Source organism: Falsiroseomonas sp. HC035 (assembly GCF_050563525.1).
In the GTDB taxonomy this organism is placed as follows: domain Bacteria; phylum Pseudomonadota; class Alphaproteobacteria; order Acetobacterales; family Acetobacteraceae; genus Falsiroseomonas.
Genome location: NZ_JBNXUN010000004.1, coordinates 226993 through 282109 on the forward strand (window position 1 = coordinate 226993; position 55117 = coordinate 282109).

Below are 55117 nucleotides of genomic sequence, written 5' to 3' on the forward strand. Positions count from 1 at the left end.
CTCCAAGCTGATCCTGGCCCAGCGCGCTTATACCTCCAACACCCGCATCGTGACTGCCAGCGACGAGATGCTGCAGGACACGATCAATATGAAGCGGTGAGGGTGAAGTCGTGAGGGAGCCGCTGCGATGAGCCTCGACGGCGCACTCTCGGTCGCCACCGGCGGCCTTCGCCTGCTCGATCGCCAGATGGCGCGGGCGGCGGACGATATCGCCAATGCCGGCACCGCCGGCCATACCCGCAAATCCCAGGCCGGCCTGGCGCAGACCGTCGCCGGCGCCGGCAACGGCGTGCGCGCCCAGGCGATCACGCGCGATGTCGACCTCGCCGTGCAGGCGGCGCAGCAGCGGGCCGGCGGCGATGTCGCCGCGGCCACGCTGCGCGAAAGGCTGCTTGGCGGGGTGGAAGCCGCGCATGGCTCGCCGGAGAATGGCGAAAGCCTAGGTGGCCTGCTGGGCGGGTTGCAGGCCGCCTTCATCGACCTGCGCGAACAGCCTGCCGATGCGGTGCGGCGCGGCGCCGTGGTCGAAGCGGCCGGGCAGCTCGCCGCGCGGCTGAACGGCGTGTCCGACGCCATCGGCACGGCGCGGCAGGGCGCGCAGGATGCGCTGCGGGCGGAGGTCGTGGCGGTGAATGCCGGCCTTTCCGAAGTCGCCACGCTGAACCGCGACATCGCCCGCGAACACGCCGCCGGCCGCAGCACCGCGGGGCTGGAGGACCAGCGCGACCTGGCCATCGGTGGCCTGGCGCAATCCTTCGACCTGTCCGTCATCCGCGCCGCGAACGGCGAGGTGACGCTGGTGGCGCGCGGCGGCGTGGTGCTGCCGCTGGTGCCCGGCAGCGCGCCCTTCTCGCTGGAGGATGCGACGGTCGGCAGCGGCGCCTATCATGGCGGGGCCGGCACGCTGCCCGGCGTGATGCTGGGCGGGCGCGACGTAACGCGTCAGTTGGCCGGCGGCCGCATGGGGGCTGCGGTGGCGCTGCGCGACGCGACCCTGCCGCGGATGCAGGCGGAGGCGGATCTGGCGGCATCCCAGTTGGCGCACCGGCTGGACCAGCAGGGTCTGCGCCTTTTCACCGATGCCGCCGGCACCGTGCCGGACCCGACGCAGCCCTATGCCGGCAGCAGCATGATCGGCTTCGCCGGCGCCATCCGGGTTAACCCGGCCGTGGCCGCCGACACGGCGCTGCTGCGGGATGGCACGCAGGCGGTGGCGGGCGCCCCCGCGGGCCCGACGGCCTTCACGCCAAACCCCCCGGGCGGCCCGGCCGGCTTCGCCACGCTGCTGGATCGGGTGCTGGATTTCAGCTTCGGCGGGGAACAGGCGGCCGGGGTGGCGCAGCCGGGCTTTGCCACCGGCGGCCTCGGCCCCGATGGCACGCTCGCCTCGCCGCTGTCCGGGCTGCGCACGCTGGGGGATTACGGCGCCGCGCTGGTCGCCGAGCAGACCGGCGCCCGCGCCGCGGCGACCGAGGCGCTGGCCCGCGCCGGCAGCCTGGAATCGCTGCTGGCCGGCCGCTTCGCCGAACGCTCCGGCGTGGACGTGGATGCGGAGGTCGCGGCGATGGTGCAGTTGCAGACCGCCTACGGCGTCAACGCCCGCGTCATCTCCACCATCCAGGCGATGTGGGACGCGCTGTTCAGCGCCGTCCGTTGACGAAGGGGGCCTGAACCATGTCGATCCTCGGCACCATCGGCGGTTTGGCCTCCGACCAGTCGGCGCTGCGCCTGCGCCTCGATACCACCTCCCGCCAGGTCTCCACCGGCCAGCGCGCGCAGGTGTTCGGGGACCTCAAGCCGGAAGCGCGCCGTGCGATCGACCTGCGCGGGGAGGTAGCGCGGCGCGAGACCTATGCCGGCGCCGCCGACCGCGCCGCTGGCCGTGCCGCGGCGACGCAGACCGTGCTCGGCCGGCTGCAGGAGATCGCCGGCAACCTGAACGCGGAAGCCCTGCGCGCCCGCACCGTCGGCCCCCCGGGCACGGAGGCGCTGGCCCGCACCGCGCGCGCGGCGCTGGAGGAAGTGGCGGCGCTGCTCAACACGCAGCATGGCGGGGACTACCTGTTCTCCGGCTCCGACGTTGGCGCGCCGCCGGTGCCCGATGCGGCCGGCATCGCGGAGGGCCCGCTGGCCACCGCCATCGCCGCCTCCGTCGCCACGCTCGATGCGGGCAATGCCGCTTCGGTGCTGGCCGATACCGTGGCGGCGGCGATCGACCCCGCCACCACCGCCTTTTCCGCCTTCCTGGAGGGCGACGGCAGCACCGAGGCGACCCGCGCCGTGCAGGTCGCGGATGGCGAGCGTGTGGCCATCGGCGTCTTCGCCAACCGCGACGCGGATGGCGAACTCGCCGCAAGCTGGGGCCGGGAGCTGTTGCGCAGCCTGGCGGTGCTGGCCGCCGTCACGCCCGCGCAGGCGGCGGAAGGCGGCGGCCTGTCGCCGTTGTTGCAGGGCGTGGCGGAGTCGCTCGGCGGCGTGACCCGCGGGCTTTCGGCGGAACAGGGCGTGCTCGGCGCGGCGGAACGGCGGCTGGCGAGCGCGCGGGACGGGCATCGGGACACGCTGGTGGCGCTGCGGACGCAACTCGGCACGCTGGAGGAGGTGGATCTGGCCGAGGCCTCCGCCCAGCTCGGCCAGCTTCGCTCGCGGCTGGAGGCCTCCTACGAGGTCACCGGCATGCTGTCCCGTCTGTCGCTGGCCCAGCTGCTGCGGTAGGCGGCTGCAACCATCGCGCGAATGCCGCCGCCGGACCCCGCGCCTTCAAGCCACGTTAATGCCGCTGCGCCATGATGCCGGGGCGTGGTGCGCCTCGGCCGGTGGCCGCTGTGCGGCACGCACCTCGAAGAAACGAGCCCGCGGCGCAGGCCGCGCGGAGGCGAAAGATTCGCGACGGCCGGCATTCGCCGGCACCCGGGTTGGCGGCACGACCAGCCGCCAGGGCCGGCACAGTTGGGAGAGTGGCATGTCCACATTGGTGCTCGAGATGCGGGCCGGCGAGTTGATGGTCGTGAACGGTGCCTCCCTGCGCTTCCGCAGCCGCACACGCGTGGAGCTCGTGGCGAAGGCGCGCTTCCTGTTCGGCAAGCAGGTGATGGCGCCGGAGGGGGCGAACACGCCGTCGCGGCGCATCTACTTCGCGCTGCAATGCGCTTATGTCGGGCCGGAGGAGGACCGGGAAACCGCCATGGCCGACGCGCACCGCCTGGTGGCCGAGTTCCAGGAAGCGACGACGTCCGACATGGCGCGCCAGCTGCTGGAGCGTTCGCTGGCGCTGGCCGAGCAGGACGAATGGTACCAGGCGCTGCGCCTGGTGCGGCATGTGATGCGGCACGAGGCGACGGTGCTCGGCCTCGATGTGCAGACCGGTCTCGCGATGCCGCTGGGCGCGTTGGGTGCCTCGGCCGCAGCGCGGCCGCACGCCAGCTAGAAGTTTTCGGCTGGGCCGGAATCCTTGGCGTGCTTTACGCCGGATTCATCGGGCCGCGGCAGGATGGCAGGGTAGGCCCACAAGCCTGGGTCAGTGGCCGATGCAGAAGGCGCCGTTGCGGCGCCGGACCACCGGTCCCGCGGACGGGAGGCAAAATGCCGCCCCGCACGCGGAACGCTTTTCGAAGGAGATGGGGACAATGTCCTCCGTCAACACCAATGCCGCCGCCATGGCGGCCGTCCGCTCGCTGAACAACATCGGCAAGGACATGGGCCGGACGCAGCAGCGGATCGAGACCGGGCTGCGCATCAGCAAGGCCGATGACGACCCCGCCGTGTTCGCCATCGCGCAGAACATGCGCGCCGACCTGAACGGCATGACGGCGGTGAAGGACAGCCTGAAGTTCGGCAAGGCGGCGCTGACCGTGGCGCGCGACGCCGCGACGCAGATCTCGGACGAACTTGGCCGCCTGAAGTCGACCATGACGCAGGGCCAGCAGCAGGGCCTGGACCCGGAGCAGATCAACAACCAGATCACCAACGCGCTGCAGAACATCGATGCCTTCGCGAGGTCCGCCACCTTCAACGGCGTGAACCTGCTGACCAACGGCCTGACCGTCGACGGCGTGACCAACACCTCGGTCGAGATCGTGCGTGACATCCAGGGCTCCGTCACCGCTGTGACGGGCACGGACAGCACCTCGGCAGGGTTGGACCTGACCGGCCTGTCCGTCACTTCCGCCGCCCGCACCGTCACCTTCGACGACACGCTGGCCCCGGCGAACGGAGAGGTGCTGACCGTCACCGTGCAGCGCGACCTGGACGGCGACCCGACCACGGCGCTGGAGGATGTCGACCTGGTCTTCGAGTTCAGCGATGGCTCCGCTGCCCTCGGCACCACGCCCGATCCGAACACCCGCGTCTACGACGTACAGTTCGAGGCGACGGACAGCCCGACAACCCGGATCAGCGCGCTGGTCACCCGGATGAAGGAAGCCGGCATCGATGCCGGGGTGAACAATGCCGGTGAGCTCTACATCCGCGGCAATTCGGAGGATGTGACCACCGACATTACCGGCGCCACCGTGGAAGCCGCGCCGCCCGCCGGCACCGGCCAGGACGAAGCGATCGCCCTGGTCGAGGGTGCCATCGACCTGATGGGCACGCGGCTGGCGAATCTCGGTGCCAATATCCGCCAGGTCGATGGCCTGACGACCTTCACCACGCAGCTGAACGACTCAATCAAGGAAGGCCTTGGCGCCCTGGTCGATGCCGATCTGGCGGAGGAAAGCGCGCGGCTGACCAGCCTGCAGACCAAGCAGCAGCTGGCGACGCAGTCGCTGTCCATCGCCAACGAGCAGAGCCAGTCGCTGCTCAGCCTGTTCCGCTGATCGCCTGAGACGACCGAAGCGCCGGCGGCGACGCCGGCGCGACCACCGCCACGGAGGCTCCATGAGCATCGCGCGCTACGCTGCCACCCAGAACGCCGCGGCCTCCCCGCGCGAGATCGAGCTGCGCGCCTTCTGCTACGTCAACGGACTTCTCTCCGGCGCCGTCGATCTGCGCGGCCGCGCGGTGGCGCTGGAGAAGACGCATCGGCTGTGGTCGCTGCTGATCAACGACCTCGGCTCGCCCGGCAACCGGCTGCCCGCCGAACTGCGCGGCCAGCTGGTCTCGCTCGGCCTGTGGGCGCAGCGGGAAACCGATGCGCGGCTCGGGGATGATGGGAGCCTGGAGCCGCTGATGGCGTTGCATCGCGACATGATCGAGGGGCTGGAGGCCCAGCAGCGTCCCGCGCCAACCGTGGCACCATCTACACAGGCGGCCGTCTTCAGCGCCCGGGTTGCCTGAATGCTGACCGGCCTCGGTGCGCTGACGGCGCTGACCGTGGCGCAACGGGAGGGCACCGCATTGCAGGCGCGCTTCGCGGAGCGGCGCGACAACAAGCAGGCGATGGAACGCTTCCGCGAAGCCGCATCGCAGCATGGCGACGTCGAATCACTGATGCAGGACCGCCGCACCCTGCAGGTGGTGCTGGAAGCCTTCCAGCTCGAAGGCGAGATCGACAAGCGCGGCATCCTGCGCAAGATCCTGACGGAGGATCCGGCCGCGGAGGGCAGCCTGGCCAACAGGCTGACCGATCGGCGCTGGCGCGACCTGGCCAAGGCCTTCGCTACCCGCGAAGCCTCCGCGCTGACACCCACGGAAGTCGCCGCGCTGTCCACCTCGGAGGTCCGTGGTATCAGCCTAAGCCGCATGGGCGGGCTGACGGCGGATCAGTTGCAGGCGCTGACCGCCGGCCAGGTGCAGGCACTGACCGCGCCGCAGATCCGCGCCATCGACAGCGCCGGGATTACAGGCCTGGACGCCGCGGATCTGCGTGCCATGTCGCGCGACCAGGTGGCGGCGCTGCGGCCTTCGCAGCTGGCGGCGCTGAGCGCCCCCCAGGTGAAGGCGATGGAGAGCGAGGATATCGCGGTGCTCGGCGCCAGCCAGATGCGCGGGCTTGGCGCGACGCAGCTTCGGGCGCTGACCACGACGCAGCTTGGCGCGCTGGGTCCCGAACAGTTGCAGGCGCTGACGCGCGATCAGGTTTCCGCACTCAGCCCCGAGCAGCGGGCCTCCCTCACCGCCGCGCAGTCCACCGCCCTGGGCACCGCCTTCGAGCCGAGCGCGAGCGAAGCTGCCGCCGATGCCCGCGCCGACCGGACCGGTCCTTTCGACGACCCCGCCTTGCTGGACCGCCTGGTGGCGGATGCGATGACCAATCGCTACGAGAAGGCGATGGGCGAGTCCAACGCCGGGCTGCGGGAAGCGCTGTACTTCATCCGCAACGCCAGCAAGGCGACCAGCATCAATGAGTTGATGGCGGACAAGGCCTTGACCGCGGTGGTGCGCGGCGCGCTGGCGCTGCCGGAAAGCTTCGCCGCACTGGACTTCGACCAGCAGAAAACCATCCTGACCAACCGGGTGAAGCTGGAGGAATTGCAGGACCCGCGTGCGACGGCCAAGATCGCCCTGCGCTACCTGGCCCTGTCGGCCCCGGCGCAGACCACGGTGAATCCCGTGCTGTCGCTGTTCGGCGGCGGCGCATCGCTGAACAGCCTGGTCGGCAGCAGCCTGTCGCTGCGCGCCTAGCGGGACAGGTCCAGGTCCGCCGGCGGGGCCGGCAGCGGCGGATTGCGGTAGGCGTCGATCTCCCGAGGGGTCGGGATGGATTGGCGCATCTCACCATCCGGTTCGCGGAACTCCAGCACCACCAGTTGCAGCGACGCCTCGATGCGCAGCTGCGTGCTCGGCGCCGCAGGTGGCGGCAGGGCGGGCCGCGGCGCAGAAGGCATGGTGGCACGAGGCAGAGACGGACCGGCGGCGGCAGGTAGCATGGCGCTGAGCATGGAAGCAGGCCCCTTGAAGATCGTGTGGCGCCTCATCTAGCGGGACTCAGATTGACGCGGTGTGAACGGCGGCCTGCCCCGCCATGCTACCCCGTGATGATGACCGCCGCCTGCTGGTGCGATGGCACCACGGACAGGTACCGGTAGGCACGGCCGGACTCCGCGATGAAATCCTGGAAGGCGCGGAATTCGTGGCTGCGCCAGCCGGGATAGTTGAAATATTCGTCGAAGACGATGACCGTGCCGTTCCGAAGACGCGGCGCGCAGTGGCGCAGCACGGTGCGGGTGGAGGAATACAGGTCGCAGTCGATGTGCAGCAGCGACAGGGCGCCGGGATGCCGTGCCAGGAATTCCGGCAGCGTGTCCTCGAACATGCCGACGACCAGTTTCACGTTCGGCCGCACCTCCGGCACGTCGCGGCTGAAGGTGCCGCGCGGGAAGCCGGGCCGCCAATCCTCCGGCAGACCCTCGAAGCCATCGAAGCCGTATATGGTCTCGTCCGTGCGTTCCGCCAGGAAGTTGATCGTCCGACCCTCGAAGACACCGAATTCGGCGACCAACCCGGTGCAGCCACGCGCGCCGAGCGCCTCCGCCAGCAGCGCATACTTGTCCTCGTGATGCGCGGCCGCGGTCATGCATTCGGAATAGTAGTTCGCGGAGTCGATGGAAGCCGCGAGTTCCGCCAGGCGATCGACGGGGAAGCAGTCCTGTCCCTCCGCACGGCCCAGCAGCGCGTGCTGGAGCATCGGTGGCGCCGTGGCGCGTGCCGTCGCCGGGCCCTGCAAGGGTGTCACGTTGCCTGTCGCCATGCCGCCTCTCCCTGCGCCGCATTCCGCGGCTTTCCCTGTCCTGGTCGGGCAAGTGTCCTGAGGCGGGATAGTTGCTTGCGCCGGCGGGCCGATCCGCGGATTCCGCGGGCGGAGAGGCATGGTCAAGCTGCTTGCCATCCCGCGCCAAGCCTGACTAGGCTGCGCGTAATGATCCGTTTCCTTCTGCGCCGGCTCGCCGTTGCGATCCTGGTCGCCTTGACGGTGCTGACGCTGAGCTTCCTGCTCACGCGGCTGTCGGGCGACCTCGCCATCTCCATCGCCGGGCCGAATGCGACGCAGGAGGATGTCGAGATCATTCGTCGCGTCTACGGCCTCAATCGTCCGTTGGTGGAACAGTATCTCGATTGGCTGCTGCGCGCAGTGCAGGGCGATTTCGGCGAGAGCTTCTTCTTCAAGGACCGCGTCGCCAACCTCATCGCGCACCGCCTGCCCATCACGCTGACGCTCGGCCTGGTGGGCCTGGCACTGGCGCTGGTGGTGGCGCTGCCGCTCGGCATCATCGCCGCTGTGCGCGAAGGCAGCTGGGTCGATCGCGGCGTGATGCTGGTGGCGCTGGTGGGCCAGGCCATGCCGTCCTTCTGGCTGGGACTGATCCTGATGGTGGTGCTGGGCCTCAACCTCGGCTGGCTGCCGATTTCGGGCACCGGGGGGTGGGAGTACTATGTCATGCCCGGCATCGTGCTGGCGTTCTCCGCCATCCCCTCGCTGATGCGCCTGACCCGCAGCGGCATGATCGAGGCGCTGTCCTCGGACTACATCCGCACGGCGCGTGCCAAGGGGCTTTCCCGGATTTCCATCCTGGTTAAGCACGGGTTTCGGAACGCTGCGATCCCGGTGGTATCCATCGCCGCCGTACAGCTCGGCTTCATGTTGGGCGGGTCCATCGTCATCGAGACGGTCTTCGCCATGCACGGCGTCGGCTACCTGGCGTGGGAGAGCATCAGCAAGAACGACTTCCCGGTGGTGCAGGCGGTGATCCTGGTGCTGGCGCTGATCTACATCGCGCTGACCCTGCTGGCGGATCTGCTGAACGCCGTGCTCGACCCACGGCTGCGCACGCAATGAGCGGCGCGGTCCTGCCCGGCCCAGTGCCCGGAACCGGGTCCACCCGCCGCCTGCTGCGCAACGTCACCTTCGTGCTCGGCGTGCTCATCGTCGGCTTCGTCGTGGTGGTGGCGATCCTGGCGCCCTGGATCGCGCCCTATGATCCCTTCGCCATCGACCTGTCGCGCCGCCTGGTGCCGCCATCCTGGATGGAGGACGGCACGCCCGCCAACCTGCTCGGCACGGACCAGTTGGGGCGGGACTACCTGTCGCGGCTGATCTATGGCGCGCGGATCTCCATGATCATCGGCGTCGCCACCGTCATCACCTCCGGCCTTATCGGCACCACGCTCGGCGTGCTCGGCGGCTTCTATGGCGGGCGGATCGACGATGTCGTGATGTTCCTGATCACCGCGCGGCTGTCCATCCCGGTGGTGCTGGTGGCGCTCGCCGTGGCCGGCCTGCTCGGCACCAGCTTCCTGCTGGTCATCCTGGTGCTCGGCCTGTTGCTGTGGGACCGCTTCGCCGTCGTCGCGCGATCCACGACCATGCAGTTGCGCACGCTGGACTACGTCAGCGCCGCCTGGTGCGCGGGCTCCTCCCACGCCAGCGTGCTTCTGCGCGAGATCCTGCCCAACATCGCGACCCACCTGGCCGTGGTCGCGACGCTGGAGATGGCGCTGGCCATCCTGCTGGAAGCGGCGCTGTCCTTCCTCGGCCTCGGCGTGCCCGCGCCGCTGCCCTCCTGGGGCCTGATGATCGCGGAGGCGAAGGAATACATGTTCTTCACCCCCTGGGTGATCCTGGTGCCCGGCGTCGCGCTGTTCGTGCTGGTCTTCGGCGTCAACCTGCTCGGCGACGCGCTGCGCGACATGCTTGGCACGGACCTGAGCCGGTGAGCCTTCTGGAGGTGCAAGGCCTGCGGGTCACCTTCGGCGGTACCGCCGCGGTGCGCGGCGCCTCCCTGGCCGTGGAGAAGGGCGAGACGCATTGCCTGGTTGGCGAAAGCGGCTGCGGCAAGTCGGTGACGTCGCTGGCCATCATGGGCCTGCTGGCGCGCGGCGGCCGGCGGCAGGCGGATGTGCTGCGCTTCGCGGGCCAGGAGATCGGCGCGCTGAACGAGCGGGAAATGTCGCGCCTGCGCGGCGACCGCATGGCGATGATCTTCCAGGAGCCGATGACCAGCCTGAACCCCGCCTACACGGTGGGCTCGCAGATGACGGAGGTGCTGCGCCGCCATCGTGGCGCCTCCCGCGTCCAGGCGGTGGACCGCGCGGCGGAGTTGCTCGGCCGCGTCGGCATCACCGCGCCCGGTCTCCGCCTCGGTCAGTTCCCGCACCAGCTTTCGGGCGGGCTGCGGCAGCGGGTGATGATCGCCATGGCGCTGATGTGCGACCCCGAACTGCTGATCGCGGATGAGCCGACCACCGCGCTCGACGTCACCGTGCAGGCGCAGATCCTGCGGCTGCTGGCGGAACTGCGGCGCGACCTCGGCCTCGGCATCCTGCTCATCACCCACGACCTCGGCGTGGTCGCGCGCATCGCCGACCGCGTATCGGTGATGTATGCCGGGGAGGTGGTGGAATCCGCGCCGACGGCGCAGCTTTTCGCCGACCCGCAGCACCCCTACACGCGTGGACTGCTGGCCTGCGTGCCGGTGCCGGGGAAGGTGAAGCGTGGCGATCCGCTCGGCAGCATTCCCGGCGTGGTGCCGCGCATTCCGCCCGGCTTCGCAGGCTGCGCCTTCAGGGATCGCTGCGACCACGCCCACGCCGCCTGCGCCGCCGCCATCCCGCGCCGGCAGGCCGCCACGGGGCATGAGGTGCTGTGCACCCTGCCATCCGGCTGGGCCGCCGCGGCATGACCGCGGCGATCGAAGTGCGCGACCTGCGGCGTGTGTTCCGCGTGGGCCAGGGCCTGTTTGCGCCGGCCAGGCAGGTGGTCGCGGTGGATGGCGTCTCCTTCGCGGTCGCCCCCGGCAGCGTGCTCGGCGTCGTCGGTGAAAGCGGCTGCGGCAAATCGACCCTCGCGCGGATGATCCTCGGCCTGCTGCCGCCCAGCGGCGGGGAGGTGCTGGTGGATGGCCAGCGGCTTTCCAGCATGGACCGCCGGGCCCGTGCCCGGCTGATCCAGCCGGTGTTCCAGGACCCCTTCTCCTCGCTCAACCCGCGCCGCCGGGTGCAGGACATCGTCGCGATGCCCCTGGTCGCACAGGGCGACATCCCGCGTGACCAGGTCGCGCGCCGGGTGGGGGAGGCGCTGGAACGGGTCGGGCTTTCCGCCGAGCAGGGCAGCCGCTTCCCCTCGCAGCTTTCGGGCGGCCAGCGGCAGCGTGTCGCGATCGCGCGCGCCCTGGTGCTGCGGCCGCGCATCGTCATTTGCGACGAACCGACCAGCGCGCTGGATGTCTCGGTGCAGGCGCAGATCCTGAACCTGCTGGACGAACTGCGCCGCGACCTGGGCCTGACCTACCTGTTCATCAGCCACAATTTGGCGGTGGTGGAACATGTCGCGAGCGAGGTCGCCGTGATGTATCTCGGCCGCATCGTCGAAAGGCGGGAGTCGGAGGCGCTGTTCCGCGACCCGCGCCACCCCTATACACAGGCGCTGCTGGCCAGCGTGCTGACGCCGGAACCAGGGCTCGGCGTGCCGGATGTGGGGCTCGGCGACATCATGCCGGACCCCGCCAACATCCCGTCCGGGTGCCGCTTCCACCCGCGCTGCCCGAAGGTCTTCGCGCCATGCGCCTCCCAGGCGCCGAGGCCCACGGCACTGGCCGCGGGCCTCGTCGAGTGTCACCTGGCAGGGTGAGAGGCTACTTCCACTTCGCCAGGTAGAAGCGCGGCAGCTCGTCCGGGAACGCCTTGAAGTCGAGCTGGCGTTGGAAGGCGTAGGTGTTGACGTAGGTGTGCAGCGGCACCCAGTAGGCCTGTTCGGTGATGCGCTTGATGGCGGCGGAATAGGCCGCGTTGCGCACCGCCTCGTCGGCCGTGGACCCGCCTTCCTCCAGCATCCGCTGCAAATCCGGATCACGCGCGTAGTCGTCGTTGGTGTTGCCGAAGAAGTTGGGCAGGATCGCGGATACGTCGTTGATGGAATAGCTGCCCCAGCTGCCCATGGACATCGCCAGTTCGCCGCGCCAGGCGCGCTGGATCTGCGCCGCGACCTGCAGCAGGTTCAGGCGCGCGCGGATGCCGACCGCCTGCAGGTAGCTCTGCACCGCCTCGGACCACTGGCGCGGCTGCACGTAGCTGGTCAGCTCGATGTCGAAGCCGTTGGGGAAGCCGGCTTCGGCCAGAAGCTGCTTCGCCTTATCCGGGTTGTAGTCGTACTGCACGGCGGCATCCGCGTTGCAGCCGAACTGCGAGGGGTAGCAGGGCGCCACCGGCACGCGGGATCCGCCGGTGACCAGCCGCTCCGCGATCGTCTTGCGGTCCAGCGCATGCCAAACCGCCTGGCGCACCTTCAGGTTCGTCATCGGGTTGGGGCCGCTGCGACCGGCCGCATCCAGGCTGAGATAGCCGATGCGCATGGACTCCTGGCGCAACGTCTGCAGATAGGGAACGCGGTTCACATTCGCCACCTGGTCCGGATTCATGTTCCAGATCCAGTCGACGCGCTGCGCCAGCAACTCCGTCAGCTCCGTTGCCGCATCGGTAACGAAGCGGACATTGATGCGCCGGATCGCCGGCTTTCCCTTCGGGCCACCCTCATAATAATCGTCGAACCGCTCATACTCGACACCGCTGGCAACATCGAACTTCGTGATGCGGTAGGGGCCGGTGCCGACCGGGGCGCGGGAATAGCCCTCCGGCCCAACGCGCTCGCGGTAGGCCTGCGGCCAGATCGGCGTGACCAGCGCCAGGTAGTCCAGCGCCGCCGGCGTCGGCCGCTTCAGGTGCAGGCGCAGCTTGAAGTCGCCCTCCGCCTCGGCGCGCTCGATCCAGGCGTAGTTGCTCGGCGTGGCGACGCGGGTTTCCGGGTTGGCAACGGTGTTGATGGTGTACACTGCATCCTTCGCGGTGAAGGCGCTGCCGTCATGGAACTTCACGCCCTGCCGCAGCGTGAATTCCAGCAGCAGCGGGTTCACCCAGCGCCATTCGGTGGCGAGCGCCGGCACCACGCGAAACGTCTCGGGGTCGCGATGCACCAGCCCGTCCCAGGCCTGGTGGCCGAGGATCAGCCCGGTGCGCTGGCTGTTGAAGTAGGCATCGATGTTCGGCACCGCGTCGCGGAACACCAGGCGCAACGTGTCCTGCGCCCGCTGCGCCTGCGCCCCGCCGCCGTGCAGCAGTCCGGGCACGGCCAGCCCCGCCGCGGCGGCAAGGCCACGGCCGATGGTCCTGCGTTGGATGGTCATGTCATTGCTCTCCCGGTTTGCCCACGGCCACCGTAGGAATGCCGGGCGCCGTCCGCAAGAAAAGACGCGTAACCGCAGGCAGCGCCGGCTGAGTGCAATGTGCGCGCGATTGGTCACGCCTCTTTGACGATTTCCGACAAGTTGCCGCAGGCGCAGCAACCATCCTGCGGTCATGGTGCACTGATGCCTTCGATGTTCCCATGACGATCAAGACCCGCCCGGCCCCTGCGCCATCCGGCGGCACCGGTCCCCTCCCTACCGATACCGACGGATCACGGCGCGGCCCCGTCCTGGGCCTGCTGCTGGCGGCGACCATCTGCCTGCCCCTGCTGCTGCTGGCCGCGAATGCGTGGCTGTCGTGGCACGGCGCGTGGCAGGAGGCGGAGGCGGAGGTCACCCGCACCGCGGACGCCGCCGCCGAATACGCCCGCCGCGTCCTGGATGGCCTGTTGCTGCGGGCGGATCAGGCCAATGCGCTGCTCTCGAGGATGCCGGATGCGGAGATCCGTGCGCGGGAGGAGGAACTGCATGCGGCGCTGCGGGCCATGGCCGATCGCACCCGGGACCAGGGCGCCGTGCATGTCTTCGTCCATGACAGCGAGGCCCGGTCCCTCCTCAGCGGCGTGAACTTCCCTGTCTCGCGGGCCGCCAGCTTCGCCCACCGCGCCTACAACCAGGCGCTGCGCGAGGCCGGTGCGTCGCCGGTACATCTCGGCCAGGTCTCGCAGGCTCCGCGATCCGTCGAACAGTCGCAGGAACGTGGCTTCGTCATCGTTGCGCGGCGGCGGGAGGGCGTCGCCAGCGGTCTTGGGCCTGGCGACTATCATGGTGTCGTCGCGGCCTCCGCGGAGACCGGCATCGTGGGGCAGGGCCTGCGGCGGCTCGTTTCGGCGGGCATGCATGCGGTGGCGGACCAGGTTTCGCTGCATGGCGACGACGGAACGATGCTCGCCCAATCCTCCGATTCGTCGCTCCGCGGCGAGCAGCACCTGGCAGCGCGGCGCCAGGTCGAGGGCTGGCCCGCATTCGTCTCCGTCGCCCGGCCGCACCGGGCCGTCCTGGCGCGGTGGCGTGAGGCGGTGACGCTGCAACTCGCCTTCGGCGTGCCGGCTTCCCTGGCGCTGGTCGCCCTGGCCGCCACCGTGCGGCGCCGGACGGCGCAGTTGGCCCGCGCCAACCTGTCGCTGGCATCGCGGGTGGAGGAACGCAGCGCGGCGCTGCAGCACAGCATCGTGGCGCAGCGCCAGGCCGAGCGCCGGCACACCGAGGTGCTGGCCAGCATGCGGGAGGTGATCTACGCGCTGGATGCCGATACCCGCTTCGCCTTCGTCAGCCAGCGGGCGCGGGAGGTCTGGCGACGCGAGGATGCCGAGCTGGTGGGCCGGCCGTTCCTCGAGATGTTTCCCGTGGCGGCGGAGTCGTTGTCCTGGCAGGTGCAGCAGCGGGCGCTGGCGGCGCGGCAGGAGACGCATGTCTGCGTCGTCTCGCCGGTCATCGGCCGCTGGATCGAGGTGGATGTCTATCCGCGGCAGGGCGGCGGCATCACGGTGGCGTTTCGCGACATCGAGGATCTGCGGGCCCTCCACCGGGAACGCGCCGCCTCGGAACGCCGGCTGCGCCTGGCGACCGCCGCCGGCCGGCTTGGCACCTTCCTGCTGGACATGGCGAAGGGCACCGTCAGCCGCTCCGGCCGCGTGGTGCCGGCGGGCGGCGCGCTGCCGGCGACGGACCTGCCTCTGGAGGATTGGCTGGCCCGCGTGCATCCTGAGGATCTTCCGGCGGTCCGCGCCGCACTCGCTGCCATCGCGGCCGGCCGCACCTCCGGCTACCAGCTGGAGTACCGCTTCCAGAGGGAGGTGGGGGATAGGTGGATCATCATCGAATCGCACGCGGTCGTCGCCGAACGCGATCCCGCCACCGGCCGGCCACAGCTGCTGGCCGGCGTATCCCGCGACGTCACCGCGGAGCGTGCGGCGGAAGAACGCCAGCGCCTGATGGCGCGCGAGGTCGACCACCGCGCCAAGAACGCCCTGGCGGTGGTGCAGGCCGCCTTGCGCCTGACGCCGCGCCAGGATGCCGAAGCCTATGCCGTGTCCGTGGAAGGCCGCGTCGCAGCCCTGGCCCGGGCCCATTCGGTGCTGGCGGAGGGACGCTGGCAGGGCGCTGCGCTGCGCGCGGTCATCGAGGCGGAACTGGCCGCCTTCCAGGCTGGCTCGGTCGAACCGGGCGGCAGTCGCTTCGCGCTGGAAGGTCCCAACCTGGCCCTGGCACCGGATGCGGTGCAGGCGCTGTCCATGGCGCTGCACGAACTGGCCACCAACGCCGCGAAGCATGGCGCCCTCTCCGCCGCGCAGGGACGCATCCTGGTGACCTGGCGCATCGACCCCGGGGCGGCACTGCTGCACCTGACCTGGGCCGAGCAGGGCGGGCCGCCGCTGGATGGCCCACCGACGCGGCGCGGCTTCGGCTCCCGGCTGGTGGAGGCCACCATCGCGAACCAGCTTGGCGGGTCCGTCGAGCGGGGCTGGGAGCCATCGGGCCTGGTCTGCCGGATGGCGCTGCCGCTGCCCCGCATCATGGCCGGAACCTCACCGCCGCGGGATGCGCCGCTCGGGCTGGGGTGACGTCCGGACAGGGAGCGTTGGCTTGCGGCAGCCGCCGCCACGGCGCAGGATTCGCCCTCTCGCAACAGGGTGCCGCCAGCCATGCCTGACCACAACGCTTCGACGCCGGCTGTGCTCGATGCCGTGATCATCGGCGCCGGCTTCTCCGGCCTGTACCAGTTGCACACGCTGCGCGACCGGCTGGGGCTGGCGGTGCAGGTGCTGGAGGCCGGCGAGGGCGTCGGCGGCACCTGGTACTGGAACCGCTATCCCGGCGCGCGGTGTGACTCGGAAAGCCATTCCTACTGCTACACCTTCTCCGACGAACTGCTCGCGGAATGGGAATGGTCGGAACGCTACCCCGCGCAGCCCGAGATCATGCGCTACCTGAACCATGTCGCGGACCGCTTCGACCTGCGGCGCAGCATCCGGCTCGGCACCCGCGTCACCGCGGCGCACCACGATGCGGACGCCAATCTGTGGCGGCTGCGAACCGAGGCGGGGGAGGAGGTCGCGGCGCGCTACCTGATCACCGCCGTCGGTTGCCTGTCGACCGCCAACGTGCCGCGCATCGAGGGTCTCGAGCAGTTCGAGGGCCGTTGGTTCCACACGGGCGAATGGCCGCACGGGGGCGTGGATTTCACTGGCCTGCGCGTCGGCCTGGTCGGCACCGGGTCCACCGGCATCCAGGCCGCGCCCGTCATCGCGCAATCCGCCACACATCTCACGGTGTTCCAGCGCACCGCGAACTACAGCGTCCCGGCGCAGAACGCGCCGCTGACGCCGGATTTCCAGCGGTACCTTCGCGAGAATTTCGACGAGATCAAGCGCACGATGCGCGAGACCACGAATGGTCATTCCTTCCGCATCTCTGAGCGCTCCGCCCTGGCCGCGACGCCGGAGGAACGGCAGGCGCTGTACGAGGCGGCCTGGGCCAAGGGCGGCCTGCAATTCCGCGCCACCTTCAAGGACCTGCTGAGCGACCTGGAGGCGAATGAGACGGCGGCCGCCTTCATCAAGGCGAAGATCCACCAGATCGTCCGCGACCCTGCCACCGCCGCGCTGCTGGCCGATATCGACCATCCCTACGCCGCCAAGCGCCCGCCGATCGACAGCCACTATTTCGAGACCTTCAACCGCGCCAACGTGACGCTGGTGGATGCACGCCGCGCGCCGATCCAGCGCATCACCCGCACCGGCATCCAGACCAGCGAGGCCGAGTATCCGCTCGACATCATCGTCTTCGCCACCGGGTTCGACGCGATGACCGGCCCCTTGCTGCGCATCGATATCCGCGGGCGGGATGGGCTTTCGCTGCGGGACGCCTGGGCGGAAGGCCCGCGCAGCCATTTGGGCCTGGGCGTGCCCGGCTTCCCGAACCTGTTCACCATCACCGGCCCCGGCAGCCCCTCCGTGCTTTGCAACATGCCGGTGGCGATCGAGCAGCATGTCGACTGGATCACCGATTGCATCGCGCGACTGCGCGCCGATGGCATTGCCCGCATCGAGGCGACGCCGGAGGCGGCGGAGGCGTGGGTGGCGCAGGTGAACGCGGCGGCGGACGCAACCCTGCTGCCGCAGGCCGCGTCCTCCTGGTATCTCGGCGCCAACGTGCCGGGCAAGCCGCGCGTTTTCATGCCCTATGCCGGCGGCATGGCGCATTACCGCCGCATCTGCGACGACGTCGCGGCCCGTGGCTATTCCGGATTCGTGCTGGCCTGAAGGTGGCGCGGGGGTTCGTCCCTGGGGAGAGACGTGTCCATGCCTGCACCGCTGCACCCGGATTGCCTGACGCTGCTCGAGATGATCCGGGCCGCCGGGCGCCAGCCGCTGGAGACGATGGAAACCGGCCCGGCCCGCGCGCAATACGCCGCCGGGCGCCTCGTGCTGCAACCGCCGCCGCCCGATGTCGCGGAGGCACGCGACCTGCGCCTGCCCTCCGGCATCGCCCTGCGGCTGTACCGGCCGCTGAGGTCGGCGACCGACCACATCCTGCCTTGCCTCATCTTCGCGCATGGCGGCGGCTGGGTGTTCGGCGATCTCGCGACGCATGACCATCTGGCGCGCAGCCTCGCCAACGCCTCCGGCTGCGCCGTGCTCGCGGTGGATTACCGCCTGGCGCCGGAGCATCCGTTTCCCGCCGCCATCGACGACTATGCCGAGGCCGTCGCCCACGCCGCGGCGAACGCCGCCGCGCTTGGCATCGACGCCACGCGCTTGGCCGTGGGCGGCGACAGTGCCGGCGGCAACCTCGCCGCCGTGGCGGCGCTGATGGCCCGCGACGGCGCGCTGCCGCCGCTGCGCTTCCAGATGCTGCTGTACCCGGTCACCGACATGGCGCAGGGCCATGACAGCTATCTGCGCTTCACCACAGGCCTGCCGCTGACCGCCGCTGGCATGCGCTGGTTCCGCGAGCGCTACGCGCCGCAGCCCGCGTATTGGCCGGATTGGCGCGCATCCCCGTTGCGAGCCGCGACGCTCGCCGGCACCGCGCCCGCCTTCGTGCTGACCGTCGGCCATGACCCGCTCTGCGACGAGGGCCGCGACTATGCACGGCGGCTGGAGCGGGAGGGCGTGCCCGTTGCCCACCTGCATGTCGCGGACCTGCTGCACGGCGCGCTGACCATGGGCGCCATCGTGCGCCCGGCGCTGGACCTGATCGACGCCGCCGGCCTCGCGCTGCGGCGCGCGCTGGTCTGAATCAGGGCCGCACGGCTGGCGTTTCCACGGCGAGGCCGGCGGCCCGCGACATCAGGAAAGCCTCGATGGCGACATACTCCGCCGCGCCATAGGCGAAGGGCTCCGACCGCACGCCGGTCATGCAGCCGCGCAGCCGGCGTTGCAGCGAGCCCAGAGCCTGCCATTCCAGCCGGTACAACGGGTAGCCCGTGGGGTGCGCCTGCGGGATGACGCTGCCGGCCAGGCGCCGCCCGGGATTGTCGTCGTGGCACTGCGCGCAGGACAGGTCGAGCTGCCCGCGCCGTTCCGCCCACAGCGCCGCGCCCCGCGCCCGTGCCGCATCCAGCCGCGCGTCCGCCGGCGGGGCAATCGGCAGGCCGCGCGACTGCTCGCCGACATAGGCCGACAGCGCGAGCAACCCCTGGCTTTCGCGGGCCAGCGGCGCCGCGCCCTGGCGTTCCGCCCGGCACTGCGCGATGCGTCCGGCGAGATCGATCGGCGCGTGGCCTGCGGCATCCCAGGCCGGGTAGCGCGCCGCCACGCCCCGCAGCGTGCCCTCCGCATGGCAGGAGGCGCAGGACTGGCCGGCCGGGCCTGCGGGCTGCCGGAACAGTTCCTCGCCTTCCAGCACCCAGAGCAGGCCTGGATTGCTGGTGTCGTCGCGCTGCATCGCCTGGGTTTCGCGCGCCATGTCCTCGAAGCCGGAGCGCCGTTCCTGCGCTGCGGCCGGCCCGGCCAGCACCGCCAGCAGCAGTGCCGCGCGGATCATGTCACGGTCAGTTCGCGCGTCTCCGTCTGCGCGAAGCCGTTGTCGCCTTCCCAGGTCATCTCCACGGTGCCGCTGCGCGTCGCCACGGTGCTGAACGACAGGAACGGATTGGCGGCAATGGCGGGCGACAGCTCCGCCTGGAACACGACTTCGCCGTCGTAGCGGCAGGTGAAGCGTCGGATGATGTCGCGTGGTGCCACCACGCCGCTGGCATCCGGGCGATAGCCGGTTTCCATCGTGTGCTGGATCAGCGTGCGGATGGTGATGATGTCGCCGCGCGCGGCGGTGCGGGGGACGTTCAGCAGGACGCGTGCCATGTCTCAGCCCTCGATGCAGGCGGCGAGGGTGACGACCACCTGCGCCTGGTCCGACCAGAAGCTGCCATCGGACAGCGACGCCACCGCCAGCAGGGTCTGGGACGTCGCCAGCCGGATATGCGTCGCCAGCATCGCCCGCCCGGCGCGCGGGCCGATCTGCGCGGTGATGACATGCGGCTGCGGGTTGCGTTCGTTGAAGACGGCGATGGCGCGGACATGGTCCTCCTCCGTCATCGGGCTGTCCACGATGACGGCCAAAGGCACGGTGTTGCCGTTCTCGACCAGCGGGGAGATGTCCAGCGCCACCCGCCCGCGCGAGACCGGCGCGCCGCCGGTGAAACCGCGCACCGCTTCCGCCATCGCTTCCGGCGTCGCATGGGCAACGCGCGGCAGCAGCAGCAGGGCAGGGGCGGCCAAGGGCACGGTAAGCAACAGGCGGCGGGGCGTGATCATCGGGGAGCCTCTTCGCGCAGCGTCATCAGGAAGGCCAGCACATCCTCGATCTCCGCCGCCGTCAGGATGGTGCGGCCCTGGAAGGCCGGGCCGACGCGGTGGAGATCCTCCGTCCGGAAGTAGGAGGGCATGATGCTGTCCGGGTTCAAGCGCTTGCCGTCGACCAGGCGCAGGCGAAGCTGGCCCTCGGTCCAGCGGCTGCCGGCACCGGCCAGGCTGGGGGCGAGGTTGCCCTGGAAGGGCTCCTCCGGAAACGGCCCGGAATGGCACAGCAGGCACAGCCCGCGTTGCCGGTCCGCGACGATGGCGCGGCCCCGGGCGGCGTCGCCGGCCTCCCCGGTCAGGGATCGCGGCATCGCATCCTCCTGCGCCGCGACCGGTAGGGACAGCAGCATGGCCAGGAAGAGGCTAGCCGAACGCATCGGCCGTGATGGTCCCGAACCAATCCTCGGCATACAGCGCCTCGGCCTCCCGAACCGCGGCCGGCGCGTCCAATGGGCTGGTGCCGCCGGCGCCGGGCACGTCGGAAAGCAGCCCGTTCGCCGGCTGGTACACGCCCGCGACCGAGATGCCATAGCCCGGCGCCACCAGGCTGTAGCAGGTGTTCACCAGCTTCGGCGGCTGCACCGGTTGATCCCGCAGCAGCGCCGCGATGGCGGCGGCGCAGACCCGTGCCTGTGCGTTCGCGGCGAAAGCGGATTTCGGCATGGCGCCGGCGATGGCGGCATCGCCGATCACGTGCACGCCGGGCACCAGCCGCGATTCGAAGCTCGCCGGGTCGATCGGACACCAGCCGGACCGATCCGCGGCACCTGCCTGTTCCGCGATGGCACCGGCGCGCTGCGGCGGGATGACGTTGACCACGTCGCCGGCATGGTCGCCGAAATCCGTCACCACGCTGCGCTCCTCCGGCTTCACCCCGGTGACGCGACCGCCCATGGACAGTGGCACGTACTCCAGCAACCCGGGATACAGTGCCGCCCAGGCCGCCTCGAACAGCCGCTGCTTGGAGAAGACATCCTTCGCATCCAGCACGATCAGCTTCGAGCGCGGCTTCTGGGTCTTCAGGTAATGCGCGATCAGGCTGGCGCGCTCATACGGCCCCGGCGGGCAGCGGTAGGGGTTGGCGGGGATGGCCATGACGACGGTGCCGCCATCCGGCATCGCCGCAAGCTGGCGCCGCAGCAATTCGGTCTGCGCCCCGGCGTTCCAGGCATGTGGCAACACCTCCGCGGCGGCCTCGTCGTAGCCCGGCAGCGCGTCGAACCGCAGCGACACGCCGGGCGACAGCACCAGCCGGTCATATGGCAGTAAGGTACCGTCGCCGAGCGTGACGCGCCGTGCCGTGGCATCCACCCCCGTCGCCGCCTGCTGCACCACCGCGATACCCTGTGCGCGCAATGCACCGTAGCCGAAGCGCTGCGCCGCCATCGGCCGGAGCCCGGCGATCACGGCGTTGCTGAAGGGGCAGGCGGTGTAGGTCGCGTTCGGCTCCACCAGCGTCACGTCCAGGGCATGGCCATGCAGCGCGCGCGCACAACTTGCGCCGCCGAAGCCACCGCCGATGACCACCACGCGCGGTCGCGCTTGCGCCAGGGCCGGCGCCGGCAGCAGCAGCGCGGCGAGGCTGCGGCGCGAAAACCTCACCGGACGATCCACGCCGCGATGGCCTGGGTCTCCGCCTCGGAAAAGCCCTTGGCCAGCCGGTCCATCAGCGTCGCCGGCCGCGTACCCTCGCGGAAGGCGCGCATCATCGCCGCGACCTCTGCCGCATCCCGCCCGCGCAGGGACGGAATGGCCGCCCCCTCCCGCCCATGGCAACCGAGGCACGAGGAAGCTCCGGGCGGCACTTCCGCCGCGCTCGCGGATATCGCCGCGAGCGCGCAAAAACCCGCCAGGGCGAAGGCCCTCACGTCCGCCGCAGATCGGCCTGCTGCAAGGGCAGAGACCGCACCCGCTTGCCGGTCGCGGCGAACACCGCGTTCAGCACCGCCGGCGCCGCGACCGCGATGGTGGGCTCGCCGACGCCGCCCCAGAAGCCGCCGGAGGGCAGGATGAGGCTCTCAACCTTCGGCATGTCGACCATCCGCATCACCGGGTAGGTGTCGAAGTTGGTCTGCTCGATGCGGCCATCCTTCACCGTGCAGGCGCCGTACAGCGCCGCCGACAGGCCATAGACGAAGGAGCCTTCGACCTGCGCCGCGATCTGCTGCGGGTTCACCGCGTGGCCGGGATCGGTCGCCGCGACGATGCGGTGCACCTTCAGCTCCCCGGCGTCGGAGACGGACACCTCCGCGCAGGCCGCGACATAGCTGCCGAAGCCGTGCGTCACACACAGGCCGCGATGCACCGCCTGTCCGTTGACCGGTGCCGCCGGCGTGCCCCAGCCGGCGCGTTCGGCGACGGCGTTCAGCACCGCCAGGTGCTTCGGGTGGTTCGCCATCAGCGCCCGGCGGAACTCCAGCGGGTCCTTGCCGGCAGCGTGCGCCAGCTCGTCCATGAAGCATTCCAGGTAGATGGCGTTCTGGTTCAGGTTCACCCCGCGCCAGAAGCCCGGCGGCACATGCGGGTTGCGCATGGCATGGTCGATCAGCAGGTTCGGGAAGGTGTAGCCGATATCAGCCTCCCCGCCGCTGGCGTTCAGCCCTTGGAACACCACCGGGTCGCGACCGTCGCGGATGTTCTGCGGGAAGATGCCGGCGACGATGGACTGGCCGGAGATGCGCATGGTCAGGCCCGTCAGGTTGCCCTGCGCATCCAGACCACCCACAAGCTTGCACATGGTGACGGGGTGGAAGCGGCCCTGCAGCATGTCCTCCTCCCGCGTCCACACCAGCTTCACCGGCGTGCCGGGCATCTGCTTGGCGATGTCCACCACCTGGCGCACCCAGTCATGCACCGCGCCGCGCCGGCCGAAGCCGCCGCCGAGGTGGATCTTGTGGATCTCCGTCCGCGCCGGCGGCAGCCCGGCCGCTTCGGCGGCGGCGGCATGCGCGGCCTCGCCGTTCTGCGTCGGCGTCCAGACCTCGCAGCGCTCCGGCGTCCAGACGGCGGTGGCGTTCATCACCTCCATGCAGGCGTGGTTCTGGTGCGGGTAGCCATACACCGCCTCGACGCGCTTCGCGGCACCGGCCAGCGCGGCCGCGGCATCGCCGTTGCGGTTGCCGACGGCGGCCTGCGGCGCATCGAGCCCCTCCCGCATCACCGCCTCGAAGCTGGCGGAGGAGGCGTTGGCGTGCTCACCCTCGTCCCAGGTGATCTTCACCGCATCAAGTGCCGTCTTGGCGCGCCACCAGGTGTCGGCGACCACGGCGACGGCATAGTCGCCCACGCGCAGCACGCGCTTCACGCCGGGCATGCGCTCCGCCTCGGCGCTGTCCACATCCCGCACCTTGCCGCCGAACACCGGGCAGGCATGGATCGCGGCGTTCAGCATGCCCGGCAGCTTCAGGTCCATGCCATAGACCTGGCTGCCGTTCAGCTTGGCCGCGGTATCCAGCCGCGGCACCGGCTTGCCGGCGAGCTTCCAGTCGGCGGGGTTCTTCAGCGTCACGTCGGTCGGCACCGGCAGCCGCCCGGCGGCCTCGGCCACCTGGCCGTAGGTCACGGTGCGCCCGCTGGGCCCGTGCGTGATGACGCTGGCGGCGGCGCGGCATTCGCCGGCCGGCACGGACCACGCATTGGCGGCGGCCTGCACCAGCATCATGCGCGCCGCGGCGCCGCCCTTGCGGACATAGTCGTGGCTGTCACGGATGCCGCGGCTGCCGCCGGTCGACATGTTGCCCCAGATGCGGCCGCGCGCCAGGTTCTGGCCGGGCGTCGGGTATTCCGTGGTGACCTTCGCCCAGTCGCATTCCAGCTCCTCCGCGACCAGCTGCGCCAAGCCGGTCAGCGTGCCCTGGCCCATCTCGGACCGGGCGATGCGGATGACGACGGTATCGTCCGGCTTGACCACGACCCAGGCATTCACCTCGGGCGAGGCGGGGCCTGCGGCCGGCGTCCCCTGGGCCGCGGCCTCCCCCGGCAGCGGGATGCGGAAGCCGAGGGTGAAGGCGCCGGCGGCGGCGACGGCGGTGCCGAGGACACCACGGCGCGACGGCGTACGGATGGCGTTCATGCTGCGGTGCTCCTCAACCGGCCGCGGTCGAACCGGCGGCGCGCTGCACCCCGGCGATGACGCGGTTGTAGGTGCCGCAGCGGCAGATGTTGGTGATCTCCTCCCGGATCTGCGCTTCCGTCGGGCGCGGCGTGTTCGCCAGCAGCGCGGCGGCGGCCATGATCATGCCGGGCTGGCAGAAGCCGCATTGCGGCACGTCCAGCGCCAGCCAGGCCTGCTGGATCGGGTGGCTGCTGTCGGGCGACAGGCCCTCGATCGTGACGATCTTCTGCGTCTCGTCGAAGGCGGAGACCGGCATGGTGCAGGACCGCACGGCGGCGCCGTCCACATGCACCGTGCAGGCGCCACATTGCGCGATGCCGCAGCCATACTTGGTGCCGGTCAGGTCCAGGTGTTCGCGCAGCACCCAGAGCAGGGGCGTGTCGTCCTCCACCTGCACATCCAAGATGCGACCATTGACGTTGAGCTTCGCCATTCCGTTGTCCTCCCGGCACGTCGGAGTGCCGCGAGGCCCCGTCCCGGGGTGCCCGCGCGTAAACTCCTCGGCACAACCTGCGATGGCGGAAGGCTAACAGCCTGGGAGGTCACCCCACAATACATTCCCAACGCTGCCCGCCAGCACGCCTGCCTTGCCGCGGCAGGCGGTGCGGGCTGCGCGCGGGATCGTGAAGCGGGCGCGCCTCAGCCCCCGGCCACCAGCTTGTCCTGCGTCCGCGTCGCGAAGTCGCTCGCGTCGTGCCGCTCATGCAGCTGGCTGGATGGCTCGCCGCTGGTGCGGTTCACCATGCGGCCGCGCTGCACCGCCGGACGCTCGCCGATCTCGTCCGCCCAGCGCCGCACATGCTTGTAGTCCTGCACCTGCAGGAACTCCGCCGCGCCATACAGCCAGCCCTTCACCAGCCCGCCATACCAGGGCCAGGTCGCGATATCCGCGATGGTGTAGTCCGGCCCGGCCAGGTAGGCGCTGTCCGCCAGCCGTCGGTCCAGCACGTCGAGCTGGCGCTTCACCTCCATGGCGAAGCGGTCGATCGGGTATTCCATCTTGCTCGGCGCATAGGCGTAGAAATGCCCGAAGCCACCGCCGAGATAGGGCGCGCTGCCCATCTGCCAGAACAGCCAGGACAGGCACTCGGCCCGCGCCGCCGGCTCGGCCGGCAGGAAGGCGCCGAACTTCTCCGCCAGATGCACCAGGATGGCGCCGGATTCGAAGACGCGGATCGGCTGCGGCCCGCTGCGGTCCAGCAGCGCCGGGATCTTGGAGTTGGGGTTGACCGCGACGAAGCCGCTGCCGAACTGGTCACCCTCGCCGATGCGGATCAGCCAGGCGTCGTATTCCGCGCCCGCATGCCCGGCCGCCAGCAGTTCCTCCAGCATCACCGTGACCTTCACGCCGTTCGGCGTGCCCTGCGAATACAGTTGCAGGGGATGCCGCCCGACCGGCAGCTCCTTGTCATGCGTCGGCCCGGCGATGGGCCGGTTGATGCTGGCGAATTTTCCTCCGTTTGCCTTGTTCCAGGTCCAGATCGCTGGCGGCGTGTAGTCGGCGGGCTTGAAGTCCGGGACCTCATTCATGGCGTGGCTCCTGCTGCGTCGCCGCCATATGCGCCGTCCCGCCCGCCGCTCAACCCCGGCGGCGCTGCCCGCCTGCATTGCCGCATGGCAGGGCGCCCCGTACAGACGCCGCATGCACATCGCCATCATCAACGACTACCAGGATTTGGCCCGCGCGGCGGTGGACTGGAGCGACCTCGCGGCGCAGCACGATCTTCACATCCACGGCCGCCTCGACCCCGCCGCCGCGCCGGCGCTGCTGGCGGCCGCCGAGGTCGTCGTGACGGCGCGGGAGGAAACCCGCTTCGACGCCGCGCTGCTGGCACAACTGCCGCGGCTGCGCCTGCTGGTCACGCATGGCATGACCAACGCGGCGCTGGACCTGCCGGCGCTGACGGCCCGCGGCGTCACCGTCTGCGGCACCTCGCTGGGCTTTCCCATGGCGACGGTCGAGCTCGCCTGGGGCCTGATCCTCGGCCTGGTGAAGCACATCCCGGCGGAGGACCGCGCCATCCGCGGCGGTGGCTGGGGCGCCGGCCTGGGCCGCGGCCTCACCGGGCGCACCCTCGGACTGCTCGGCCTCGGCAAGCTCGGCGCGGAGATGGCGCGCATCGGCCAGGCCTTCGGCATGCAGACCATCGCCTGGAGCGAGAACCTGACCGAGGCGCGCTGTGCCGCCTGCGGCGTGCGGCGCGTGGACCGCCTGGACCTGTTCGCGCAATCCGACGTGGTCAGCATCCACACGCGCCTGTCGCCGCGCAGCCGCGGCCTGGTCGGTGCCGCGGAGATCGCCGCGATGCGCCCCGACGCGCTGCTGATCAACACCTCCCGCGGCCCGATCGTGGACCAGGCCGCGCTGGTCGCGGCGCTGGCGCGGGGGGCCATCGGCGGCGCCGGCCTCGACGTGTTCGAGCAGGAGCCGCTGCCGGCGGACGATCCGCTGCGCCACCTGCCCAACACCCTGCTCACCTCGCATGTCGGTGGCCGGACGCGGGAAAACATCCTGCTGCGCTACCAGGAAAGCCACGCGGCGGTCCTGGCCTGGCTTGCCGGGCAGCCGGTGCGCGTCATCGCCGGGTAGGCTTTGCGGACCGCCCGGGTGCTGCGACACTGGCCGGAACATTGGGGGCCAGAAAGATGATCCGTTCGATGCGCCGCGGCCTGCTGGGTGTCGCGCTGGCCGCCGGCCTCGGCGGTGTCGCGCTGGCCCAGGGTGGCGCCACCTACCCGACGCGGCCGCTCACCATGGTCGTCGGCTTCGCGCCGGGCGGCCCGGCCGACGTCATCGCCCGCCTCATCGCACCCGGCCTAGGCGCCGACCTCGGCCAATCGGTCGTGGTGGAGAACGCCTCCGGCGCCGGCGGGTCCATCGGCCAGGCGCGCGTCGCCGCGGCCCGGCCGGATGGCTACACCATCCTGTTCGGCAGCCTGGCCCAGGCCACCATCCCGACCCTGCTGCGCAACCTCAGCTTCGACCCGACGGCGCTGGAGTCGATCGGCATGGTGAACGAGGTGCCGATGGCGATCATCGGCCGCCGCGACCTGCCCGCCGCCAACCTGGCCGAACTGGTGGCACTGGTGCGGCGGGACGGCCTGCGGATGAACCTCGGCAATGCCGGTATCGGCTCCACCAGCCACCTGTGCAGCCTGCTGTTGAACGCCTCCATCGGCACGCCGGTGACGCTGGTGCCCTATCGCGGCAATGCGCTGGTGATGAACGACCTGATGGGCGGCACGCTCGACCTCGGCTGCGACCAGACCACGAACAACGCCACACAGATCCGTGCCGGCTCGATCCGCGCCTTCGCCATCAGCACCCCCGCCCGCGCCGCCGCGCTGCCCGACGTGCCGACCACGGCGGAAGCCGGGCTGCCGGAGATGCGGATGTCCGGCTGGAATATGTTGTTTGCCCCCGCCGGCACGCCTGGCCCGGTGGTGGAGCGCCTGAACCGTGCCCTGCTGGCGGCGCTGCGGGATGAGAATGTCGGCCGCCGCATGGCCGACCTCGGCAGCCAGCCCGCGAGCGGTGAGCGCACCACCCCGGCTGGCGGCCAGGCCTTCTGGCGCGCCGAGATCGCACGCTGGAAGCCGCTGCTGGAAGCTGCCGCGCCTTCGAATTGAGCACCGCGCCGATACAAAACCAAGCGTGATCCGGAGCCGGATTGCGATACGGAAGGTTCTTCCCCTAAACCGCGCGCAGCCTGGCGCATGGTGCGGCCTTGGTGAAGGATGTCCGCCGCGATGGCGCTGGTGCCCGCGTCTGGCCGCTTGGAGGCCACGCCTCCTGCAGCCGACCCGCCATTGCGTCGCCTCGGCCGCGGCTGGAGCCTGCGCCGGCACCTGCTGGTCCTGGTCCTTGCCGTGCTGCTGCCGGCACTGGTGGCCGGCGGCGCATCCGCCTGGCATCTCGCGAACAGCTACCGGCACGCCTTCGAGACCCGGCTCCAGGACACCGCCCGTGCCCTGGCCCTGTTCATCGACAGCGAGCTTGAGAGCAGCCTGACGGCGGTCGCGGCGCTCGCCTCGTCCCCGCTCCTGGAACGCAACGACCTGGAGGATTTCGCCGACTGGGCACAGACCGTCGCACAGCGGCAGGGCGCCTGGGTGGTGGTGAACGAGGCAAGCTTCGGCCACCGCCAGATCCTCAACACCAACCTGCCCCAAGGCGCGCCGCTGCCGCCGCCCTCGGCGCCGGGGGAAGGTGCCTGGAGCCTGATCCGGCGTGTCATCGATACCGGACGGCCCGCCGTGTCGGACCTGTTCACTGGCCGCGGCACCGGCCGGTCCCTGGTCGCCGTCGCGGCGCCGGCGCGGCAGGGCGGCGACATCACCCGGGTCGTCGTGCTGACGCTCGACCCCCTCACGCTGTCGGAACGGCTGCGCAGCCTCGGCCCCTCCGGCAGCGCCTTCGCCTCCGTCGCCGACGGCCAGGGCCGCATCGTGGCCAGGTCGCGCGACCAAGAGCGGTTCTTCGGCACCATCCCACCCAGCCGCCAAGTGCCGGCGGAGCAGCGGGCGCGTGGCGTGTTCCGCAGCCAGTCCGTCTATGGCGAAGCCGCGCTGTATGCCGCCCAGCCGATCCAGGCGGCGCAGGGCTGGAGCATCATCGTGGCCGAACCCGAATCCCGCTACCGGGCGAGTTGGCTCTGGCCGCTGGCGGCCTATGCCGGCATCGCCGCCGTCGCGGTCGGGCTGGCCGCGGCCATCGCCACGATGCTGGCGCGCCGCATCCTGCGCCCGGTGCACGGGCTGCTCGCCCGCGCCGATGCCGTCGTCGCCAGCGGCCCGGGGCCCCTGCTGGCGCCACCCGCGACCGCATCGTCCAGCGTTGCCGAATTCGAGCGCCTGCGGGAAGCGAGCGAGCGCGCCGAGACCGCCATGGCCCGCCGCGAGTCGGATTTCCGGGCGATCTTCGAGACCGCGGCCGTCGGCGTCGTCGAGGTCGATGCCGTGACTGGCCACTACCTGCGCGTCAACCGCCGCTTCTGCGAGATCGCCGGCCGCAACCGGGCCGAGTTGCTGGGCGGTCTCGGGCCCGACGACCTCTGCGTCCCGGCAGATCGGGGCCGCAGCGCGGTCAGCCTGGCCATCGCGCAGGACAGGGAGGTTGAGGCTGAATTCCGCCTGCTGCACGCCGACGGCACCGAAGCCTGGATCCGTGCCAGCGCCTCCATCTCCGCCCGTGATGCCGAGGGCCGGCCGCAGCGCGTCGTCAGCGTGGTGCGCGACATCACCCGGCGGAAGCGGTCGGAGGAGGCGCGGTCGCTGCTGGCGCGGGAGGTCGACCACCGCTCGAAGAACGTGCTCGCGGTCGTGCAGGCGGCGCTGCGCCTGACACCCCGGGACAACCTGGCGAACTATATCCAGTCGATCCAGGGCCGCGTCGCCGCGCTGGCCCGCGCCCATACCATGCTGGCCGAGGCGCAGTGGTCGGGGGCGGACCTGCGGTCCCTGGCCGAGGCTGAGCTGCGCGCCTTCCTGCCGGATGCGGCCGGACCGCAAGCTGGGGTTCCGCGCGCCGTCCTGGCCGGGCCCTTCGTGATGCTGTCGCCGGGCGCGGCGCAGGCACTATCCATGGTGCTGCACGAACTGGCGACCAACGCCATCAAGCACGGCGCGCTGTCGGCCCGCGGCGGCAGCGTCGACCTGGGCTGGTCGGCTGGCGGGCCGGACGGAATGCTGCGCCTGGTCTGGACGGAGCATGGCGGCCCACCCATCCAGCGGCCGCCCGCCTTCCAGGGCTTCGGCTCCCGCCTCATCACGACAACCCTCCGAGGCCAGCTCGGCGGCACGGTGCAGATGCTGTGGCAGCCCGAAGGGCTGGCCTGCCACATCGGCATCCCCATGGCGCGCGTGACCTCCCGCGAGGATGCGCCCGAGCCGGTCGCTGCGCGGCGCGAGGGTCAGACGAAGGCCTGGTAGACCAGCTGCCGCAGCCCGTAGCGGAAATGCAGCCGGTCGGAAGGGCCCTGCAGCATGATGATGGCGTACAGCTCCTCCCGCGGGTCGACCCAGAAATAGGTGCCGTAGGCGCCGCCCCAGGAATAGTCGCCGACGCTGCCCGGCACCGGGCTGCGGCCCTGTTCGACCCGCACCGCGAAGCCCAGCCCGAAGCCGAGGCCGACCGTGGGCGAGGGCGCCAGCCCGCCGAAGCGCGCGAACAGGCCCGGGCTGTATTCCGTGCCCGGCGGCAGGTGGTTCGCCGTCATCAACTCGATGGTCTTGGGGGAGACGATCCGTGCGCCGTCCAGCTCCCCCCCGTTCAGCAGCATCTGGCAAAATCGAGCATAATCGCCTGCCGTCGAGACCATGCCGCCGCCGCCGGAGAACCACTGCGGCTTCTGCAGCGCGTCCGGGATCGCCATGCGGCGCCCGGTCACCGGGTCCACCTGGGCGCGCGCGACACGGCCCTCGGCCTCGCCGGGTGCCCAGAACGCGGTATCCCGCAGGCCGAGTGGTGCTGCGATGCGGTCCCGCACGAAGCGGTCGAGGTCGAGGCCGCTGACGACCTCGACGATGCGGCCGACCACGTCGGTGGACACACCGTACTCCCAATGCGTGCCCGGCTGGTACATCAGCGGCAGGCGCGCGAGGTTGGTGATGAACTGCTCGATCGTCTGGTTGCGGTTGGAGACATTGGCCTCGGCATAGGCGCGCTGCACCGGCTCGCCCGCCGCGTTGGACCCGGTCAGGCCGGAGGTGTGCCGCAACAGGTCCTGCAACGTCGGCGGGCGCTGCACCGCGCCGCGATCCAGGCCGACGACCTGGTCGCCGAATTCCGGCAGGTAGCGGCTGACCGGATGCCACAGCATCACCTTGCCTTCCTCCGCCAGCATCATCAACGCGAGCGAGGCGAAGGGCTTGGTCATCGAGGCGATGCGGAACACCGCATCCGGCGACATCGGCGCCTGCGTCTCGCGGTCGCGGAAGCCGACGGCTTCCTGGTAGGCGATCTTCCCCTTGCGGCCGACGACGACGACCGCGCCGGGAATCCGGTTGGTGCCGACCTCGGCGCGCAGCCAGTCCGCGATGCGGCCCAGGCGGGTGGTGGAAAGCCCGACCTCCTCGGCGCGCGCCGCCTTGGGCAGGGTCACCGCTGCGTTGGACTGCGCGGCGGCGACGCGGCTTCCCCCGAGGGTGCCGGCGAGGGCGGTGCCGCCGATGAGGTTCAGGGCATTCCTGCGATTCAACATGGGGCAATTTCCTCCTGCTGCCGGCGCTGGCCCGGTCCGTTGGTCGTCCGCAGCGTGCGTCGGTCGACGGAGCAAGGGTCCGCCCGGTGCGGTCGGGGGGTCAAGCAGGCTGGCTGCGATCCGGCGCGGCCATTGCGCCCCCGCCCTTCAACATTCCCGGCGCGGCCGGGCGTCAGTCGTCCTCGTCCGGCGCGCTCGCAACAAAGCGGCGGCGGTGCAGCACGCCCGAACCGAAAGCGTTGCAGGCCACCATCGCCTTGCGCAGATAAAGCCCAATGTCGTGCTCATCCGTATAGCCGATGGCGCCATGCATCTGCACCGCGGCCCGGGTGACGAGCATCGCCGCCTCCGCCGCACGCGCCTTGGCGCGTGACACGGCGGCGGCGCGCGTGCGGGCATCGGCGCCGGCATCCAGCGTGGCGGCGGCGGCCTCGACGCTGGCGCGGGTCAGGGCAAGCTGGATCTTCAGGTCCACGGCGCGGTGCTGCAGCGCCTGGAAGGTGCCGATTGGCCGCCCGAACTGCTGGCGTGTGCGCAGGTAGTCCAGCGTCATGGCGAAGGCGCCTTCCATGACGCCCAGCAGGTAGCCGGCGGTGGCCAGCGCGGCCTCGTCCAGCGCGCGGTCCATGGCGCCTTCGGGAAGCTCGTCAAGCGCGCGCGTAGCCCCCGCATCGGGGTGCAGCGTGCCGAGGTGCCCGCCATCCTGCGTCGCCAGAACCTCCAGCGCCCGGCCGGCGGCGGGCAGCAGATGCAGTGCTGTGTCGACCGGCAGCAGGAAAGCCTCCGCCCCGCGCACCAGCGGGATGAACAGGCGTGGCGCGCCGGGCGTGCCGGGGGCGTGAAGCGTGTCCACGCGCTCCTGCCATGCCGTCGTCACCAGCGCCTTACCGGCCAGCACCCGGGCCAGCAGGGCCTCCTCGCCGCAGGCGGACAGCAGCGCGGCGGACAGCATGGCGGGGATCAGCGGCTCCGGCACCAGGGCGCGGCCAAGCTCCTCAGCCAGCGCGCAGCACGCCGTCATGCCGAGATCAGCGCCGCCCGCCGCCTCCGGCAGCCGCAGACCGATCCAGCCCAGCTCGCCCATCTGCCGCAGCACCGCAGGATCGAAGCCGCATTCGGTGTGGCGCAGCGCGCGGATGCGGCGCAGATCACCGCGTGGGGCAATGGCCGCGGCGCTGTCGCGGATCATGCGGATCGCCACGTCGCGTTCCGCGGTGTCGGCATCCCTCATGGTCATGCCTCGTCCAGCCAGTCGCGCAGCACCTCCGCGCCCTGCGCGCCGAGTGTGGGTGGCGGGTTGCGATAGGTGACGGGGGTGGCGGAGAAGTTCAGCGGGTTGGCGATCATCGGCTGCTCGCCGCCCGCACCATCGGCCAGGCTGCGGAACAGCCCGCGATGGCGGATCTGCGGATCCTCCGCCACCGCCGCGAAGTCGTTGATCGGGCCGGAGGACACCCCGGCCGCATTCAGCGCATCCATCCACTCCCGCGCGGGCCGGGTGCGCAGCGCGCCCTGCAGGATCGGCAGCAGCTCCGGCTTGTGCGCCATGCGGGCGCGGTTGGTGGCGAAGCGGGCATCGGCCGGCACATCCGGCAGGCCGAGCACGCGGCAGAGCTGCGCGAATTGCCGGTCGTTGCCGACCGCCAGCATCAGCGGCCGGTCCGCCGTCTCGAAGGCCTGCCAGGGCGTGTTGATCTGCGACGCCGTGCCGCCGCGCACCGGCGACTTGCCGGAGACCAGCCAGTTCATCGCGATGTGCGAATGCGCCGCGACCTGCGCATCGAGCAGCGCCAGGTCGATGTGCTGGCCGAGGCCGGAAACCGTATCGCGGTGGTGCAGCGCCGCCAGGATGCCGATGGTGGCGTAGAAGCCGGCATTGATGTCGGACACGCTGTAGCCCACCACGGCAGGCCCCGCGCCGGCGTCGCCCTCCGCATTGCCGGTCACGCTCATCAGCCCGCTCATCGCCTGGAAGACGGGATCGTAGCCGGGCAGGGGGGCATAGGGGCCGTCCTGCCCGAAGCCGGTGATGGAACAATAGACCAGCCGCGGATTGATCGCGGCGAGCGCGGCGTAGTCCAGCCCGTAGCGCTGCAGCCCGCCGGCCTTGAAGTTCTCGATGAAGACATCGGCCTTCGCGGCCAGGTCGCGCAACTGCTGCTGGCCTTCGGGCTTCGCGATGTCGATGGCGATGCTGCGCTTGTTGCGGTTCATCGCGAGGAAGGAGGATGTCTCGCCGGTCTCCGCCCCATTCTCGTCCTGCTTGCGGAACCCCATGCGGCGCACGTCGTCGCCGCTGCCGGGCTGCTCCACCTTCACGACATCGGCGCCGAAATCACCGAGGAGCTGTGCCGCCCAGGGGCCGGCGAAGACGCGCGTCATGTCGAGCACGCGGATGCGGGGCAGGCAACCGGACACGGCGTGGTCTCCCAGATTCAGGCGGGCAGGTCGAGCAGGCTGCGGGCCAGCACGTTGCGCAGAATTTCAGACGACCCTCCGAAGATGGTCGAGGGCCGTGCCATCAGGAACTGCCCTGCCGGATGCAGCGCCTGGCCTGGCATCGGGTCGAGCAGCCCGGCATTCTCACCGGCCAGTTCCAGCATCGCATCGGTGATGCGCTGATACAGCTCGGTCTGCACGATCTTGAGGATCGAGACTTCCGGCCCCAGCGCCTCGCCGCGGTTCAGCGCCGCCACGAAGCTTTCATACAGCGCCTTGAGGTCCGCGAGGTCCAGTCGGAAGCGGGCATAGGTTTCCAGGAACGCCGGATCATCGGACTTGCCGACAGCGGCCGCCAGCCGCTTCAGCGCGCCGAGGCCGTTGGCCGACAGGCGTGGGGAGCCGATCGCCACGCGCTCGAAGCCTAGCAGCGCCTTGGCGTAGGTCCAGCCCTGGTTCACCTCGCCGACCACCATGTCCTTGGGCACACGGACATCGTCGAAGAAGATCTCGCAGAACTCGTCATGCAGGTCGAGGTTCAGGATCGGCCGGATGGTCAGGCCCGGGCTGTCCGCCGGCAGCAGCAGGAAGGAGATCCCGGCCTGCTTCTTCGCCGCCTTGTCGGTGCGGGCGAGGACGAAGATCCAGTTGGCGTCATTGGCGAAGGTGATCCAGGTCTTCTGGCCATTCAGGCGCCAGTGATCGCCGCAATCCACCGCCTCCAGCCGCAGGGCTGCGAGGTCGGAGCCGGCATTGGGCTCGGAATAGGCCTGCGCCCAGATGTCCTCGCCGGACAGGATGCGAGGCAGGAAGTGGCGCTGCTGCGCGGCGCTGCCGTGCTTCAGCAGCATCGGGCCGAGCATCAGCACGCCCATGTCGCTGATGCGCGGGCAGCCCCAGCGCTCGAACTCCTCGATCATGATGAGCTGCCGACCGGCGCCGAGGCCCATGCCGCCGTGCTCGCGCGGCCAGGCTGGCGCGAGCCAGCCCTGCGCGGACAGCTTCAGGTACCAGGGGCGGTTCTCATGCCAGTGCAGGCGGCGGCGCGGGAAGCGAAGCTCCGGTGGCGTATGGGCCTCGACCCATTCACGCACATGCGCGCGGAAGGCGGCGTCATCCAGCGCATCCAGCTCATCGAGCGTCATCGCACCACCATGAAGCCAACTCCCTGGGGCCGGCACTACCATAGGCCATAAGTCTGGTCTATAAGGCCTACGGAAACGAAGGCCAGGAAGGCAGTGCCGGCGCAAGACCGGTGCGTGCAGGATCGGCGCGCGGAGGACGAAATGCGGCTCAGGAAGCACTGGATCGCGGCCGCGATGGCCGTGGCGGCCATGCCCGCCATGGCGCAGCCCATTACGCTGGAACGCTTCGGCTCCTTCCATGTCGGCGGACGCCAGGTTGAGATCACGGGCAAGCCGGTGATCGAATACACCCCCACCGTCGGTGGCGCGCCGCTGCGCATCGACCCCAACGGCACCTATCTCGTCGGCCAGATGTACGCCCGCTTCATGGAGCCCGCGCCGCAGCGCGGCCAGGCGCCGCTGATGCTGTGGCACGGCGCCTACCTCACAGGCGTGACGTGGGAGACGACGCCCGATGGGCGCGAGGGCTGGGAGCACTTCTTCCTGCGGCGCGGCTGGACCACCTACGTCACCGATGCGGTGGAGCGCGGCCGCAGCGGCACGGCGATGTCGCCCGACATCTTCGGCCTGCCGATCTACCTGCCCACGGCGAACCCGTGGGAGCGGTTCCGCATCGGCGACGGCGCGGGCTCCCACGCCCGCGGCACCCTGTTGCCGGGCAACCAGTTCCCGGCCACGCCGGAGCACTACCAGTCCTTCATGCGCCAGGTGGTGCCGCGCAACCTCGGCACCGACGAGGACGTGTTGAACGCCTATGTCGCGCTGCTGGAGCGGGTCGGGCCGAGCGTCGTCGTCGCGCACAGCCAGGGCGGCGCCTTCGCCTGGCAGGTGGCGCAGCGCAGGCCGGACCTGTTCCGCGCGCTGGTCCTGGTGGAACCCGCCGGCACCGGGCAGGCGGCGCAGGCCGCCACGCTGAAGGACATCCCGACGCTGCTGATCTACGGCGACTACGTCGAGGCCGATCCGCGCTGGTCCGTCATCCGCCGCAACGCCCGCCGCTTCTCCGACATGATCCGCGCCGCCGGCGGCCAGGTGGAGGATGTGGACCTGCCGAGCCGCGGCATCCCCGGCAACAGCCACATGCTGATGATGGACCGCAACGGCGACGCGGTGGCGCAGCTGGTGCAGGACTGGCTGGCCGCGCGGGGCCTGTGGCAATGATGGCCCAAGCCATCGCCCCAACCATCGCTCAGACAATCGCGCAAAAGATCATCGCCGCGCATTGCGGCCGCGATACCGTGGAAGTCGGCGAATACGTCACCGTCACGCCGGACTACACCGCGTGCCAAGAGCTGTTCTGGCCCGGCCACAAGCGCAACCTGGAGCGCATCGGCGTGGGTCGCATCCCGCGCCCGGACAAGGCGGTGATGGTGATCGACCACTCCACCTCCGCCGCCATGGGCTCGCACCACCACGAGACGCACCGCACGCTGCGCGACTGGTGCACGGCGCAGGGCATCGAGAACTTCTTCGGACCCGGAAACGGCCTTCGCCACCTCGTGCTGACCGAGCGCGGCTTCGCCCGGCCCGGCACGCTGATCTTCTCGGACGAAGGCAACATCGCCTCCATCGGCGCGCTCGGCGCGCTGAACCTGCCGATCTCGACGGAGGTTCTGGTCTCGCTGATCCAGGACGAGAACTGGATCGCGGTGCCGCCCTCCGCCCGCATCACGCTGAACGGTGCGCTCGGCTTCGGCGTCACCGCGCGGGACGTGATCCAGACCATCCTGCGTGACTGCACCGGCGATGGCCGCCTGCTGCAATGCTGCGTCGAATTCGACGGCCCGGGCCTCGCCACGCTGAGCCTCGACGACCGCCAGGCGCTGCTCGCCTCGCTGTTCCACAGCGGCGCCTATACCGGGATCATGGAACCGGATGACCGTGTGCTGGACTATGTCCGCCAGCGCGATGGCGGCCGGCCGTGGCAGGCGGTTCGGGCCGATGCCGGCGCAGTCTACCAGACCCGCATGACCTACGACCTCGGCGCCATCGCGCCGATGGTGACGGTGCCGCCGGATGCGCATGGCGCCGTGCCCATCGGTCAGGCGGAAGGCACCCGCATCGACCAGGCCACCATCGGGTCCTGCGCCAATGGCCGGCTGGACGACCTGCGGGAGGCGGCGCGGGTGCTGCGGGGCCGCCAGATCGCGCCGCATGTCACGCTCTACGTCACCCCCGGCAGCCGCGGCGTCTATGTCGAGGCGGCGCGGGACGGGCTGCTGGAAGTGCTGGCCGAGGCCGGCGCCACCATCCTCGCGCCGGGCTGTACCACCTGCTGGGGCTACCAGGGCGTGCTGAACGACGAGGAGGTGCTGATCTCGACGCAGCAATTCAACTACCAGGGCCGCAACGGCAGCCGCACCTCCCGCGTCTTCCTGGCCGGGCCCGCCGTGGTCGCGGCCTCCGCCGTCGCCGGGCGCATCGCGGACCCGCGACCGCTGCTGGCGGGGGGCTGAGGTGATGGACATTCCCAAGGGCCGCGTCTGGAAGTTTGGTGATGACGTCAGCGGCGATGACGGTATCATCGAGTTCTCGATCATCCGCGACGGCTTCGGCAAGGAATTCGACGAGGCCGCGCTGCGCGCCATGTGCTTCCGCCGCCTGCGGCCGGAATTTCCGCAGCAGGTCCGGCCGGGCGACATCGTCGTCGGCGGCCGCAACTTCGCGCACCACAACCATGTCGAGGTCAGCGTCGCCATCCGCGCCTCCGGCATCGCCGTCGTCGTCGTCGAATCGTGTGATTCCGGCTTCCTGCGCCGCGCGTTGAACCACGGCCTGCCGGTGATGATCTGCCCCGGCATCCACGCAGCCGTGGAGGATGGCGATGTCATCTCCGCCGACCCCGTCACCGGCGTGGTCGGGCTGCCGGATGGCCGCGTGCTGGCCTCGCGCCCGTTCTCCGAACGCATGGTCCAGGTCTGGAGGGCCGGCGGGTCGATCCCGCTGCTCGAAGCCGAGTTCGCCGCGCGCCGCGCGACATCCGCCTAGAGTCCGTCAGGCGCAAATAGAAGCGCCAGACAGACTCTAGCCTATTGTTTTGTCCTGTGATTCACGTCTTTCGGTGATTCCACCTCAGACGATCACACTTTAAGGGAAGGAAACCAAGATGCTCACACGTCGCAGCACGATCCTGGGCGCAACGGCCCTGACCTTCGCCGCCATCGGCCGCGCTCGCGCGCAGGACTTCCCCAGCCGGCCGGTGCGCCTCGTCGTCGCCTACCCGCCCGGCGGCAATGTGGACTTCACCGCGCGCCTGCTGGTCCCGGCGATGAGCCAGGCGCTCGGCCAGCAGATCGTGGTCGACAACCGTGCCGGCGCCGGTGGCATCGTGGGGACGGAGGCGGTGGCCCGCGCGCGGCCGGATGGCACCACGATTCTGATCACCGGCACGGCGCCGGTCTCCATCTTCCCCGCTGCAATGGAACGCCTGCCCTACGACCCGATCCGCGACTTCGCGCCGATCGGCATGGCCTATCGCGTGCCGATCGTGATGATGGTGGCGAAGGACGTGGCGGCCGCCACCCTGGCGGAATTCGTCGCGCGGTCCAAGGCGACGCAGGGTGGGCTTTCCGCCGGCACCGCCGGCATCGGTTCCGGCGCGCATCTCGCGATTGAACTGTTCAACGCCGGCACAGGCGCCAACCTGGTGCATGTGCCCTATCGCGGCACCGGCCCGGCGCTGAACGACCTGATCGCCGGCAACATCCCCGTGGTGTTCGACCAGCTTTCCAGCGCCCTGCAACTGCACGCCGATGGCCGCGCCCGCATCCTCGGCATCGCCTCCGCCACCCGGTCCCCGCTGCTGCCGGATGTGCAGACGCTGCGGGAGGCGGGGATGGTGGAGGCCGAGCTCAGCACCACGCTCGGCTTCCTCGCGCCGGCCGGAACGCCGGCCGAGGCGGTGGAGAAGCTGCGCGCCGCCCTGGCCGCGGCGCTGTCCGATGCCACGGTGCGACAGCGCCTGACCATGCTCGGCGCGGAGATCCCGCCCGCCGCGGAGATCACCCCGGCGCGCTACGGCGCGGTGATCCGCGACGAGCTGGACATCTATCGCCGCGCCGTCCGGCTCGGCAACGTCAAGCTGGAATAGCGGCCCTCACCCCTTGCGGGACTGGCCGCCCTTGCGGCCGGCTTCCGCGGCGCGGTCCGGGTTGTTGGCGAAGTTGTTCGGGTCCTTGTCCTTTCCGGAGCCAACCGTCTCCTGCGACACGCCCTTCTGCCCCTCAATGCCCTGCTTGCCGCCCTGGCTGCTTTTCTCGCCCTGCTGGTTCGCCATTTCGTCCTCCTCCGATCGGCCGCCCGCTGAATGATCGGGCGGGCAATTGAAACGCAGCGCAAGCGCGGCCGGTTCTGCGACGCCCGCGTATCGACCCGCCGCATTGGGCAGGCGTATTGACCGTTGCCACGCCGCGCGCGAAGCACGCGCATGACCTTCCGCATCCTCGTCACCGCCTCGCACCTTGAAGCCGATGGCCTCGCCCTGCTGACCGCCGCCGGCTGCACGGTGGATTTCGTCACGGTGGCGGGCGGCCGTGCGGAGATGGAGGGCAAGCTCGCCGCCACGGGCTATGACGCCATCATCTCACGTTCCATCCCGATCACCGGCGCCGTCATGGCCACCTGCCCGACGCTGCGCGCCATCTCCCGCGCCGCGGTCGGCTACGACCTGATCGACGTCGCCGGCGCCAGCGCCCGTGGCATCCCGGTGCTCACCGCCGTCGGCGCCAATGCGCAGTCGGTCGCGGAATACAGCATCGGCCTGATGCTGGCCGTGGCGCGCAACATCGTGCGGCACGACCGGCTGACCCAGGCCGGCGGCTGGGACCGCACGCGCATCGGCATCGAGCTGTCAGGCCGCCGCCTGGGCCTGGTCGGCTTTGGTCGCATCGCACGGAACGTTGCGCGCATCGCCGGCGCCATCGGCATGCGGGTCTGCGCCTTCAGTCCGAACCTCGCCGCCGCCGGCGACATCGCGCCCGTCACCCGCGCTGGCTCCCTGCACGACCTGCTGCGGCAGTCGGACGTGGTGTCGCTGCACGCGCCGATGAGCGCCACGAACCGCCACATGATCGGCGCGGCCGAACTGGCGCTGCTGGGGCCGGAGGCGATCCTGGTGAACACCGCGCGCGGCGGGCTGATCGACGAGCCGGCGCTGGCCGAAGTGCTGCGCGAGGGCCGCATCTACGGCGCCGGCCTTGACGTGCTGTCCACCGAGCCGCCGCCGCCTGGCAGCAACCCACTGGTCGGCGCGCCCAATTTGGTGCTCAGCCCGCATATGGGCGCTGCCACCACCATCGCCCGCGCCGCCACCGCGCGCGCCGCCGCGGCCCACGCGCTGGCCGTGCTGCGCGACGAGGCGTTGCCCACCGGCGCCTGCGTCAACCCGGAGGCGCTGCGCCGTTCTGGCTCAATCCCGCGCTGATCTGCCGCGGCCGCCCGGCCTCGTCCACGGCCACGAAGGTGAACTCCGCCGCCGTCACCTTCACCCGGTCGCCACGACCCTGCCGCAGCACCCAGACCTCCACATCCAGCGTCAGGGAGGTTCGTCCCATGCGCTTGAGGTCGGCATAGAAGCAGACGCTGTCACCCACCTTCACCGGCGCGATGAACACCATCTCGGAGACGGCGACGGTCACCGCCGGACCCTCGATGTAGCGTGTGGTGGCCATGGCGGCGGCGGCGTCCATGGATGCCATGATCCAGCCGCCGAAGATGTTGCCGCCCGGATTGGTGTGGGCCGGCATCGCCAATTGCCGCACGGCCAACTCGCCGCGGGGCACCGAACTCTCGACTGTCTGCATCGCAAGCGCCTCCCGAGGATGCCTGGACGCTTCCCACGGGCATTATGTTGCAGTGCAGCATGGCCGATACAAGCCCGCCTTTGATCCAGGCGGGCGCCGCGCCATCACGCGTTCGCGGGTACCAGCCGATAGCCGGCTCCGGCGCGCTCGATCCGCCCGGTCGCCGGCATCGGGAAGTGGTAGCCCACCACGGCCAGCCGGTCCGTCGCCGCCTGGTCCAGCACCCGCTTGCGGGTGGCGACGGAGGCCACCGGGTCCATGTCCAGGTTTGGATACCACTCCGGGTTCACCACGAAGAACAGCGGCGTGGTCACCACGTCGCCGAGCACCAGCAACTGCTGCCCGCCATCCGCCACCAGGAAGGAGACATGCCCTGGCGAGTGTCCGAAGGTCGGCAGGGAGGTGATGCCCGGCGCCACCGCCGCCCCCGGCGCGAACCGCGTGACGCGCGCGGCATAGGGCGCGAAGCGCCGCCGCACATTGGCGAAGCCCGGCTTGCGCATGGCGGAAGCCCGGCTTTCCTCGCCCGCGTCGTTCCAGAACGCCCACTCGCCCTCCGGCACCGTGATCGCGGCGTTGGGGAAGGCCGGGCTGCCATCGGCGTTCAGCAGCCCGCCGATGTGGTCGCCGTGGAAATGCGTGTGCGCGATCAGCACCACATCCGCCGGGTCCAGCCCCGCCGCGCGCATGTTGGTGATCATGGCAGGGGAGGACCCGGTGCCGATATCCAGCGCCACCAGCCCCTGCGGCGTGCGGATGAAGGTGACGTTGTAGGGGTTGGACAGCGCCGTCCCCTCCGCCACGCCGCCGGCCCGCAGCGCGGCCGTCACCTGGTCCGGCGTGGCGTTCGGGATGAAGCCCTGGGTCACGTCGGGTCGCACCGCGGCGCCGTCGTTGACGATGGTGGCGCGCAGGCCGCCCACGGTCACGTGGTGGAAGCCCGGTGCGGTGACCACGCCCTGCGCAAGTCCAGGCGAGGGCGCGAGCGCGGCGGCGGCGCCGGCGGCTAGAAGGTGGCGGCGGTTCAGCATGGCCCGATTCCTCCGCGTCAGCTTGCCGCCGCCCAGTCGGCCGGGACATAGCGGTAGCCATTGCCTTCCTTCGCCACGTAGCCGGTGGCCGGGAAGGGGAAGTGGTAGCCGCTGATGCGGATGCGGTCGGTCGCCACCTGGTCGAACAGCCGGCGGCGGGACGCCTCGGCGGCCTCCGGGTCGAAGTCGAAGCCGATGTGGAAATCCGGACGCCGCGCCAGCAGTTCCGGCCGGTTGGTCAGGTCGGCCACGAAGATCATCTGGTCGCTGCCATCGGCGATGCGATAGGCGGTGTGGCCCGGCGTGTGTCCGTGGGCCGCGATGGCGGTCACGCCCGGCACCACCTCGGCGCCGGCCGCGATCTGGCGGATCTTGCCCTGGTAGGGTCCAAAGCGTCGCGCCGTGTTGGCGAAGGTGCCACGCTGGCCTTGCGGGCTGCGCGCCTCGTTCGCCGGGTCGGTCCACCAGGCCCATTCGGCCGCCGGCACCACGATCTCCGCATTCGGGAAGGCGGGCGCGCCTTCCGCATTCAGCAGGCCGCTGATGTGGTCGCCGTGGAAATGGCTGATGACGACCGTCGTCACCCGCGCCGGGTCCAGCCCCGCCGCCCGCATGTTCTGCATGAGCAAACCAACAGGCGCACCCGCGGCCTGCGGCCCGTTGCCGGTGTCGAACAGGGTGATGCCGCGCGCGGTCTCGAGGCAGGTCAGGGTGAAGGGAATCCGCAGCGTGTCCGTCGGCAGGAAGCTTTCCGCCAGCACCGCCTGCACCGCCTCGATCGGCGCGTTGCGCACGAAGCCGGCGAGCGGGATGGCGCGGCTGCCATCATGCAGCATGGTCACCGTGTGGCTGCCGACGCGGAAGCGGAAGAACCCCGGCGCCTGCGAGATCGGCGCGGCTGGCGCGGCCTGCGCGAGGGCGGGCGCGGCGCGCAGCAGCGCCGGCGCCGCGAGGGCACCCGCGGCGCCGAGCATGATGTGACGGCGATTCATGACGAAACCTCCCGATCCGGACGCGCCGAGAGGTTGGACGCCCGCGCCAGCATGCAACCCCTACCGGAGCGCCGGCGCAAGGATCTTCCGTTACGACCGGCGGAAGCTGACCACGGATTCCAGGTGCGGCGACCAGCGGAACTGGTCCACCGGGGTCGCCTGCGTCACCTTGAACCCGGCCCGCACCAGCACCGCCGCGTCGCGCGCCAGCGCCACCGGATTGCAGGAGACATAGATCACCACCGGCACCGTGCTGCGGACGATCTGCGCCACCTGCTCCACCGCGCCATTGTAGGGCGGGTCCAGCACCACCGCGCCGAACGCCTTCAACTCCGCGGGCAGCAGCGGACGGTAGGCGAGGTCGCGCCGGATCGCCTCCACCCGCCCGCCCGCGCGGCGGGCCCCGGCGTCCAGCGCCGCGACCGCCGCCGCATCGCCCTCATAGGCCGCAACGCGCCCCTTGGCAGACAGCGGGAAGGACAGCGTGCCGATCCCGGCATACAGATCAGCGATGCGCGCCCGCACCGGCAGCTTCTGGGCCGCGAGGCCGGCCAGCACCGCGGCGATGATCGCGGCCTCCCCGGCTGGTGCCGCCTGCAGGAAGGCCCCCGGCGGCGGGGCGACCGTGACGCCGGAGAGGTCCAGCCGAACGGGCCCGGACTGCGCCGCGTTCTCCGGCGCCGCGTCGCCCAGCGCCCAGGCAATCCTTGGCATGCCATGCGCCTGCCCGAAGGCGGCCAGCATGGCGCGCTGCGCCGCATCCAGCTTCGCGTCGGTGCGCAGCAGCAGGTCCGGCCCGCTGTCCAGCAGGTTCAGCACTGCCGAGCCTTCCTTCCGCAGCGCCGGCAGCCGCCGCGCCAGCTCCCGCAGCGGCCGGAACAGCTGCACCAGCGCGGGGTCCAGCACATGGCAGGTGGCCAGGTCCGCCACTGCCGCGCTGCCGCGGGCATGGAAGCCCAGCGCCACGCCGCCGCCCGGCAGCCGCCGCAGTGCCAGATCGGCGCGCCGCCGCGTGCCCGGCGCCGCGACCACCATCTCGGCGACCGGGGCATCCGGTTGCCCGGCCCGCGCCAGCGCCTCCACCAGCCGCCCGCGCTTCCAGGCGGCATAGGGCGCCTCGGCGAAGTGCTGCAGGGCGCAGGCGCCGCATTCGTGCAGGAAGTGCGGGCAGGGCGGCGTCACGCGGTCCGGGCTCGGCGCCAGGATCTCGGTCACATCCGCGGCCAGCCCCTCGCCCCGCCGGCCCGCGGGACGCGCCGCCACGCGTTCGCCCGGCAGCGTCCCGGCCAGGAACACCAGCCCCTCCGCCGTCTCCGCCACGCCGTCGCCGGCGGTGCCGAGCCTATCGATGGTGAATTCCCCCGCCGGTTGCCCTGGCTCGGCCCCGGTGCGAAACCGGGGTGTCTCCGGGCGGGTCTCGATGTTCGACAAGCTGCTTTCCCTGCTGCGCGCGCGGCCCCGTGTGCGGGGCGGCTGGTATTACCTGGGCAATGGCGTCGGTTTGGCCCTGACCCACTTCGGCCGCAAGATATTCCTGCCCGCCTCGGATGACGGCATGACGCCCGACATCATCCTGCGCGGCCAGTGGGAGCCACATGTCGAGGCCGTGTTGCGCCGCTATCTGAAGCCCGGCATGCGGGTGGCCGAAGTCGGCGCCAATATCGGCTTCCACACGCTGGTGATGGCCGAGGCGGTAGGCCCGACTGGGCATATAGACACCTTCGAGCCCTATCCCAAGGTGCTGCCGCTGCTGCGACGGACCCTCGCCGCCAACCAGTTCCACCGCCGCGTCACGCTGCACGAGGTGGCGATCCTGGACCAGGCCGGCGAGGTCCGCTTCGCCGCCGACCCGACCCAGGCCGGCAGCGCCCACCTGGCCATCCCCGTCGCCGCCGCCAACTACACCGAAGGCTTCGCGACGCCGGCGCTCCGGCTCGACGACGCGCTGGCCGATTTGCCCGCGCTCGACCTGCTGCGCATGGATGTGGAAGGCACGGAGGGCTTGGCCTTGCGTGGCGCCACCGCGCTCATCGCCCGATCTCCGCGACTGGTGGTGGTGATGGAGTGGTCGCCCATCATGCTCGCCCCGCGCGGCGACGTGGCGGAACTGTCCGCCTGGATCACCGGCCTCGGTTTCCGCGCCCGGCGCATCGAGCGCAATGGCCAGCTGACCCCGGTCTCGCCCTCGGCGCTTTCCGAACTCGACCATTGCGACCTGGTTCTGGAGCGCAACGCTTCCTGATGCGGCAAGGCTTCTCTATGACTACGGATTGACGGCGCAACCGGGGCATTCCGGCGGCGGCGAGGGAGGCGGAGGGCCGATGCTGCCGAGCGAGTTGTCGGGCAAGTACGAGGCGCGCGGCCCACTCGGCGCCGGCGCGATGGGCAGCGTCCTTGAAGCCTTCGACCGCATGATCGAACGCCGCGTCGCGGTGAAGCTGGTGCGGCTGCCCGGCGGCGACGATGCGGACGCACGGGAGGCGCATGCCCGCTTCCGGCGCGAAGCCCAGGCCGCCGGCCGCCTGTCGCATCCGAACATCGTCGGCGTGTACGAATATGGCGAGAACGCCGACACCGCCTGGATCGTCATGGAGCTGGTCGAGGGCGGTTCGCTCAAGACCCTGATGGATCGCGGCGACCGCATGGCGCTGCCCACCATCGTCCGGCTGATGGACCAGGTGCTCGGCGCGCTGGCCTATTCGCACGGCCGCGGCGTGGTGCACCGGGACATCAAGCCGGCCAACATCATGCTGGGCACTGACGGTGCGGTGAAGATCGCCGATTTCGGCATCGCCCGCATCGAAAGCTCGACCATGACCCAGGTTGGCACGGTGATGGGCACGCCGAGCTACATGGCGCCCGAACAGCTGCGCGGCGAGCCGGTGGATGCCCGCGCCGACATCTGGGCCGCGGGCGTGCTGCTGTACCAGCTGCTGACGGGCGAGAAGCCCTTCGATGGCGGCTACAGCGCCCTGATGCACCGCGTGCTGACGACGGAACCGCCGCCACCCAGCCAGCTCGCCGTCAGCGCGCCGCGCGGCTTCGACGCGGTGGTGGCGCGCGCGCTCGCGAAACGCCCCGACGACCGCTTCCCGAGCGCGAGCGCCTTCGCCGAGGCGATCCGTGCCGCCGCGAGCGAGGCGCCGGGCGGGGCTGAGGCGGCCGGCGCCTTCGGCTTCGCCGGTGCCGGCAAGCTGCCGGGCCTCGACGATGCGACGATGATCACCACGGGCGTCCGCCCGCCGGCCGAGCCGGTGCGGGCGCCACCGGTTGCGGCGCTCCCGCCTTCCCCGGCCCGGTCCGGCGGTGGCCTGAAATGGGCCGCGCTGGGCGGCGTGGCGCTGGCCGTGGCCGGTGGCGCGGCGTTCTTCCTGCTGAGCCCGGCCCCGCCGGTCCAAATGGCGGATCGTCCCGTGGTCCAGGAACCGGTCCCGACGCCCCCGGCACCCGTTCCAGCCCCGACACCGACGCCGACACCGACACTTGCGCCACCGCCCTCGCCTGCACCGGCACCCACGCCTGTGCCCACGCCCACGCCTGTGCCAGCGCCCATCCCTGCGCCAGCGCACGCACCCGCCCTGATTCCCACGCCCACGCCCACGCCCACGCCGACCCCCACACCCATGCCGACGCCGGCACCCGCCCCTACGCCTGCGCCACGCCCGGTGCCGACGCCTCCACCCGCGCCAGTGCCCGCGCCAGCGCCAACGCCCTCAGCGGCGCCCGCCCCCGCACCGGACCTACGCGCCGCCGCCAGCGCCGCCGCGGCGGCCGCGCCTTGCAGCCTGCTCGCCGCCGAAGCCACCGGGTCCACGCTCACCATCTCCGGCATCCTGCGCCGCGGCGGAGAAGCCGCCGTGCAGCGCGTCCTGACCGAGCGCAACGTGCCGCCCCAGGGCGCAACGCTGCGGCTGCAAGGCTTCGAAGGCCCCTATTGCGGCGCCATCGACATCCTCAGCCAGGTCGCTGCCGGGGTGGGGGAGGCGCCGCAGGTCGCCATCCTCGGCACGCAGCCCCTCCAGCGCGCCGACCTGCTGCGGCTGGATGTGCAGATGCCCGGCTATGCCGGCCAGCTCCAGGTCAGCTACGTCATGAAGTCGAACGAGATCGTCCACCTCGTCCCGGCGCAGCCGCAGCCCGCCGGCGCCCGCATCCGCCTCGGCGAGCCTGCAGCCGGCTTCCCGGGCTGGGAGGTGGACGAGCCCTTCGGCACCGACCTCATCGTCGTCTTCGCGTCCGAGCGGCCGCTGTTCCCGCAGCCGCGCCCTCAGATCGAATCGCTGGACGACTACCTGCCCGCCCTTGCCTCCGCCCTGCGCGATGCCCGCGCCCAGGGCACGCAGGTCTCGGCCCGCGCCGTGGTGGTGGAGACGGTGCCCCGCCGCTGATGCTGCCCCCGCCTGGACCTCAGGCGGTGCCGCGGACCGCCCAGGCCCGTGCCGAAAGCGGGATGCGGCCATCCGAAGCCGTGGGCAGGGTGGCGCGCAGGCGCTCCCGCAGCGCCGCGCGCCGGTCCTCGGCCAGCCCCATCGCATAGGCCGGCGCAGGCGCGCCGCCGGCCAGGAACGGCGTCCAGTAATCCGCGAAATCGGCGAAGACCGTCGGCACCTCGATCGCCCGCACCGCCACCTGCTGCAGCCCGGCCGCCTCGAACAATTCGCGCAGCGGCTCCGGCCGGCACAGTGCGAAGCGCAGAGCCTCGTCCTTGCCGCCGGCGCCGTCCGGGTCCAGCGCCATCGCGGCATCCCAGAAGCGCCGCATCATCTGCATGCCGTCCGCATAATCCCAGACATAGGCCGCGACCTGCCCGCCCGGCCGGGCCGCGCGCCGCATCTCCGCCACCGCCCGGGCCTGGTCCGGCACGAAGTTCAGCACCAGCCCGGCGACCACGGCATCGAAGCCGGCATCGGCCACCGGCAGGGCCTGCGCGTCACCTGGCTGGAAGGTGGCCCGCCGATCCGCAACGCGCTGCCGCGCATAGCCCAGGAAGCCATCGGAGAGATCGACGCCCAGCACCGCCTCCGGCGCCCGGCTGTCCAGGATGCACCGGGTGAGTACCCCGGTGCCGCAGCCGACATCGAGCCAGCGCTGCCCCTCCGCCACCGCCAGCCAGGGCAGGAATTCGGCGGCGACGGCGCGGCTCCAGCGCCCGACATAGGGTTCATAGGCCTCGCCTGCCGCCCACAGCCTGCCCGGATCGCCCGCCATGCCCCGTGGCCTCCCGCCATGTCAGATTGCGCCCGGCAGGCAGCGCTTCGGCAAGCGGCAAGGCGGCGCCTCACCCCGCTGTGTCCTGCCTCAGGGCTGCCGCAGCAGCCCGCGCAGCCGCTCCACCTGCGCCTCATCCATGCCGATATGCGCCGGAGTGAAGAAGCGCGGATCTGGCGTGTGCAGCAGGTAGGCCTGCGCCTCGTTGATCATCAGTTCCTCATCCGCCATATCGTAGCCCTCGCGGCCCAGGAAGTCGCGGATCGCGGCGCGCTCGGCCTCCGTCAGGCGCTGGCGCCAGGCCTGCCGGATGCCGGCGGCATAGGCAGGATCAGTGCCGAAGCGCCCATGGCTGAGTTCATGCCGCAGGATGCTCGCCCGTCCGGTCGCATCCATCAGCGGCCCCGGGGCTGCGATGGACAGCAGCACCATCTCCTGCCCCGCCGGCACCAGCCCGCGCGCCAGGCGGTACTGCGCCTCCACCCAGGCTTCCCCGGGCGAGAGCGCCACCGCGTCGCGCCGCGCCAGGTCGAAGAACCGCTGGAGGTCCGTGCCGCGATAGTTGTGGCCGTAGTAGAAGGTGGCGGCGGAGTCGCCGGCACGGGCGATCGCCGCCGCCATCTCGGCCTCGCCCAGCACGCGGTCGCGCGGCAGGCCGGCCTTCTCGACCAGCGCGGCAATGCGGTTCATCGCCGCGCCCTGTGCCTCCAGCGTCGGAAAGTCGATCAGGAACACCGCGGGATTTTCGGCCAGACGCAGCAGCACCGGCGCATCCGCCCGATGGTCGCGCAGCGCCGCCTCCTCCAGCAGTGGCGGCAGCGCGGCCAGGCGCGAGGCCGGCGGCACCGGCAGCGCGGCCGGCAGGGCAGGGGGCGGCGCCTCGGCCTGGACGGGGGCAGGCGCTACCACCACCGGAACTGCGACCACCGGTACGACCGGTGGCCCAACTGGTGCCAGCACCACCCACCAGGCGCCGAGACCAACCGCCACGAACCCCGCCAGCGCCACCCCGCCCAGCATCCAGGCCGCCCCCCGCCGCACCGGCTTCGCCGCCGGCACGCCAGCCGGCGCGCTGCCCCATTCCACGCGGGGCGGCGCCACCTGCACCCGACTGCTCCGCCCCGGATCGGTGGCGGGGGAATGCCGGATGGTGGCGTCGTCCTCGGGCATGGGCCTGTCGCCTTGCTGCGGGGTGAAGCGGCCGTCAGTCGTCCAGGTTGATGACCTGAACCCGCCGGTTGCGTGGCTCATCCACCCCGTCGCCCACATCTACCAGCGGCCGGCTCTCGCCCAGCCCCACCGCTTCCAGCCGCTGCCCCGAAACGCCAAAGCGCGACACCAGGAAATCCTGCACCGCCTGCGCCCGCCGCGCCGAAAGCCGCTGGTTCAGGACCTCCGCACCCACGGAATCCGTATGGCCCTCGATCCGGAAGCGGAAGGGCGCCAGCTCGGCCGAGGACAGCGCCCGCCCCAGCGGTGCCAGCGCGTCCTGCGCCTGCCGCGTCAGCGTGGCGGAGCCGGAGGGGAAGTTCACCGTGATCGACACCGCCGCCACCCCCGCCGGCGCCGTGGTGCCGGGCGGCGCGGGCGGCGCCGGCTGTGGCAGCGGCGCGGGCGTCGCGACGGGAAGGGATGGCAGCGGCGTTGCGCTGGCAGGTGGGTCCTGCGGCACAGCGGACGTGGGCGCCGGCACCTCGGCCGGGGTCGGGGTTGGGGTCGGGGTCGGGGCGGGAACCCGGATGCCACGGGTGCGCGGCCGCAACTGCTCGATCAACTCCAGCGCCGCCGGATCATCCTGTGCGGCAACCTGGCCGGCCACCGGTCCCGGCAGCGCGAAACTGGCCAGGGTCAGTAAGGCAAGCGCGCTCCGCATCGGGAAGCTGGGCATGGACATGGTTCCTGAACCTCACGAAGTGCGCGGCTTCAGCCGCCGATATTGACCACCTGGACCCGCCGGTTGCGCGGCTCCGCCACCTCATCCGGCGTCGGCACCAGCAATTGCGCCTCGCCGAGCCCCGCGGCCTCGATGCGCTGCGCCGCGACGCCATGGCGCTGCATAAGGAAGTCCCGCACCGCCGCCGCGCGGCGTTCCGACAGGGCCTGGTTCATCGCCTCCGGCCCCACCGTGTCCGTATGCCCTTCCACCCGGAAGCGGTAGCCGGCCAGCCGGGCCGAACCCAGTGCCTGGCCAAGGTTATCCAGCACCTGCATGGCTGCCGGGCTCAGCGTGGCGGAGCCGGTGGCGAAGGTGACGGTCAGCGACACCGCGGCGGCCCCGGGCGGCGCCGTCGTCGTCGTCAGGTCCGGCACCGCCGGTGGCGGCGCGCCGGGCACCCGGATGCCGCGGGTCCGCGGGCTGTCCGGGTCCAGCGAGTCGATCAGGCTCTCTACGCCGGGCACGGCCTGCTGGGCCTGAGCCAGGGTCGCACCGGCCAGCAGCGCCAGCACGGCCAGGGCGGTCGGTCGGAAATTCATGCGGTCCTCCTGTTCGTCGTCACGCCAGGCCCAGGCTGCGCCACACCGGGCGCCGCTTCCGCAGCAACGTGTCCACCTTGGACCCCACCTCATCCAGGACCTCCGCCGGTGGCGGCGGCCCGGGCGGCAGCAGACGTTGCAGCAAGGTTCCGCCCTCGGCTTCACCATCCTCCGCCAGCACGCCCACCGCCAGTTCCATCGCATCCACCGCCAGCCCACCGCCCAGCGCCGGGCTGGCCAGCGCCAGTCGCCCGCTGCCCGAGCCATGCGCCGCCAGCCGCTGCGCCGCCGCCCGGTTCAGCCGCTTCGCCGCCTGGTTGGCAGCATCCCAGCCGGCCCCCTCGCCGGGCCGGCGCCACAGCGGCACGGCGCTGCCGCTGCCGGTCAGCATGGCCAGCGCCTCCGTCGGCGTGACGTTGCCGCATCCGGGCAGGGCCAGCAGCGCACCGATCTCCTGCGGCCCGGATTCCAGCGCAAGCCGCATCGGCTCCATGATGTGCGGCGGCAGCGCGGCCTCTCCGGCCTGGCTGCGCAGCTTGCGCTCCTCCGCGCCGTGGATCGCCGCGATCAAGGGGATTGCGGCCACCGCCGCCTCGGCCGGGATGCGCCGCAGGCCGCGCACATAGATGTCGCGCCGGAAGGCGCGCGGCACGCATAGGTCCAGCACCAACTGCCGTGCCGTCGCATCCTGCGCTGCGTTCCAGATTTCCTGCTGCGCCGGCGACAGCGACATCGAGGGAAAATTCTCATCGAGGGTGGCGCTGCCGACGAATTCGCAGCGCGCCGTCGCCATGGCGTCCTGCACATCGGCGAAGAAGCAGGGCCGCCAATGGTCGGTGATGAACTCATGCAGCAGGTAGCCGGCCCGCGCTTCGCCCATCTCGCCGAGCAGCAGCCGCCGCCAGGTGGAATCGTGCAGATGCACCGCCTCCGCCGCCACCAGCTTCTCGACGGTGGCCCGCGCCGCGGCGATGCCCTCCGCCGTGCTGCCGGCGGTGCGCAGCGCGCCGCGCACCAGCCGCGACAGGCCGAGCGCGCCGCCGGCCCCCGGCAGCGCGTTGTAGGTCATCAGCACCACGCCGCCCGGCTTCAGCCGCCGCCGCAGCAGCCGCAGCACACCCTCCCGCACTGGATCACCCACCCAGGACCACAGGCCGTGCACCGTCACCAGGTCGAACTCCGGCAGCCGGTCCAGCTCCGCGCCGTCCAACTCCGCCAGATCCGTCGCTTCGAAGTGCGCATTGCCCAGGCGGGCGGCGGCAGCCATCGAGCGCGCCTCCGCGATATGCGCCGGATTGTAGTCCAGCCCCAGCACCTGAGCGTTGGGATTGCCGGCCGCCAGCACATTGGCGGTGTAGCCGCTGCCGCAGCCGATTTCCGCGATCGCCATCGGCTGGTCCGGCGAGACCTCCCACGCCACGCCCATCAGCGCACAGGCCGCGGCGATGTGCGCCGGCGACTGGAAACCGTGCCAGGCCGCCGGGTAGGGCTGCCCAACGGGATATCCGCGCGACCAGCCCGAGCCTTCGTTCATCCTGGCCTGTCCCCCCGCAGCAGCGCTTCGGCCGCATCCACCTTGCGCGGCGCCGGCGTGGTCAGCCACCCGGTCCAGCCAAGCCGCGCCCCGCCACCCAGCTTCAACGGCGGCACCTCGGCCGCCGCCAGGACCGGGTTCAGCGCGAAATCCTGCTCCAGCCCGACCTGCAGCCGCGTGAGTTCCACCAGCCGTCCATGCAGGGGCGCGCCGGGCAGCAGCGCCTCGAATTCGGAGAGCTTCAGCGGCCCGAGCCGCAGCAGGAAGCGCGCGGAAGGATCCCACGCCTGCGCCCCCAGCGCCGCATCCACCCCGAGCCCGCAATTCAGCCCCGGCCGCCCGCGCGACGCCATGCGCGACTGCTCGGACGGCGGCAGCCGGATCCAGCCACCGGCGAATTCCACGATCTCGACCGGCGTGCCGGTTTCCTCCGTCAGCATCCCGCGCAGCCGCTCGGCACTGCGGGACCGGGCGGCCAGTGCCCCCGCATGGTACAGCAGCGCCGGCAGCGGCGTCGCCAGCCGGGCCACCAGATGTGGCGTGCCAAGCCCACTGGCCGCCGACAGCACGCGTTCCGCCGCTGCCGGATCGCGCGCCGGCCGATACTTCGCACCGGCCTTCACGAACAGCCCGGTGAAGCGCCGCGCCAGCAGGTCAAGGAACTGGTGCAGTGCGGTCGACCGCTTGCGCGCCTCCGCCCCCACCATCGCCGTGTAGTGCCGCGGCAGCACACCGCCCGGCCCGACCAGCCCGAAGGTGGTGACGGTGATCTCCTCGCCTTCGGCCTTGGCAACCTCGCCCCCCGGTGCGCCGAGCCGTGCCTGGGTGCGATACGCCAGTTCCACCGGATCGCGCCCCGGCGCCAGCACCGCCGCCGCCTGGTCCAGGCTGAACCGCGCCGGCTCCGTCTTCAGGCGCTCACGCGGGGAGGGCGCCTTGCTCACAGCAGCACCCGCGTGCCGCTGCGCGCCGGCCAGGTGGCGACGCTGCCGCTGCGCCCGCGCAGCACCGCCTGGCTGCGCACGAAGCCGTTGACCGAGACCTGCAAGGCCAGGAACCGCTCCAGCACCCCGCACAGCAGGAACAGCCCGCCCGCCGTCCAGGCCTGCGGCTCGAACGTCAAGGCGATATCCAGCCCGCGCGCGAAGCTGCCGGGCCGCACGCCGGGCAGCCGCGCGACACCCGGCGTGGCGGTGACGGACACTAGCCCTTCCAGCGCCAGCCGCGTCTCCGGCGTGTCCCGCAGGTCGTGCAGCCGCAGCATTTCCTTCAGTGCCAGCGCCGCCTGCGGTCCGCCGGTGACGCCCAGGTGGTTCAGCGCCAGGTGCGACACCAGCCGCCAGCCGCTGCGCTCGCGCAGTTGCGGCCGCAGCGTCGGCGTCGGCGGCGAAAGGCATTCGGCGCTCGCCGCCGGCGTCGCCGGATCACCGATGCGCAGCCGCGGCTGCCCGCCGCCGAAGGGCAGCAGCGACGGCAGATCGCGGTTGCAGCACAGCGCATCCACGCCGAGCACGCCATCGCCCGGCAGCGCCGGGTCGAAATGCGGATCGCGCAGCATCAGCCGCGTCTCGCTGCCGCCGAGCACCCCGGGCGCCGGCCGCCGCGCCGCGATCCAGCTGACGCCGGCCGCTTCTTCCTCCGCCGCCGTTTCGGCCCGAAGCCGGTGGAAGGGCGGCACGCGCTTCGGCCGCGCATCCTCCGCCCGGCTCAGCCGCGCGGCTTCCACGGCATAGACCTCGAGCGCCGCCGGCCGGCGGGCATCCGGCACCACCAGCCAATCCGACTGCGTGCCATCGAGTGCAATGGGCTCGCAGATCTGCTTGAACAGGTTGATGGCGGGCGTGCAGCCCAGCGCGAAGTTTTCGGCGGAGACCGCGCGCTCCAGCTCCGGTACCGCGCGCGACAGGTAGATGAATACCTCCATCCGCGGACTGCGCTGCACCAGGCTGCGGCGTTCCAGCCCATCGAGGTCGAGGTAGAGGAACTTCTCGGGGAAGGCGAAGTACTCGGTCAGCAGCCGGTGCCCGGTGAAGGCGCGCGGCGGCCAGGGCAGCGCCGCTTCCTCCGGCGCGAAGCCGCCCTGGGACAGCGCCTCCTTCGGCAGGAACACCGGCCGCGGGTCCGAGGGACCATCCGCCAGCGCCACCGAAAGCGTCGAGGTGCACAGCAGTTCCAGCAACTGCACCGGCACCGGCCCGGCGCCGCGCAGATGCAGCCGCAACCGATCCAGGCCGAGTTCGGCAAAGTTCAGCTCGGGCAGCGTCGTCGCCAGGCTCAGCCGCAGCACCGCCACCGCGCCCTGCGCCTGCGGGTTCGGGGGCGCCGGAAGCGGCAGGCCGGACAGCCGCGCGGCATCCACCGCCAGCGGCCACAGCGTGGTGTCGTGGCAGGTGCGGTAGACCAGGCGTTCCCCGCGCACCGGCTCCGTCTCCAGCCGCGTGCCGCGCGGTACTAGGGCCGGTCCGGCGGCCTCCGGCTTCGGCATCAGCCGCACCGTTGTCAGCGATGGCACCGGCGCGAGCAGATGCGGGCACAGTAGCTCCAGCAGCGCGTCCGTCAGCTCCGGCAGCTCGTCGTCCAGCCGGTGCTGCACCCGCGCCGCCAGGAACGCCACCCCCTCCAGCAGCCGCTCCACATGCGGGTCGTCCACCGCATCCGGCGTCATCCGCAGCCGGCCGGCCACCTTCGGATTGGCCGCGGCGAATTCGCCCGCCAGCCTGCGGATGGCCGCGAGTTCTCGGTTGTAGAAGGGAAGCAGGTCGTCGCTCACTCAGCCCTCACGCACCGTCACGTCGCGGGAAACGGGCTCCAGCAGCGTCTCGAAGCTCACCGGCTCCGGCACCGGGTCGGCGCGCAGCACCGCATCCACCTTCAGCCGCAGCGCGCGGCCGAGGTCGTCCTCGTTCCCCACCAGCTCCACCCGCACCGACATCAGCCGCGGCTCGAAGCGCCGGATCGTCGCCTCCACCTCCCGCGCCAGCGCCTGGCGCCGCGCCGGCACCGCATAGGCGCCGGAGGTCGCATCGGGAATGCCGTAGTTCAGCGGCGAAACCACCAGCTCCTGCAGTTCCGACGGCACTGGCCGCCGCCGCCGGCGCGCATTCAGCACCGCCTCCAGGTCGCGACGCACCGCACGGTGCAGCATCTCCAGCGCCACCGCCGCACTCGGCTGCGGCGGCTCCGCCGTGCCGGGGTCCGAATCCAGCAGTCGGTCGAGCAGCGGGGCCCGCGCCCGCTGCACCGGACCCCGTGTGC

The 55117-nt window shown here is 71.4% G+C and carries 53 protein-coding genes (2 of these 53 running past the window's edge); 24 read left to right on the top strand and 29 right to left on the bottom strand.

What is annotated here, in order from left to right:
• The 7 genes from ACLF3G_RS11360 to ACLF3G_RS11390 all read left to right on the top strand — a co-directional run.
• A protein-coding gene (locus ACLF3G_RS11360) for a flagellar hook protein FlgE (RefSeq protein ID WP_430669479.1) crosses the window boundary here: on the top strand, window positions 1-100 show its final stretch. It extends 1268 nt beyond the left edge of the window; 100 of the gene's 1368 nt are visible here — the last part of the coding sequence; its start codon lies beyond the left edge, outside the window; it ends in the stop codon at window positions 98-100.
• A 27-nt stretch (window positions 101-127) separates the two neighbouring features.
• Window positions 128-1657 carry a flagellar hook-associated protein FlgK gene (locus tag ACLF3G_RS11365; RefSeq protein ID WP_430669480.1) on the top strand — a complete coding sequence of 510 codons (1530 nt, stop codon included), beginning with the start codon at window positions 128-130 and terminating at the stop codon, window positions 1655-1657.
• Window positions 1658-1674: 17 nt separating this feature from the next.
• Window positions 1675-2715: a flagellin gene (locus tag ACLF3G_RS11370; RefSeq protein ID WP_430669481.1), complete on the top strand. Its 1041-nt coding sequence runs from the start codon at window positions 1675-1677 to the stop codon at window positions 2713-2715.
• 247 nt (window positions 2716-2962) lie between these two features.
• The gene (locus tag ACLF3G_RS11375) at window positions 2963-3427 is read left to right on the top strand and encodes a flagellar biosynthesis repressor FlbT (RefSeq protein WP_430669482.1); all 465 of its coding nucleotides are present in this window, start codon (window positions 2963-2965) and stop codon (window positions 3425-3427) included.
• 199 nt (window positions 3428-3626) lie between these two features.
• The gene (locus tag ACLF3G_RS11380) at window positions 3627-4817 is read left to right on the top strand and encodes a flagellin (RefSeq protein ID WP_430669483.1); all 1191 of its coding nucleotides are present in this window, start codon (window positions 3627-3629) and stop codon (window positions 4815-4817) included.
• A 61-nt stretch (window positions 4818-4878) separates the two neighbouring features.
• The gene (locus ACLF3G_RS11385) at window positions 4879-5277 is read left to right on the top strand and encodes a flagellar biosynthesis regulator FlaF (RefSeq protein ID WP_430669484.1); all 399 of its coding nucleotides are present in this window, start codon (window positions 4879-4881) and stop codon (window positions 5275-5277) included.
• Window positions 5278-6564: a DUF1217 domain-containing protein gene (locus ACLF3G_RS11390; protein ID WP_430669485.1), complete on the top strand. Its 1287-nt coding sequence runs from the start codon at window positions 5278-5280 to the stop codon at window positions 6562-6564.
• On the opposite strand, the gene ACLF3G_RS11395 is transcribed toward ACLF3G_RS11390, so the two are convergent.
• Window positions 6561-6767, bottom strand: coding sequence for a hypothetical protein (locus tag ACLF3G_RS11395; RefSeq protein WP_430669486.1), 207 nt, complete (start codon window positions 6765-6767; stop codon window positions 6561-6563). The two genes, ACLF3G_RS11390 and ACLF3G_RS11395, sit on opposite strands and share 4 nt — an antisense overlap.
• Window positions 6768-6907: 140 nt before the next feature.
• Window positions 6908-7630 (bottom strand): class I SAM-dependent methyltransferase, encoded by a 723-nt coding sequence (locus ACLF3G_RS11400; protein WP_430669487.1) that lies wholly within the window; start codon window positions 7628-7630, stop codon window positions 6908-6910.
• A gap of 168 nt (window positions 7631-7798) precedes the next feature.
• Between ACLF3G_RS11400 and ACLF3G_RS11405 the strand changes: the two genes are divergently transcribed.
• Genes ACLF3G_RS11405 through ACLF3G_RS11420 form a run of 4 tightly spaced genes read left to right on the top strand, consistent with a single transcriptional unit; the run spans window position 7799 to window position 11506 of the window.
• Entirely contained in the window at window positions 7799-8716 is a 918-nt protein-coding gene (locus tag ACLF3G_RS11405; RefSeq protein WP_430669488.1) for an ABC transporter permease, read from the top strand.
• The gene (locus ACLF3G_RS11410; RefSeq protein WP_430669489.1) at window positions 8713-9594 is read left to right on the top strand and encodes an ABC transporter permease; all 882 of its coding nucleotides are present in this window, start codon (window positions 8713-8715) and stop codon (window positions 9592-9594) included. Before ACLF3G_RS11405 ends, ACLF3G_RS11410 begins: the two co-directional genes overlap by 4 nt.
• Window positions 9591-10559, top strand: coding sequence for an ABC transporter ATP-binding protein (locus tag ACLF3G_RS11415; protein ID WP_430669490.1), 969 nt, complete (start codon window positions 9591-9593; stop codon window positions 10557-10559). Before ACLF3G_RS11410 ends, ACLF3G_RS11415 begins: the two co-directional genes overlap by 4 nt.
• The gene (locus tag ACLF3G_RS11420) at window positions 10556-11506 is read left to right on the top strand and encodes an ABC transporter ATP-binding protein (protein WP_430669491.1); all 951 of its coding nucleotides are present in this window, start codon (window positions 10556-10558) and stop codon (window positions 11504-11506) included. Before ACLF3G_RS11415 ends, ACLF3G_RS11420 begins: the two co-directional genes overlap by 4 nt.
• A gap of 4 nt (window positions 11507-11510) precedes the next feature.
• Here the strand turns inward: ACLF3G_RS11420 and ACLF3G_RS11425 are convergent, their stop codons facing one another.
• Window positions 11511-13055 carry an ABC transporter substrate-binding protein gene (locus tag ACLF3G_RS11425; protein WP_430669492.1) on the bottom strand — a complete coding sequence of 515 codons (1545 nt, stop codon included), beginning with the start codon at window positions 13053-13055 and terminating at the stop codon, window positions 11511-11513.
• 200 nt (window positions 13056-13255) lie between these two features.
• On the opposite strand from ACLF3G_RS11425, the gene ACLF3G_RS11430 reads away from it, so the two are divergent.
• The 3 genes from ACLF3G_RS11430 to ACLF3G_RS11440 all read left to right on the top strand — a co-directional run bounded on the left by ACLF3G_RS11430 (window position 13256) and on the right by ACLF3G_RS11440 (window position 18358).
• Window positions 13256-15679: an HWE histidine kinase domain-containing protein gene (locus ACLF3G_RS11430; RefSeq protein ID WP_430669493.1), complete on the top strand. Its 2424-nt coding sequence runs from the start codon at window positions 13256-13258 to the stop codon at window positions 15677-15679.
• An 81-nt stretch (window positions 15680-15760) separates the two neighbouring features.
• The gene (locus tag ACLF3G_RS11435; RefSeq protein WP_430669494.1) at window positions 15761-17380 is read left to right on the top strand and encodes a flavin-containing monooxygenase; all 1620 of its coding nucleotides are present in this window, start codon (window positions 15761-15763) and stop codon (window positions 17378-17380) included.
• A gap of 39 nt (window positions 17381-17419) precedes the next feature.
• On the top strand, window positions 17420-18358 hold the full coding sequence (locus ACLF3G_RS11440; RefSeq protein WP_430669495.1) for an alpha/beta hydrolase: 939 nt from the start codon (window positions 17420-17422) through the stop codon (window positions 18356-18358).
• Window position 18359: 1 nt separating this feature from the next.
• Here the strand turns inward: ACLF3G_RS11440 and soxA are convergent, their stop codons facing one another.
• The 9 genes from soxA to yghU all read right to left on the bottom strand — a co-directional run bounded on the left by soxA (window position 18360) and on the right by yghU (window position 25565).
• On the bottom strand, window positions 18360-19106 hold the full coding sequence (gene soxA / locus ACLF3G_RS11445) for a sulfur oxidation c-type cytochrome SoxA (RefSeq protein ID WP_430669496.1): 747 nt from the start codon (window positions 19104-19106) through the stop codon (window positions 18360-18362).
• Window positions 19103-19423 (bottom strand): thiosulfate oxidation carrier complex protein SoxZ, encoded by a 321-nt coding sequence (gene soxZ / locus ACLF3G_RS11450; protein ID WP_430669497.1) that lies wholly within the window; start codon window positions 19421-19423, stop codon window positions 19103-19105. The genes soxA and soxZ overlap by 4 nt, the downstream gene beginning before the upstream one ends.
• Before the next feature lie 3 nt (window positions 19424-19426).
• Window positions 19427-19876 carry a SoxY-related AACIE arm protein gene (locus ACLF3G_RS11455; RefSeq protein WP_430669498.1) on the bottom strand — a complete coding sequence of 150 codons (450 nt, stop codon included), beginning with the start codon at window positions 19874-19876 and terminating at the stop codon, window positions 19427-19429.
• Window positions 19873-20271 (bottom strand): sulfur oxidation c-type cytochrome SoxX, encoded by a 399-nt coding sequence (soxX, locus tag ACLF3G_RS11460; protein ID WP_430669499.1) that lies wholly within the window; start codon window positions 20269-20271, stop codon window positions 19873-19875. The genes ACLF3G_RS11455 and soxX overlap by 4 nt, the downstream gene beginning before the upstream one ends.
• A 13-nt stretch (window positions 20272-20284) precedes the next feature.
• On the bottom strand, window positions 20285-21523 hold the full coding sequence (locus tag ACLF3G_RS11465) for an FCSD flavin-binding domain-containing protein (protein WP_430669500.1): 1239 nt from the start codon (window positions 21521-21523) through the stop codon (window positions 20285-20287).
• Entirely contained in the window at window positions 21520-21789 is a 270-nt protein-coding gene (locus tag ACLF3G_RS11470) for a c-type cytochrome (RefSeq protein ID WP_430669501.1), read from the bottom strand. Before ACLF3G_RS11470 ends, ACLF3G_RS11465 begins: the two co-directional genes overlap by 4 nt.
• Complete coding sequence (locus ACLF3G_RS11475) at window positions 21786-23993, bottom strand: molybdopterin cofactor-binding domain-containing protein (RefSeq protein WP_430669502.1); 2208 nt, start codon at window positions 23991-23993, stop codon at window positions 21786-21788. Before ACLF3G_RS11475 ends, ACLF3G_RS11470 begins: the two co-directional genes overlap by 4 nt.
• Window positions 23994-24006: 13 nt before the next feature.
• On the bottom strand, window positions 24007-24468 hold the full coding sequence (locus ACLF3G_RS11480; protein ID WP_430669503.1) for a (2Fe-2S)-binding protein: 462 nt from the start codon (window positions 24466-24468) through the stop codon (window positions 24007-24009).
• Between the two features lie 206 nt (window positions 24469-24674).
• Window positions 24675-25565 carry a glutathione-dependent disulfide-bond oxidoreductase gene (gene yghU, locus ACLF3G_RS11485; protein WP_430669504.1) on the bottom strand — a complete coding sequence of 297 codons (891 nt, stop codon included), beginning with the start codon at window positions 25563-25565 and terminating at the stop codon, window positions 24675-24677.
• Between the two features lie 112 nt (window positions 25566-25677).
• Here yghU and ACLF3G_RS11490 point away from each other — a divergent pair, with 112 nt between their 5' ends.
• The 3 genes from ACLF3G_RS11490 to ACLF3G_RS11500 all read left to right on the top strand — a co-directional run bounded on the left by ACLF3G_RS11490 (window position 25678) and on the right by ACLF3G_RS11500 (window position 29966).
• Window positions 25678-26625 carry a D-2-hydroxyacid dehydrogenase family protein gene (locus ACLF3G_RS11490; RefSeq protein ID WP_430669505.1) on the top strand — a complete coding sequence of 316 codons (948 nt, stop codon included), beginning with the start codon at window positions 25678-25680 and terminating at the stop codon, window positions 26623-26625.
• Between the two features lie 56 nt (window positions 26626-26681).
• Window positions 26682-27665 (top strand): tripartite tricarboxylate transporter substrate-binding protein, encoded by a 984-nt coding sequence (locus ACLF3G_RS11495; protein WP_430669506.1) that lies wholly within the window; start codon window positions 26682-26684, stop codon window positions 27663-27665.
• Window positions 27666-27773: 108 nt separating this feature from the next.
• Complete coding sequence (locus ACLF3G_RS11500) at window positions 27774-29966, top strand: HWE histidine kinase domain-containing protein (RefSeq protein ID WP_430669507.1); 2193 nt, start codon at window positions 27774-27776, stop codon at window positions 29964-29966.
• On the opposite strand, the gene ACLF3G_RS11505 is transcribed toward ACLF3G_RS11500, so the two are convergent.
• From ACLF3G_RS11505 to ACLF3G_RS11520, 4 genes are all read right to left on the bottom strand, one after another.
• Complete coding sequence (locus ACLF3G_RS11505) at window positions 29948-31237, bottom strand: serine hydrolase domain-containing protein (RefSeq protein ID WP_430669508.1); 1290 nt, start codon at window positions 31235-31237, stop codon at window positions 29948-29950. The two genes, ACLF3G_RS11500 and ACLF3G_RS11505, sit on opposite strands and share 19 nt — an antisense overlap.
• A gap of 172 nt (window positions 31238-31409) precedes the next feature.
• A complete protein-coding gene (locus ACLF3G_RS11510) occupies window positions 31410-32468 on the bottom strand; it encodes an acyl-CoA dehydrogenase family protein (protein WP_430669509.1) in 1059 nt (352 codons plus the stop codon).
• A 2-nt stretch (window positions 32469-32470) separates the two neighbouring features.
• Entirely contained in the window at window positions 32471-33655 is a 1185-nt protein-coding gene (locus ACLF3G_RS11515) for a CaiB/BaiF CoA transferase family protein (RefSeq protein ID WP_430669510.1), read from the bottom strand.
• A gap of 17 nt (window positions 33656-33672) precedes the next feature.
• Window positions 33673-34821: an acyl-CoA dehydrogenase family protein gene (locus tag ACLF3G_RS11520; protein WP_430669511.1), complete on the bottom strand. Its 1149-nt coding sequence runs from the start codon at window positions 34819-34821 to the stop codon at window positions 33673-33675.
• Between the two features lie 141 nt (window positions 34822-34962).
• Between ACLF3G_RS11520 and ACLF3G_RS11525 the strand changes: the two genes are divergently transcribed.
• The 4 genes from ACLF3G_RS11525 (at window position 34963) to ACLF3G_RS11540 (ending at window position 38911) form a co-directional block, all read left to right on the top strand.
• On the top strand, window positions 34963-35982 hold the full coding sequence (locus ACLF3G_RS11525) for an alpha/beta fold hydrolase (protein WP_430669512.1): 1020 nt from the start codon (window positions 34963-34965) through the stop codon (window positions 35980-35982).
• On the top strand, window positions 35979-37277 hold the full coding sequence (locus ACLF3G_RS11530) for a 3-isopropylmalate dehydratase large subunit (RefSeq protein ID WP_430669513.1): 1299 nt from the start codon (window positions 35979-35981) through the stop codon (window positions 37275-37277). Before ACLF3G_RS11525 ends, ACLF3G_RS11530 begins: the two co-directional genes overlap by 4 nt.
• Window positions 37278-37281: 4 nt before the next feature.
• Window positions 37282-37809, top strand: a complete 528-nt coding sequence (locus ACLF3G_RS11535; RefSeq protein WP_430669514.1) for a hypothetical protein — start codon at window positions 37282-37284, stop codon at window positions 37807-37809.
• 118 nt (window positions 37810-37927) lie between these two features.
• A complete protein-coding gene (locus ACLF3G_RS11540; RefSeq protein ID WP_430669515.1) occupies window positions 37928-38911 on the top strand; it encodes a Bug family tripartite tricarboxylate transporter substrate binding protein in 984 nt (327 codons plus the stop codon).
• Between the two features lie 6 nt (window positions 38912-38917).
• On the opposite strand, the gene ACLF3G_RS11545 is transcribed toward ACLF3G_RS11540, so the two are convergent.
• On the bottom strand, window positions 38918-39097 hold the full coding sequence (locus ACLF3G_RS11545) for a KGG domain-containing protein (RefSeq protein WP_430669516.1): 180 nt from the start codon (window positions 39095-39097) through the stop codon (window positions 38918-38920).
• 150 nt (window positions 39098-39247) lie between these two features.
• Between ACLF3G_RS11545 and ACLF3G_RS11550 the strand changes: the two genes are divergently transcribed.
• On the top strand, window positions 39248-40243 hold the full coding sequence (locus ACLF3G_RS11550) for a hydroxyacid dehydrogenase (protein WP_430669517.1): 996 nt from the start codon (window positions 39248-39250) through the stop codon (window positions 40241-40243).
• Here ACLF3G_RS11550 and ACLF3G_RS11555 read toward each other — a convergent pair.
• The 4 genes from ACLF3G_RS11555 to ACLF3G_RS11570 form a co-directional block, all read right to left on the bottom strand.
• Window positions 40200-40622, bottom strand: a complete 423-nt coding sequence (locus ACLF3G_RS11555) for an acyl-CoA thioesterase (RefSeq protein ID WP_430669518.1) — start codon at window positions 40620-40622, stop codon at window positions 40200-40202. The two genes, ACLF3G_RS11550 and ACLF3G_RS11555, sit on opposite strands and share 44 nt — an antisense overlap.
• A gap of 104 nt (window positions 40623-40726) precedes the next feature.
• Window positions 40727-41653: an MBL fold metallo-hydrolase gene (locus ACLF3G_RS11560; protein WP_430669519.1), complete on the bottom strand. Its 927-nt coding sequence runs from the start codon at window positions 41651-41653 to the stop codon at window positions 40727-40729.
• A gap of 17 nt (window positions 41654-41670) precedes the next feature.
• A complete protein-coding gene (locus tag ACLF3G_RS11565; protein WP_430669520.1) occupies window positions 41671-42645 on the bottom strand; it encodes an MBL fold metallo-hydrolase in 975 nt (324 codons plus the stop codon).
• Window positions 42646-42735: 90 nt separating this feature from the next.
• The gene (locus ACLF3G_RS11570; protein WP_430669521.1) at window positions 42736-44076 is read right to left on the bottom strand and encodes a class I SAM-dependent RNA methyltransferase; all 1341 of its coding nucleotides are present in this window, start codon (window positions 44074-44076) and stop codon (window positions 42736-42738) included.
• On the opposite strand from ACLF3G_RS11570, the gene ACLF3G_RS11575 reads away from it, so the two are divergent.
• Window positions 44066-44887, top strand: a complete 822-nt coding sequence (locus ACLF3G_RS11575; protein WP_430669522.1) for an FkbM family methyltransferase — start codon at window positions 44066-44068, stop codon at window positions 44885-44887. The two genes, ACLF3G_RS11570 and ACLF3G_RS11575, sit on opposite strands and share 11 nt — an antisense overlap.
• Before the next feature lie 79 nt (window positions 44888-44966).
• Window positions 44967-47033 carry a protein kinase domain-containing protein gene (locus tag ACLF3G_RS11580; RefSeq protein WP_430669523.1) on the top strand — a complete coding sequence of 689 codons (2067 nt, stop codon included), beginning with the start codon at window positions 44967-44969 and terminating at the stop codon, window positions 47031-47033.
• A 19-nt stretch (window positions 47034-47052) separates the two neighbouring features.
• On the opposite strand, the gene ACLF3G_RS11585 is transcribed toward ACLF3G_RS11580, so the two are convergent.
• The 8 genes from ACLF3G_RS11585 to tssE all read right to left on the bottom strand — a co-directional run.
• Window positions 47053-47853, bottom strand: a complete 801-nt coding sequence (locus ACLF3G_RS11585; protein WP_430669524.1) for a class I SAM-dependent methyltransferase — start codon at window positions 47851-47853, stop codon at window positions 47053-47055.
• 90 nt (window positions 47854-47943) lie between these two features.
• Entirely contained in the window at window positions 47944-49023 is a 1080-nt protein-coding gene (locus tag ACLF3G_RS11590) for a hypothetical protein (protein WP_430669525.1), read from the bottom strand.
• A 34-nt stretch (window positions 49024-49057) separates the two neighbouring features.
• Window positions 49058-49741, bottom strand: a complete 684-nt coding sequence (locus ACLF3G_RS11595; RefSeq protein ID WP_430669526.1) for an OmpA family protein — start codon at window positions 49739-49741, stop codon at window positions 49058-49060.
• Between the two features lie 35 nt (window positions 49742-49776).
• Window positions 49777-50328: an OmpA family protein gene (locus ACLF3G_RS11600; protein WP_430669527.1), complete on the bottom strand. Its 552-nt coding sequence runs from the start codon at window positions 50326-50328 to the stop codon at window positions 49777-49779.
• Between the two features lie 19 nt (window positions 50329-50347).
• On the bottom strand, window positions 50348-51862 hold the full coding sequence (locus tag ACLF3G_RS11605) for a class I SAM-dependent methyltransferase (protein ID WP_430669528.1): 1515 nt from the start codon (window positions 51860-51862) through the stop codon (window positions 50348-50350).
• Complete coding sequence (gene tssG / locus ACLF3G_RS11610) at window positions 51859-52806, bottom strand: type VI secretion system baseplate subunit TssG (protein WP_430669529.1); 948 nt, start codon at window positions 52804-52806, stop codon at window positions 51859-51861. The genes ACLF3G_RS11605 and tssG overlap by 4 nt, the downstream gene beginning before the upstream one ends.
• The gene (gene tssF / locus ACLF3G_RS11615; RefSeq protein ID WP_430669530.1) at window positions 52803-54632 is read right to left on the bottom strand and encodes a type VI secretion system baseplate subunit TssF; all 1830 of its coding nucleotides are present in this window, start codon (window positions 54630-54632) and stop codon (window positions 52803-52805) included. The genes tssG and tssF overlap by 4 nt, the downstream gene beginning before the upstream one ends.
• On the bottom strand, window positions 54633-55117 hold the 3' portion of the coding sequence (gene tssE / locus ACLF3G_RS11620; protein WP_430669531.1) for a type VI secretion system baseplate subunit TssE. Its footprint extends 7 nt past the window's final position; the window shows 485 of its 492 coding nt (coding positions 8-492); its start codon lies off the right edge, out of view — the gene reads right to left on this strand; the stop codon is at window positions 54633-54635.

What these genes read in the sequence shown, in the direction of transcription:
- soxX (WP_430669499.1), bottom strand. Translation starts at nt 20,271, where the DNA reads ATGCTGCTGTCCCTACCGGTCGCGGCGCAGGAGGATGCGATGCCGCGA.
- ACLF3G_RS11490 (WP_430669505.1), top strand. Translation starts at nt 25,678, where the DNA reads ATGCACATCGCCATCATCAACGACTACCAGGATTTGGCCCGCGCGGCG.
- ACLF3G_RS11505 (WP_430669508.1), bottom strand. Translation starts at nt 31,237, where the DNA reads ATGTTGAATCGCAGGAATGCCCTGAACCTCATCGGCGGCACCGCCCTC.
- ACLF3G_RS11550 (WP_430669517.1), top strand. Translation starts at nt 39,248, where the DNA reads ATGACCTTCCGCATCCTCGTCACCGCCTCGCACCTTGAAGCCGATGGC.
- ACLF3G_RS11455 (WP_430669498.1), bottom strand. Translation starts at nt 19,876, where the DNA reads ATGATCACGCCCCGCCGCCTGTTGCTTACCGTGCCCTTGGCCGCCCCT.
- ACLF3G_RS11420 (WP_430669491.1), top strand. Translation starts at nt 10,556, where the DNA reads ATGACCGCGGCGATCGAAGTGCGCGACCTGCGGCGTGTGTTCCGCGTG.
- ACLF3G_RS11395 (WP_430669486.1), bottom strand. Translation starts at nt 6,767, where the DNA reads ATGCCTTCTGCGCCGCGGCCCGCCCTGCCGCCACCTGCGGCGCCGAGC.
- ACLF3G_RS11510 (WP_430669509.1), bottom strand. Translation starts at nt 32,468, where the DNA reads ATGAGGGATGCCGACACCGCGGAACGCGACGTGGCGATCCGCATGATC.
- ACLF3G_RS11495 (WP_430669506.1), top strand. Translation starts at nt 26,682, where the DNA reads ATGATCCGTTCGATGCGCCGCGGCCTGCTGGGTGTCGCGCTGGCCGCC.
- ACLF3G_RS11380 (WP_430669483.1), top strand. Translation starts at nt 3,627, where the DNA reads ATGTCCTCCGTCAACACCAATGCCGCCGCCATGGCGGCCGTCCGCTCG.
- ACLF3G_RS11560 (WP_430669519.1), bottom strand. Translation starts at nt 41,653, where the DNA reads ATGCTGAACCGCCGCCACCTTCTAGCCGCCGGCGCCGCCGCCGCGCTC.
- ACLF3G_RS11525 (WP_430669512.1), top strand. Translation starts at nt 34,963, where the DNA reads ATGCGGCTCAGGAAGCACTGGATCGCGGCCGCGATGGCCGTGGCGGCC.
- ACLF3G_RS11410 (WP_430669489.1), top strand. Translation starts at nt 8,713, where the DNA reads ATGAGCGGCGCGGTCCTGCCCGGCCCAGTGCCCGGAACCGGGTCCACC.
- ACLF3G_RS11595 (WP_430669526.1), bottom strand. Translation starts at nt 49,741, where the DNA reads ATGCCCAGCTTCCCGATGCGGAGCGCGCTTGCCTTACTGACCCTGGCC.
- ACLF3G_RS11480 (WP_430669503.1), bottom strand. Translation starts at nt 24,468, where the DNA reads ATGGCGAAGCTCAACGTCAATGGTCGCATCTTGGATGTGCAGGTGGAG.
- ACLF3G_RS11575 (WP_430669522.1), top strand. Translation starts at nt 44,066, where the DNA reads ATGTTCGACAAGCTGCTTTCCCTGCTGCGCGCGCGGCCCCGTGTGCGG.
- ACLF3G_RS11580 (WP_430669523.1), top strand. Translation starts at nt 44,967, where the DNA reads ATGCTGCCGAGCGAGTTGTCGGGCAAGTACGAGGCGCGCGGCCCACTC.
- ACLF3G_RS11530 (WP_430669513.1), top strand. Translation starts at nt 35,979, where the DNA reads ATGATGGCCCAAGCCATCGCCCCAACCATCGCTCAGACAATCGCGCAA.
- ACLF3G_RS11400 (WP_430669487.1), bottom strand. Translation starts at nt 7,630, where the DNA reads ATGGCGACAGGCAACGTGACACCCTTGCAGGGCCCGGCGACGGCACGC.
- ACLF3G_RS11475 (WP_430669502.1), bottom strand. Translation starts at nt 23,993, where the DNA reads ATGAACGCCATCCGTACGCCGTCGCGCCGTGGTGTCCTCGGCACCGCC.
- ACLF3G_RS11540 (WP_430669515.1), top strand. Translation starts at nt 37,928, where the DNA reads ATGCTCACACGTCGCAGCACGATCCTGGGCGCAACGGCCCTGACCTTC.
- ACLF3G_RS11435 (WP_430669494.1), top strand. Translation starts at nt 15,761, where the DNA reads ATGCCTGACCACAACGCTTCGACGCCGGCTGTGCTCGATGCCGTGATC.
- ACLF3G_RS11535 (WP_430669514.1), top strand. Translation starts at nt 37,282, where the DNA reads ATGGACATTCCCAAGGGCCGCGTCTGGAAGTTTGGTGATGACGTCAGC.
- ACLF3G_RS11365 (WP_430669480.1), top strand. Translation starts at nt 128, where the DNA reads ATGAGCCTCGACGGCGCACTCTCGGTCGCCACCGGCGGCCTTCGCCTG.
- ACLF3G_RS11440 (WP_430669495.1), top strand. Translation starts at nt 17,420, where the DNA reads ATGCCTGCACCGCTGCACCCGGATTGCCTGACGCTGCTCGAGATGATC.
- soxZ (WP_430669497.1), bottom strand. Translation starts at nt 19,423, where the DNA reads ATGGCACGCGTCCTGCTGAACGTCCCCCGCACCGCCGCGCGCGGCGAC.
- ACLF3G_RS11370 (WP_430669481.1), top strand. Translation starts at nt 1,675, where the DNA reads ATGTCGATCCTCGGCACCATCGGCGGTTTGGCCTCCGACCAGTCGGCG.
- ACLF3G_RS11565 (WP_430669520.1), bottom strand. Translation starts at nt 42,645, where the DNA reads ATGAATCGCCGTCACATCATGCTCGGCGCCGCGGGTGCCCTCGCGGCG.
- ACLF3G_RS11600 (WP_430669527.1), bottom strand. Translation starts at nt 50,328, where the DNA reads ATGAATTTCCGACCGACCGCCCTGGCCGTGCTGGCGCTGCTGGCCGGT.
- soxA (WP_430669496.1), bottom strand. Translation starts at nt 19,106, where the DNA reads ATGATCCGCGCGGCACTGCTGCTGGCGGTGCTGGCCGGGCCGGCCGCA.
- ACLF3G_RS11390 (WP_430669485.1), top strand. Translation starts at nt 5,278, where the DNA reads ATGCTGACCGGCCTCGGTGCGCTGACGGCGCTGACCGTGGCGCAACGG.
- yghU (WP_430669504.1), bottom strand. Translation starts at nt 25,565, where the DNA reads ATGAATGAGGTCCCGGACTTCAAGCCCGCCGACTACACGCCGCCAGCG.
- ACLF3G_RS11555 (WP_430669518.1), bottom strand. Translation starts at nt 40,622, where the DNA reads ATGCAGACAGTCGAGAGTTCGGTGCCCCGCGGCGAGTTGGCCGTGCGG.
- ACLF3G_RS11375 (WP_430669482.1), top strand. Translation starts at nt 2,963, where the DNA reads ATGTCCACATTGGTGCTCGAGATGCGGGCCGGCGAGTTGATGGTCGTG.
- ACLF3G_RS11605 (WP_430669528.1), bottom strand. Translation starts at nt 51,862, where the DNA reads ATGAACGAAGGCTCGGGCTGGTCGCGCGGATATCCCGTTGGGCAGCCC.
- ACLF3G_RS11405 (WP_430669488.1), top strand. Translation starts at nt 7,799, where the DNA reads ATGATCCGTTTCCTTCTGCGCCGGCTCGCCGTTGCGATCCTGGTCGCC.
- ACLF3G_RS11545 (WP_430669516.1), bottom strand. Translation starts at nt 39,097, where the DNA reads ATGGCGAACCAGCAGGGCGAGAAAAGCAGCCAGGGCGGCAAGCAGGGC.
- ACLF3G_RS11385 (WP_430669484.1), top strand. Translation starts at nt 4,879, where the DNA reads ATGAGCATCGCGCGCTACGCTGCCACCCAGAACGCCGCGGCCTCCCCG.
- ACLF3G_RS11500 (WP_430669507.1), top strand. Translation starts at nt 27,774, where the DNA reads ATGTCCGCCGCGATGGCGCTGGTGCCCGCGTCTGGCCGCTTGGAGGCC.
- ACLF3G_RS11520 (WP_430669511.1), bottom strand. Translation starts at nt 34,821, where the DNA reads ATGACGCTCGATGAGCTGGATGCGCTGGATGACGCCGCCTTCCGCGCG.
- ACLF3G_RS11590 (WP_430669525.1), bottom strand. Translation starts at nt 49,023, where the DNA reads ATGCCCGAGGACGACGCCACCATCCGGCATTCCCCCGCCACCGATCCG.
- ACLF3G_RS11585 (WP_430669524.1), bottom strand. Translation starts at nt 47,853, where the DNA reads ATGGCGGGCGATCCGGGCAGGCTGTGGGCGGCAGGCGAGGCCTATGAA.
- ACLF3G_RS11430 (WP_430669493.1), top strand. Translation starts at nt 13,256, where the DNA reads ATGACGATCAAGACCCGCCCGGCCCCTGCGCCATCCGGCGGCACCGGT.
- ACLF3G_RS11425 (WP_430669492.1), bottom strand. Translation starts at nt 13,055, where the DNA reads ATGACCATCCAACGCAGGACCATCGGCCGTGGCCTTGCCGCCGCGGCG.